Source organism: Paraburkholderia kururiensis JCM 10599 = LMG 19447, assembly GCF_003986935.1.
GTDB lineage: Bacteria > Pseudomonadota > Gammaproteobacteria > Burkholderiales > Burkholderiaceae > Paraburkholderia > Paraburkholderia kururiensis.
Genome location: NZ_RJZE01000024.1, coordinates 1 through 56,317, shown reverse-complemented (window position 1 = coordinate 56,317; position 56,317 = coordinate 1). Strand labels below are relative to the sequence as shown.

The window sequence follows — 56,317 nt, the reverse complement described above, 5'->3', positions numbered from 1 at the left end:
GCAGCAGCGTGAGCTGGCCGCGAATGCTGCGCGTTGGCGCATGACGAAGGCCGGCCACGCGTGTAGCGTCGTGCGCGTTCGCGAAGATGACGATGGGTGCGCTGGCGACGACGTGGTTCGCTTCGTCGAACACGGTCCATTGTCCGTCGCTGCCTCGTTCGATACGCGCGGCCTGCACGCCGAAGCGCCGTTCGAGCAGGCCACCCGCCGCTTCACATTGAGCGGCGCAAACGGACGCCGGCTGGATCCAGCCGCCCTGCGGATAGAACCAGCCCGGCTGCGCGACGGCGACGCCGGCCATGCGTTCGGCCTCTTCGCGCGTGACGGGCCTCACGTAGTCGGCGGGCCACGCGAAGGTTGCAAGCGCATCGTTCATGGCGAGCGCTTCTTCGTCGTTTGCGGCGAGATGCAGCAGACCGCCCGCGCCGCGCGAAAGATTCAGGCCGGCTCGTTCGAGTTCGGCCCAGCGCTGCAGTGCATACAGGAAACCGGCGCGCGTGATGCGCGACGCGCTGCTGTCGTCGCGGGAGATCATTGGGTGAAACACGCCGGCGGGATTGCCGGAGGCGTCTTGCGCCGCGGCGGGGTGACGCTCCAGCAGCGTGACGCGCCAGCCGCGGGCGGCGAGCCGCTCCACCATCGCGCACCCGGCAAGGCCTGCGCCGATCACGATGGCGTGCCGTTCGGCGACGGCGACAGGCAACGGCGGCTCGTAGCGCCGCACACGCCAGCGGGGCGCAAAACGCCCGACCAGCATCGCGCGTTTCGTGCCGAAGCCCTCCACCTTCCGGTATTCGAAGCCGCTTTGTTCGAGCGCACGTTTCACGTCGCCCGAACTCGACCAGGTGGCGAATGTCGCGCCTTCGCCTGCCACACGCGCAAGCGCCTTGAAGATGGCCGGCGACCAGAGGTCTGGATTTTTTGCGGGTGCAAAACCGTCGAGATAGAACGCGTCTGCACGCAGCCAAAGCGCAGGAAGTGTTTCGATGGCGTCGCCGAAGACGAGCGTCAGCGTGATTCGCCCTCCTTCGAATTCGAGCCGGTGCGTGCCTGGCACGAGCATTGGCCACGCGTCGGCGAGTTGCTGCGCGAGCTCGGTAATCGATGCATCCGCAACCAGCGGCCCGAGCGCGCGTCGCAAGTCCGCAGCGACGAACGGATGCTTTTCCACCGATACGAAATGGAGGCGCTCGCACCGCGCTGCGTCATCGCGCCACGCTTTCCACGTCGCGAGGAAGTTGACGCCCAGACCGAAGCCGGTCTCTAGAATTGTGAAATTTCGGCGCCGCTGCCATCGTCCGGGTAGCGCGTTGCCCTGCAAAAAAACGGCTTCGGACTGCGCAAAAGCGCCGGCGATGCTGTGATAGGCGTCGTCATAGAGCGGCGAGAACGGGGTGCCGTTGTCGTTGAACGCGAGCGTGGCAGGAGTCAGGGAAGCGGTCATACGCTGCAAAAAGTGGGAGCGCCGGACGCTGTCAGGACGCAGCGGCAGCGTCCGGCAAAGGGCTTGCCGATGCCCGGAGAGCCCCGCCGCACGGGGCTTTGCGGGCAAAACGTTGGCAAAAACCAACGCCCCATGTCACGAATGGTGAACGCTGGAAGCCTTATCTGACGGGGCTCAGAGGAAATTTGCCGTCGTCGGGAAACCGCGCGGCTCATGCTGTAAATCTTCGAAACCCTTGTCGTTATTGGGTTTGCGCTGCGCTATCATAGCAAGCGCCGCTCAGGGAGCGGCAGCACGGCCGTAGCGCAGCTTGCTGCGCAAAGCTTTTATCCGGGGTGTCCGGAGACCGGCGCTGCTCGACGGCGTGGCCCGCGCACGTATAATCGGCGCGTTCGCGCTGTTCGTGTCAACCTAAACTCAGAAAGGAACTTTAATGAACAAACAGGAACTGATCGACGCCGTCGCAGCACAGACGGGCGCTAGCAAGGCTCAAACCGGCGAAACGCTGGACACGCTTCTCGAAGTGATCAAGAAGGCTGTGTCGAAGGGTGACGCAGTGCAACTGATCGGCTTCGGCAGCTTCGGTTCGGGCAAGCGCGCAGCACGTACGGGCCGTAACCCGAAGACGGGCGAGACCATCAAGATCCCGGCTGCCAAGACCGTCAAGTTCACGGCTGGCAAGGCGTTCAAGGACGCAGTCAACAAGCGCTAAATATCAGCCGCTCAGGTTGACGCCCGCCGCTGGCGGGTTTTTTTTCGCCTGTGCCTTTTGCCTGTGCCTCTCGCGAGCGCAAATTCGCACTACTGGCGATGTGGATGGAAAGGGGCGCAGCAGGCCCCTGCCCCCACGCAGAATCGGGAACGCTCAAGCGGAGCGGTGGACGATTTCGCTATCACCTGCTTCGCCGTGCTCTTCAGCGTCGATGTCCCAGGCGGGAAACGGATCGGGCAACTGACGCCATGCGTCGGGGCCCGCGGCGTATTCCGCGTCGGTCAGAAGACACGCGTCGAGCTTTGCCCGCCACGCTTGTGTGTCCAGATCCACGCCGATCATCACGAGTTCCTGCCGGCGATCTCCAATCGACATATCGCTGGCATCGCCGTACCAGTCAGCTGCAATTTCAGCTTCGAGCGCTTCGTCATCGGGCCAGGTGCTGCGGTCCTGCGCGGCCCACCACATGCCCGCCGGACCATGCCGGCACGCACCGCCCGCCTGCGAAAGCGAACCCACCACGTCGTTGCGCGTAGCGAGCCAGAAGAAACCCTTGGTCCGCAGTACACCTTTCCATTCTTCGTGCAGCAGCGCCCATAGCCGCTCGGGATGAAACGGACGGCGCGCGCGATAAACGAAGTTGCCGATGCCGAACTCGTCGGCCTCGCTGTGCGTGTGGCCATGTTCGTTGAGCGACGCGAGCCAGCCCGGCGCACTGGACGCCGCGTCGAAATCGAAGCGCTTCGTATTGAGCACCTCCGAGAGCGGCACGGCGCCGAAGCGGCTCACCACCTGCACGGCGCGCGGATTGATGCGCGCGAGAATGCGCTGCAGCCGCGCCAGTTCCTCGGCCGAAACGAGGTCCGCCTTGTTGACGACGAGCACGTCACAGAACTCGATCTGCTCGACCAGCAACTCGACGAGCGTGCGGTCGTCTTCTTCGGTGGCCGCGAGGCCCCATTCGGCGAGCGCGTCGGCACAGGCGTAATCGCGCAGGAAATTGAAGGCGTCCACCACCGTCACCATGGTGTCGAGCCGCGCGACCTCGGCGAGCGATACGCCGTCGTCGTCCTCGAAGGTGAAGGTTTCGGCGATGGGCATTGGCTCGGCGATGCCGGTGGATTCGATCAGGATCGCGTCGAACCGCTTTTCGTCGGCAAGACGGCGGATCTCGGTCAGCAGATCGTCGCGTAACGTGCAGCAGATGCAGCCGTTCGACATTTCCACGAGCCGTTCCTCGACGTGCGAAAGCGCGGACGCGTCGCGCACGAGCGCAGCGTCGATGTTCACCGCGGCGAGGTCGTTCACGATCACGGCCACGCGCAGGCCCGCGCGGTTGGCGAGGATATGGTTCAGGAGCGTGGTTTTGCCCGCGCCCAGAAACCCGGAGAGCACAGTAACGGGCAGTGGCGGCTGGTTCATTTCGGTACGCAAAGCGAAGAGAGGAAAGCGCGGGGCGCGGCACCCGTCATGGGCGAGGCGTCGCGGCAGCATGAACCCGCATTGTGCACCAGGTGGGAAAGTGCCGGCCGGCGCTGAGCCACACGTGCCCACCGTGGGAACTATGGCGCCAACCTAACGCGAGTCAGGCAGCAGTTTCCACTTGCGCAGAATCGCCGCGATTTGCCGCGCGTACTGGTCGCGCAGCGAGGGCGTTTCCGAGTGGTATGCGCCTACGGCCTGCCACGTGTTGCCGTACTTGTTCATCTTCTGCCGCAAGTGCCAGGCGGCAATGTAGACGTTCTTGCACGGCTCCATCAGCGTGTTCGACGAAATGCCGTATTGGGACAGCACGGGCAGATGCACCGAGTTGATCTGCATGACGCCGTAGTCCGTGGAGCCATTGGCGTTCTTGTGGACCGCGTCGGGATGATTGTGCGATTCCTGCCATGCAATGGCGCGCAGAATCAGCGGATTGACCTTCTGGTAGTTCGCGGCTTCGTCGAAGCAGTCCGCGCGCGCAGGCATGCTCGCGACCGCGAGGCCGAGCGCAGCATAGGCAACGACGAGAGACGAAGCGCGTTTCATCAAGACCACTAAGCAGATGAAGCAGGTGAGACGGAGAAGCGCCAGGGCCAGGTACCCGCAGGCGCGTTCACTTACCGGGACACCGCTGCGGGCGGGCGCCCTGGTCAAGCTCGGCATTCGGGAAAACCCGCTCATGCATGGCAAGCCCGGCATGCCGATCGGCCCGTATCATACCGGCAGACATCCCCGCGTCAAGTTGGCTACCCGACAAAATCCGGTAGAAAACGAAACGGCATCCATGGGTTTTTGGGCGTAAGCCTTACCAGTTGTTACCCGCACGGAACCGAGCTTTCAGACAGCTTGACGGAAGCGCGGCACAGTCCCGGCGAGGTTTAGAGGAACTGCACGGCCCCATTTGATTTGTGACGAAAACGACATAAAAAGCTGGTAGTGTTCATCCTTTTGAATAGCTGGGTGACTGACAAGAGGGGTCGGCACCTGGGCGTATCGGCGGTCATCGTTTTCGCGCAGCAGCGAGTTGAATGCGCAGGACTGCCGGACGTGTCCGCAGTCGATATCGACTTCACATTCCATGAGAAGAAACCGAATGGCATTGCGTCGCGTCGCCACGGCGCTGCTCGTGAGTGGACTGATTACCGCGCAGATCGCACACGCGCAGGTCACGCTCAATTTCGTCAACGCGGATATCGATCAGGTGGCGAAAGCCATCGGTGCCGCAACCGGCAAGACCATTATCGTGGACCCTCGCGTCAAGGGTCAGCTCAACCTGGTTTCGGAAAATCCGGTTCCCGAAGAACAGGCTCTGAAAACATTGCAGTCGGCGTTGCGCATGCAGGGCTTTTCGCTGGTGCAGGACCACGGCGTACTGAAGGTTGTGCCCGAGGCCGACGCGAAGCTGCAAGGCGTGCCCACCTATGTGGGCAACACCACGCCCGCGCGCGGCGACCAGGTCGTGACGCAAGTCTTCCAGCTCAAGAACGAGTCGGCGAACAACCTGCTGCCCGTGTTGCGTCCGCTCATCTCGCCGAACAACACGATTGCCGCGTATCCCGGCAACAACGCGCTCGTCGTGACCGACTACGCCGACAACGTGCGGCGTCTCGCAGCGATCATCGCGGGCATCGATACGGCTGCGGGTCAGCAGGTCGCCGTCGTGGCGCTCAAGAATGCGAACGCGCTCGACACGGCCCAGCAGCTTTCGAAGATGCTGGACCCCGGCACGATCGGCAGCACGGACCCCACGCTCAAAGTCTCGGTAACAGCCGATCCGCGCACCAATTCGCTGCTGCTGCGCGCCTCGAACGCGCAGCGTCTTGCCGCGGCGAAGTCGCTCGCCAAACAGCTCGATGCGCCCACGAGTCAGCCGGGCAACATGCACGTCGTGATGCTGCGCAACGCGGACGCCGTGCGTCTTGCGCGCACGCTGCGCGGCATGATGGGCAAGGGTTCAGGCAACGACACGTCGAATAGCGGCGGTGCCAACGCGTTCAATCAGAACGCGGGCGGCGCGGCCGGCGGACTGTCGGGTTCCACGGGCACGGCCGGCATGCCGCCGCTGCCCTCGGGTTCGACCAGCTCGTCGCTCGGCAACTCGATGACGGGCGGCAGTTCGTCGGGCACCGGCAGCAACAGCGCGCCGTTCCTCGGCGAAAAGGAAGGCAGCAACAATCAGGACGAGAACCAGTCCGGCGGCGGCATGATCCAGGCCGACGCGGCCACCAACTCGCTCATCATCACGGCGCCCGAGCCGGTGTACCGCAACCTGCGCAGCGTGATCGACCAGCTCGATTCGCGCCGCGCCCAGGTCTACATCGAAGCGCTCATCGTCGAACTCAACGCGACGACCGCGGCGAACCTCGGCATTCAGTGGCAAGGCGCGCTGCTGGGCGGCAACAACGCCGTCTATGGCGGCTCGAATTTCGGCTCGGGCAGTTCGAGCATCGTCGACCTCACCGCGCAAGGCGCGGCGATTGCGAACAACACCAACCTGCTCGGCACGAATTCGTCGAACCTGCTGCCCAACGGCCTGAACATCGGGTTGCTGCACCGTTTCGGCAGCGTGTTCGGACTGGGTGGCCTGCTCAATGCGCTTGCCACGTCGAGCGACTCGAACGTGCTGTCCACGCCTAACCTGATCACGCTCGACAATGAGGAAGCGAAGATCGTGGTGGGCCAGAACGTGCCGGTTGTCACGGGCTCCTACGCAACGCCGACGGCGAACGCGGCGACCTCGGTGACTGCGTTCAACACGTTCGACCGCATCGACGTGGGCGTTACGCTCCACGTGAAGCCGCAGATCACCGAGGGCGGCATCCTCAAGCTGCAGCTCTACCAGGAAGATTCGACCGTGGACCCGACCACGGTGAACAACCCGGGCGGCGTGACGATCAACAAGCGTTCCATCCAGTCCACCGTGCTGTGCGACAACGGCGAGATCATTGTGCTGGGCGGCTTGATGCAGGACCAGTATTCGAACGGCAACAGCAAGGTGCCGCTGCTCGGCGACATTCCCTGGCTGGGCCAGCTGTTCCGCTCGGAAAACAAGACGCGTACGAAGAGCAACCTGATGGTGTTCCTGCGGCCCGTGATCGTGCGCGATCAGGCCACGAGTTCGGCCATCACGCTCAATCGCTACGATTACCTGCGTGACCAGCAAGGCGGCTATCAGACCGACAATCGCCTGATCCGCGATCAGAACATTCCGATGCTGCCGCCTGCCCCGCCGGGTCCGAGCGAGGGCGCCGTGCCGGCGCAAAATCTGTTCGATCTCAACAGCATGCGGCGCCAGCCCGCGCAGCAGAACGGCACGCCGCCTGCTGCACCTCAGTCAGGAAGTGCCGCGGGCGTGTCGAGCTACGCGGTGCCGGGCGGTGCGTCGACCAGTCTGGGCACGAGCGCGCCGGCTGCACCGTTGCAGCAGGCGCCGCTCACAGCGCCCAATGCACCCGACAACGCAACAACCAACGCAACGCCGAACACCACGAACAACTCCGTTGCGTCACCAGGAGCGCATCCGTGAACACACCGGCATCGGCGGGCGGCGTTTCGAGCGGCGCACGTCCGGGGCTGCCGCCCGCGGCGGCGTCGGCCGTTTCCTCGGCAGGCGCCGCTGATCGCGAGCCGCCCTCGGCACTGGCCGCACGGCTCGTGCCCTATGGTTTTGCCCGAAACGGCCAGATTCTCGTCGCGCATCAACACGCCGATGCGCTCGAAGTCTGGATCAGCGAACGCACGAACGACGCTGCGCTCGCCGAGATCGCGCGCAACTTCGGGGCGCTTTCCATCGTGCGTTTGCCCGCCGACGAACTCGCCCAGGCCATCAACCAGGCCTATGCGCGCCAGGACGGCAGCGCCGCCCAGGTGGTGGGCGAAGTGGAAGGCGAAGTGGATCTCTCGCGTCTCATGCAGGACATTCCCGAAGTGGAAGACCTGCTGGAGTCCGAAGACGACGCGCCGATCATCCGCATGATCAACGCGTTGCTCACGCAGGCCGCGCGCGAGCAGGCGTCGGACATTCACATCGAGCCGTTCGAAAACGCGTCTGTGGTGCGTTTTCGCGTGGACGGCACGCTGCGCGACGTGGTGCGTCCCAAGAAGGCGCTGCACGGCGCGCTGATTTCGCGCATCAAGATCATGGCGCAGCTGGATATCGCGGAAAAACGTCTGCCGCAGGATGGTCGCATCACGCTGCGCGTGGGTGGCCGACCTGTCGACGTGCGCGTCTCGACGCTGCCCACGGGCCACGGCGAACGCGCCGTGCTGCGTCTGCTCGAAAAAGACGCGCAGCGCCTGAATCTCGAAGCGCTCGGCATGGCGCAGGACACGCTCGCGAAATTCGACCGGCTGATCTCGCGACCGCACGGCATCGTGCTTGTCACGGGTCCGACGGGTTCGGGCAAGACGACGACGCTTTACGCCTCGATGTCGCGGCTCGAGACGGCCACCACCAACATCATGACGGTGGAAGACCCGATCGAATACGACCTCGGCGGCATCGGCCAGACGCAGGTGAACGAGCGCATCGGCATGACGTTCGGCCGGGCGCTGCGCTCGATTCTGCGGCAGGACCCGGACATCATCATGATCGGTGAAATCCGCGACCTGGAGACTGCGCAGATCGCGGTGCAGGCATCACTCACGGGCCACCTCGTGCTCGCGACGCTGCACACGAACGATGCGGCCTCGGCCGTCACGCGTCTCACCGATATGGGCGTGGAGCCGTATCTGCTCGCGTCGTCGTTGCTCGGCGTGCTGGCGCAGCGGCTGGTGCGTCAGCTATGCCCGGTGTGCAAACAGGAGCGCAGCGAAGACGGCCACGTGCACTGGCATCCCGTGGGCTGCGACAAGTGCGGGCAGTCGGGCTACGCGGGCCGGCGCGGCGTGTACGAACTGCTGCTCGTGGACGACACCATCCGCTCGCTCGTCCACCGCAACGCCGCGGATGCCGAGATTCTGGCCGCCGGTCGCGCGCAAGGCATGCGCACGCTGCGCGAGGACGGCGAGCGTTGGGTGGCGGCGGGCATGACGTCGCTGGAAGAAGTGATTCGCGTGACAGGCGGAGCCTGACGCGTCATGCCGGCATTCCGTTTTGAAGCGATCGACGCGGCAGGCAAGGCGCAGAAGGGCGTGCTCGACGCGGACAGCGCGCGCAGTGCCCGCACGCAGCTGCGCACGCAAGGCCTCACGCCGCTCGTCGTCGAACCTGCGGCGAGCCGCACGCGCGGCGAGCGCCAGCAGCGCCTCGCGATTGGCCGCCGGCTGTCGCAGCGCGAGCAGGCCATCCTGACGCGGCAACTGGCGAGCCTGCTCGTCGCCGGCCTGCCGCTCGACGAGGCGCTCGCGGTGCTTACCGACCAGTCGGAGCGGGACTACATCCGCGAGTTGATGGCCGCGATTCGCGCCGAGGTGCTGGGCGGCCACTCGCTCGCCAATGCGCTGGCGCAGCATCCGCGCGACTTTCCGGACATCTACCGCGCGCTCGTCGCAGCGGGCGAGCACACCGGCAAACTCGGCCTCGTGCTCTCCCGGCTTGCCGACTACATCGAGCAACGCAACGCGCTCAAGCAGAAGATCGTGCTGGCGTTCACGTATCCGGCCATCGTCACGATCATCGCGTTCGGCATCGTCACGTTCCTGCTCAGCTATGTGGTGCCGCAGGTGGTGAACGTGTTTGCGAGCACGAAGCAGCAGTTGCCTATCCTGACCGTGGTGATGATGGCGCTCTCCGGCTTCGTGCGGCACTGGTGGTGGGCGTTGCTGATCGGCATCGTGGTGCTCGTGTACCTGGTGCGCTCCATTCTTGCGCAGCCGGGGCCGCGGCTCTCGTTCGACCGGTGGCTGCTCACCGCGCCGCTCGCGGGCAAGCTCGTGCGTGGCTACAACACCGTGCGCTTTGCGAGCACGTTGGGCATTCTCTCGGCGGCGGGTGTGCCGATTCTCCGTGCGTTGCAGGCGGCCGGCGAGACGCTCAGCAATCGCGCAATGCGCGGCAACATCGAAGATGCGATTGTGCGCGTGCGCGAAGGCACGTCGCTTTCACGCGCGCTTGGCAACACGAAGACGTTTCCGCCCGTGCTGGTCCATCTGATCCGTTCGGGCGAAGCGACCGGCGACGTAACCACCATGCTGGACCGCGCGGCCGAAGGCGAGTCGCGCGAACTGGAGCGGCGCACGATGTTTCTCACGAGCCTGCTCGAGCCGCTGCTGATTCTGGCGATGGGCGGTGTGGTGCTCGTGATCGTGCTGGCGGTGATGCTGCCGATCATCGAACTCAACAACCTGGTGCAGTGAGGGTGTAACCGCGCGGCTAGCGCACGTAGATGGTGGGACCGGCGGCGTTGGCCGGCAGGAAGACTTCGGAATGCACGCCGTTGCGGTCGATCACGATGGAGCGCGCGCGCACTTCGGCAAGCTTTGCGCCTTCGGTGAGCGGGCCGCCCAGCGAGACGGCCTTCGGCGGCTCGCCGCCCACGCTGACGATGGCCGCTGCGCCCTGCTTGAGCGCAAGAATGCCGAAGAGGCGCACGTCCTGGTTCACGCTGCGCGTGAGCTGGCCGCCAAAAAGGGTAGCGGCCTGATCGACGGAAACGGGCGCATGCACGGCCGCAGCCGGCACGGGCGCCGAACGCGCGGTGAGGGTGACGATCCAGTAGGTCAGCGTCGCGCAGAACACGGCGAAAAGCGCGAGCGACAGGATGCGGATTTGCAGGGTGTTCATGGCGCGCATTGTAAGAAGTATTGGAAGGTTTGAGGCTCGTCGGAAAAGCATCTGAAAGCTTGCCGCCCCTCGCCATTACAATGACCGGCCGGGCGCCGTACGGCTCGTGATGCGCAGCGTATCACGCGTGCCGGCCCGAATTGGTGAACTCAAAATTTTTCGCAAACGAGGTAGGAAGTCATGCAAATGTGGACCAAAGGCCGTGCCGATATCGAAGCACTGCGCGCTCGCCGCCAACGCGGGTTCACGCTCATCGAAATCATGGTCGTGATCGCGATTCTCGGCATTCTCGCCGCGCTGATCGTGCCGAAAATCATGAGCCGCCCCGACGAGGCGCGGCGCGTGGCGGCGCGTCAGGATATCGGCACCATCATGCAGGCGATGAAGCTCTACCGGCTCGACAACGGCCGCTATCCGACCCAGGAGCAAGGTCTGCGCGCGCTGGTCGAAAAGCCTTCTGTGGACCCGGTGCCAAACAACTGGAAAGACGGCGGGTACCTGGAACGTCTGCCTAACGACCCGTGGGGCAACGCCTATCAGTATCTAAACCCCGGCGTGCACGGCGAGATCGACGTGTTCAGCTACGGCGCCGACGGCAAGGCCGGCGGCGAAGGCAACGACGCCGACGTAGGCTCGTGGCAATAGCGAGACAGCGAAAGAGCGATGAGAGAAGGTTTGCCGTGCGCGCAGCATGAACGTGGCTTCACGCTGCTCGAAATGCTCGTGGTGCTGGTGATCGCAGGCTTGCTGGTGTCGCTTGCGTCGCTTTCGCTCACGCGCAATCCGCGCACGGATCTGAACGAAGAAGCGCAGCGGCTCGCGCTGCTGTTCGAAACGGCGGGCGACGAGGCTCAGGTGCGTGCGCGTCCCATCGCGTGGCAGCCGCTCGACAACGGCTTTCGCTTCGACGTGCACACCGACGACGGCTGGCGCCCGCTGCGCGACGACGACCTGCTCGGCCCGCGCCATTGGGAAGGCGGCGTGACGGGCGTTTCGATCGATTACCCGGGTTCGGATACGGGCGCGGACCGCATCGTGTTCGGCACCGAAAGCGTCGATGTGCCGGTGCGCGTCACGCTCTTTTCCGCGGCAGGCAACGCAACGATTGTCGGCACCGGCAACGGCCGCTACGAGGTGCATTGAGATGGCCGCTCCGGTTTGCCGCTGCACCCGTGGCGAAGTGGATGGCGCGCTGCGCCCTGCTCTTCGCGTCCGTTCGGCGCGCGGGTTCACGATGATCGAAGTGCTGGTCGCGCTCGCCATCATTGCGGTGGCGCTCGCGGCATCGCTGCGCGCCGTGGGCAGTCTCGCGGCCGGCGAAGCGGACCTGCATCGGCGCCTGCTGGCGGGCTGGAGCGCGGACAACGCGCTCGCCCAGCTGCATCTCGCGCACGCGTGGCCCGAAGTTGGCGAGCAGAGCTTCGACTGCTCGCAGGGCAACCTGCAACTGCTTTGCACGGAACGCGTGAGTGCTACGCCGAACCCGGTGTTCCGGCGCGTGCAAGTGTCGGTGACGATGCCCGGGCACGACGGCAATCTTGCGCAAATGGTGACGGTGGTCGCGAATGAAACCAGCCGGCCGTTGTGATCCTGCCGGCCGCCGCGAGTGCCGCGACACGGCATCAGCGGCGCACGCCGGCCCGCGTGTGTCGCGCCGCGCTTCGCGGTGTAGTTCACGACGTACCGCGCGCGGCTTCACGCTCATCGAGTTGCTGGTCGCCATCGCCATTCTTGCGGTCATCGCGGTGTTGTCATGGCGCGGGCTGGATCAGATTATCCGCGGCCGTCAGATCGTGACGAGTTCGATGGAAGACGAGCGCGTATTCGCGCAGCTGTTCGACCAGATGCGCATCGACGCCCGGCGCGCTGCTTCGGACGACGAAACGGGCGAAGCCGCGGTCTCCGTGAGCGGCGGCGCGCTGCAGATCGTGCGCAGCTTCGCGGTGCCCCAGGGCAACGCGCCGCGGCTGCAGGTGGTGCGCTATCGCATCGCCAACGGTCGCGTGATTCGCTACGCGTCGCCGCCGCTCGCCAACGTGGGTGAACTGCGGCGCGCGCTGCGCGGCAGCGAAACCGACGAGTGGAGCGCCGTGCCGCTGATGGGCGGCGTGGGCGCCATCAACGCGCGGCTGTTTGTGCCGAAGGTGGGCTGGACGACCCAGATGAAAGACGTGCAAAGCGCCATCACCGAGAACGACAACAACCTCAAGGTGCCGCAGCTCGGCAACGCGCCGCTGCCGCGCTCGGTGACGGGGCTCGAGGTGAGCATCGGCGCGGCGTCGCTGCAGCGGCCCGTGACGCGCGTGTTTCTGGTGGGAGAGTGACGATGCGCGCGCTCCACTCTCGTCGTCGTCTTCATGCCCGCCGCCAGCGCGGGGCCGCGATCATCAGCGCGCTGCTTGTCGTCGCGCTCTCGGCCATTCTGGTCTCCGGCATGTTGTGGCGGCAGCAGGTGCAGGTGCGGCGCATCGAAAACCAGCGTTTGCTCGCACAGGCGCAGTGGGTGGCGCGCGGCGCGACGGACTGGACCCGGCTGATATTGCGCTCCGAAGCCGACACGTCTGCGGGCGTGACGTACCTGGGTGGCGTCTGGGGCGTGCCCATTGCGAAGACGCGGCTGTCGGACTTCCTCGGCCAGATCGGCGATGCCGGCGCGCAGCAGGGCGCGTCCACGTATCTGTCGGGGTCGATCGAAGACGCGCAGGCGCGCTTCAATCTGCGCGATCTCGTTTCCACGGCGACGCCCGGCGCGCTGCAACTCGACGTCCAGGAGATCCAGTCGTTCCAGCGGCTGCTCCAGATACTCGGCCTCAACGGGCAGTTGGCGAAGGCCGTGGCGCTACAGATGCGTGCGGGTCTCGCGCACTCGGCCACGCGCTTCCAGACGCAGACCGAGCCTGGCAGTACCACGGGACAATCGTCCACGCAGCAGCTTCAGAATCTGGCTGCGGGCGGCGCCACCGGTGGCACCAATTTCACCAACAACCCGGGCCTCGAGGACAGCAACGACAACAGCGCCGTCGCGCCGCTGCTGATGACGAGCGTCGATTCGCTGCTCGACGTACCCGGCTTCACGCGCGACACCGTCGAGCGGCTGCGTCCGTTCGTGACCGTGCTGCCCACCTCGACGGCCGTGAACATGAACACGGCGCCCGCCGAGGTGATCGCGGCCGTGGTGCCGGGCATGAACCTGTCGAGCGCGCAGGCGTTCGTGGCGCGTCGGCAGACGGTGTTTTTCCATAATGTCGGGGACGTGCAGCTTGCGCTGCGCGGTGCGGGCGTGGAGCAGACGGCCGTGGACCCCAACCAGTTCGACGTGAACACGAGTTATTTTCTGGTACATGGCCGCGTGCAGCACCAGCGCGCCGAGCTGGACCGCACCACGCTGATCTGGCGCGATCCGCTCACGCACACGACGCGCATTGTCTGGATACGAGACCAACTGTGAATATCGCCGGGAGAGGCCTTTGAGTACGCTGATTGTCCTGATGCCGCCACGAGATCCGGCCGTGCCCTCGCAGGAATGGCAACTGCCGGAGCTGCCTTTCCTGCTCGTCGACAAGGCGGGGCGCACGCAGCGCGCGGGCCGCTCGGCGCTTGCGCTGTTGCCGCGCGCCACGCAAACGGTGCTGATGATTGCCGCGCGCGACGTGCTGATGATTCCCGCCGCCGTGCCGCCGCTCAAGGGGCCGCGCCTGCGCCAGGCGCTGCCCAACGTGGTGGAGGACCACCTGATCCAGGACCCCCAGCATTGCCACCTCGCACTCGACCCGCAGCCGCTGCCGGACGGCCGGCAGATCGTGGCCGTGATCGACCGTGCCTGGTTCCGCTTTTTCGTCGACGCCTTCACGTCTGCCGGACATCGCAACCTGCACGCGGTGCCGGTGACGCGGTGCCTGCCGGCCGCGGGCGAAGCAGTGGCGCCCGGCGCGCCGGTTGCGGGTGAAGCCGCTGAGCCGGGCAAGACGGCGCCGGCTGGGCGCCGCGACGTAGGCGCGGCCGGCGCCGACACGGCGCTTGCCGAAGAAACCGCGCTCGACACGATTGCTGCCACGCCGGTGGTGGCCGCACTGCTCGGCAAGGTCGCACAGGTTTCGCCCGCCCTTTTCACCGATGCGACGGACGCCGAAACAGCCACTATCACGGGAACCATCGCGGGCACCACCATGGCCGCCGCGCCGCGCGTGGAGCTTGCCGTGGCGCGTGGTGCGCAGGGCGAAGGCCTCGCCGTGCCGGCGTCCAGCGCGGCGGCGACCCTCGACGCCCTCGCGGCCGGCGCGCCGCTCACCGTCTACACGTTGACGGACCTGCCGGGCGAACCGCAACTGGCTTCGTCGGCAGCGATGCCGCCCGTACCCAACGCGCGGCCGCTCACGTTCGAAGCGCTCGCGCGCCGTGCGCCGGAAAGCCGCTTCGACCTGTGCCAGTTCGAGTTCATGGTGCAGCCGTGGCGGCTCGACCGCGCGACGCTACGCCGCCTGCGGCTGCCGCTCGCGCTCGTGGCGGCATCGCTCGTGGCGGCGATCATCGGCGCGAACGTGCAGTGGCTCATGATGGCGCGCCAGCGCGACGCGCTCAGCGCGCAGATGACCGAAACGCTGCTCAACGCGTTCCCGAAGACGACGGTCGTGCTCGACGCGCCCGACCAGATGTCGCGCCAGCTCCAGCAGCTGCGTGTGGCGGCGGGCGAGCTGTCGCCGGCGGACTTTCTTTCGCTCTCCGATGGGCTCGCGCGTTCGCTGGGGCCGGTGCCCGTCAACGGCATTGCGGCGCTCGATTACCACGACCGTCGGCTCGACGTGACCTTCAAGCCCGAGGTCAAGGTGGACCCCGACTTCGGCAAACGGCTGGAACGCAACGGACTCTCGGGCGCCATCGATAGCAACACGGGCAAGTGGACCATCAGGAGCGGATCATGAAGACGGCACTCGCAGAAGCCTGGGCCCGTTTCTGGGAAGTGCGCACGGCGCGCGAAAAGCAGCTCATCACGTGGGGCGGCGCGGTGCTGGCCGTGGTGATCGGCTGGTCGGTGCTGTGGTCGCCGGCCCAGGATGGCCGCGCGCAGCTGCGCGAGACGCTGCCCGCCATGCAGCGCCAGCTCGCGCAAATGACGGCGCAGGCCAACGAGGCGCGCACGCTCTCGGCTGCGGCGCAGGGCGTGGCGCCCACCGGCATCGCGCTGCGCGACGCCTTGTCCGCCTCGCTCAACGATCACGGCTTGCCGCCCGCTCAGGTGCAGGTGATCGGCAACGCAGTGCAGGTGCAGATGAAGAACGCACCGTTCCCGGCGTGGGTGGCCTGGCTCGACGACGCCCGCAAGCAGTTCAAGGTGCAGGTTTCCGAGGCGCACGTGACGGCGCTCAAGGCCGACGGCCAGGTGGACCTGACCGCGTCGCTACAGCCGCCGTCCGTCCATTGATGGCCGACGCACAGGATTTCGCATGAGCTTCTGGATGCGCCATGTGCGCGCCGCGCTGCCGTGGCTCGTGGTGGCCGTGCTTTCGAGCAGCGTCGTGCTGCTCGCCATGTTGCCGGCCGCGTGGATTGCGCCGCAGTTCGCGAAGGCCACGCACGGGCACGTGAACCTGGTGGAATCGGCCGGCTCGTTGTGGCACGGCTCGGCCTCGCTGATGCTCGCGGCCGGTCCCGACGAGACCGGCGCTACGGTGCTGCCGGGCCGCATCGAATGGCAGACGGCGTTCTGGCCGCTTTTCACGGGGCGCGTGCAGATGCGCATGCGCCAGAGCGAAGCGATGCCGGACCCAGTCACCGTGGATGCCACCACGCGTGGCGCCGTGCTTTCGGCGGGCGCGATGACGGTGCCGGCTTCGCTGCTGAGCGGCCTGGGCGCGCCGTTCAATACGCTCGATCTGCAAGGCGACGTGCGGCTCGCCTGGACCGACTGGCGCACCTTCGGCAACGAAGCGTTCGGCCGTCTCACCATCACGCTCGACGACATGAGCTCGCGCGTGTCGCTCGTGAAGCCGCTGGGGACGTACCAGGTGGTGTTTCAGGCGCAGGGCGTTTCGTCGACGCTCGATCTTTCCACCTTGAAGGGTCCGCTCATGCTCGCGGGCCACGGCGTGGTGTCACCGGCGTCCACCTCGTTTCAGGGCACCGCGAGCGCGACGCCCGACCAGCGCGACAACCTGGCAGGTTTGCTGAATCTGCTGGGGCGGCCCACGGGGCCGGGAACGGTCGCGCTGGTGTTCTTCCGCTGACGGTTTTTCAACTCGCTGGGGTTGGGTCCGGCGTTTGGCTCGGCGCTTGACCCTGCGTTTCACCCTGCGCTTGACCCTGCGCTTGGCTCGACCCGGCGCCGGCTGGCGCGGCACCCGGCGATTGTTGCCCCGCCGCGGCCGGCGTCGAAGCCGGCGCGGCCGCGGGCGCCATCACGTCGCCCGTTTCGCGATCCATCTGCGCGACGTCCCAGCCGCCGCCGAGCGCCTTCACGAGTCCTACCGACGACACCATCCGCTGCCCCGCAAGGCTCGCGAGCTTCTGCTCGGCCGTGAACGCGGTGGTCTGCGCCGTGAGCACGTTCAAGTACGCCACGGTGCCCGCCTTGTACTCGTTCGTGATGATGTCGAGCGCGTGCTTCGCCGATTCCACCGCCTGCTGCTGCACGACGATTTCCTGCGCGAGGATGCGCTGCGACGCGAGGTTGTCTTCCACGTCCTGGAACGCGGCGAGCACCGCCTGGCGGTACGCAGCGGCCTGCTGGTCGTAGGCGGCGCGGGCGGCCTCCGTCTGCGCGCGGCGCAGGCCCGCGTCGAAGATCGTGCCGGCCAGCGACGGCCCGAGCGTCCAGAAGCGCGACGGCATGGAAAGCAGCTTCGAAAACACCGAGCTTTCGAAGCCGCCGCTTGCCGAAAGCGTGAGCGACGGGAAATACGCGGCAATGGCCACGCCGATCTCCTCGTTCGCGGCGGCGGCCTTGCGCTCGGCCGACGCAATGTCGGGCCGACGTTCCAGCAGCGCCGACGGCATCTGCACGGGTACCTGCGGCGGCACGGCGTCGAGCGGCGCGGGCGGAATCGAGAACGTAGAGGCCGGTTCGCCCACCAGCACGGCGATGGCGTGCTCGTCCTGGGCGCGCGCCACGCCGTTGTCGATGGCCGATGCCTGAGCCGACTGCAACTGCGTTTGCGCCTGGATCACGTCGGCGCGGCCGGCCACGCCTTGGGCGTACTGGTTCTGCGTCAGTTGCAGGGAACGCTGGAAGGCGGCGACGGTGTCGTCGAGCAGCTTCTGCTGGGCGTCCAGCGAGCGCAGCGAGAAGTAGGTCTGCGCGAGCGTGGCCTGGGCTGAGAGACGCGCGTTTGCAAGGTCCGCAGCCGCGCTTTGCTGGCTCGCCTCCTGGGCGCCCACGGTGCGGCTTACCTTGCCCCAGAGGTCGGGCTCCCAGCTCGCGTCGAGCGAGGCGCTGTAGCTGTTGCTGATGACGCCCGAGCGGCCGCTAGAAAACGAACTGGACGAGCTGCTGGAACTCAGTGGCGAGCGCGAACGGCTCGCGCTACCCGACGCGGTGATCACGGGGAAATACGACGCGCGCGCCTCGCCGACGAGTGCCCGCGCCTGACGATACGCGGCCGCGAACTGGGCGATCGACTGGTTGTTGCGGTTGAGCTTGTCTTCCAGCGCGTTCAGCTGCGCGTCGTTGTAGATGGCCCACCAGTCGCCGCGGTCGTGCTGGTCGGCGGGCTGCGCCACTTTCCAGCCGTCGGGCGTTTCCTTGTAGGTTGCGGGAACGGCCGTGGCCGGACGGTGGTAGTCGGGGCCCACGGCGCAGCCGGCGAGCAGCGCGGCAGCGGCGGCGATGACCGCGAGCGTGGCAAGGTGCGGCTGGCCTGGTCGGCTGGACGGTCCGGAACCTGGCACCGCGGCAGACGCGCGCGTGATTCGATGAAACGGCATGCAATGAATTCCTGTCGATGCGGGCGGCGCGCATGCGGCGCCGCCCGGGCTTGCCGAATGCGGCACTGGCGTACCCGCCGCGCCCATGTTCGGCGAGGCCGGCACGTTCCGGCCGTTGCTGCAGTCGATCGGGCAATGGTAGCGCAGCGCGCAGACCGGCGCGAAACCGCAAGGTTAATGCGGGGAAGGTGAAGGATGTGTTACCGGCGCTGGTCCGACGATTACTCGTCGTTACGGCCCGCCGACCGCCGCGCATGGGGCGTGGCTGCACGGCAGGCGGGCGTTTTGCCGGCACCGGCGGGGCATGGTTCGCCGCGGCACGCCTCGCGCTGCCGCCGTCGTTCGGCCCAGGCAAAGAACAACACCGCCAGCGAGCCGCCCGGCAACACGAACATCGCCGCGTACAACGCGATCTTCCACCAGCGCACCGGCTTCTGGAGCGACTCCAGCGCGATGTCGGTGAGAGAGCGGCCGAGGCCGCCGAGAGCGTTTTTCAGGTACGGCATGGCGAACATCCTTGCACGCGCGGGCCAATCGGGTGCGCGTAATTGATTGCCTTCAATAATATTGACTATGCAATTAATTTGCAACATACTCTGCGCCAAATCAGGTGACGTGTTGTTCTCTGCGGAACTTTGTCGATGAGCGATGGCCCTTACGACCCGGCTGACATCAACCTCGAGTCGAGTCTCGGTTACTACCTGTCCAAGGCCCGCAACGTTCTTGGGCAGCGGATGGACCGCGCGCTCGAGCCGCTTGGGCTGACCGCTTCTCAGATCGGCGTGATGCTGCTGCTGCTGTGGCGCCGCGCGAATACGCCGTATGACCTGTCGCGCGAGCTTTCGTACGACAGCGGGTCGATGACGCGCATGCTGGACAGGCTGGAGAAGAAGGGCCTCATCGCGCGCAGCCGGAGCAGTACGGACCGGCGCGTCGTGGAGCTGGCGCTCACGGCACCGGGCGAGGACGCGGCCCGGCAGTTGCCGGCCATCATCGCGCGGGTGCTCAACGAGCAACTGCGCGGCTTTTCGCAAGAAGAAGTGACACAGCTGATGGGCCTGCTTGCGCGGTTCATCGCCAACGCGCCCGACGTGGACACGGGCGGCTGCCCCGCAGCCGCCGGGAAAGATTCGCATTGCTGACGTAACGGCGGTGCGCGATCACACCTCAGCGCGCCGTATTGCCGGAATTTATCTGTCTGGGCAGAAAGTGTTGTTGCATGGATGCAGCGCCGCTCACGCGGCCTGAATTCATGACATGACAGGATTCTGCCGGGCCAACGAGAGACTGGACCATGAACGCAACCGCTTCATCCGCCCTGCCCGCGCCCGCGGAACCCGCGCCGCTCTCCGGCGGCACACTCGCCCTGCTGACGGTCGGGCTCGCGCTCGGCACCTTCATGGAGGTGCTCGACACCTCGATTGCGAACGTCGCGGTGCCCACCATTTCGGGCAACCTCGGCGTGGCGAACAGCGAAGGCACATGGGTGATTTCGTCGTACTCGGTGGCTTCGGCCATCGCCGTGCCACTCACCGGGTGGCTCGCGCGCCGCGTGGGCGAAGTGCGGCTCTTTACCCTCTCCGTGCTGCTCTTTACGCTCGCTTCGGCGGCGTGCGGGTTTGCCTCCAACTTCGAGACGCTGATCGCGTTCCGGCTCGTGCAGGGTCTCGTTTCGGGGCCGATGGTGCCGCTCTCGCAGACTATCCTGATGCGCTCGTATCCGCCCGAGAAACGCGGTCTCGCGCTCGGGCTATGGGCGATGACGGTGATCGTCGCGCCCATCTTCGGGCCCGTGATGGGCGGCTGGATCACGGACAACTACACGTGGCCCTGGATCTTCTACATCAACATGCCCATCGGCATCTTCTCCGCGACCTGCGCGTTTTTCCTTCTGCGTGGACGCGAGACGAAGACGACGAAGCAGCGCATCGATGCCGTGGGTCTCGCGCTGCTGGTGATCGGCGTGTCGTGCCTGCAGATGATGTTGGACCTCGGCAAGGACCGCGACTGGTTCAGTTCGAAGTTCATCGTGGCACTGGCGATCATCGCGGTGGTCGCAATCGCGTTCATGCTCGTGTGGGAAATGACCGAAAAGGAGCCGGTGGTCGACCTTTCGCTTTTCAGAGACCGCAATTTCGCGCTCGGCGCGTTGATCATCTCGTTCGGCTACATGGCGTTCTTCGGCTCGGTGGTGATCTTTCCGCTGTGGCTTCAGACGGTGATGGGTTACACGTCCGGCCTCGCGGGGCTTGCTACCGCGCCGGTGGGGCTGCTCGCGCTCGTGCTCTCGCCCATGATCGGACGCAACATGGACCGGCTGAACCTGCGCGTGGTGGCGTGCTTCGCGTTTCTCGTGTTCGCGTTTGTCTCGTATTGGAACGCGAGCTTTACCCTCGACGTGCCGTTCGACAAGGTGATCTTGCCGCGGCTCGTGCAGGGTATCGGCGTGGCGTGCTTCTTTGTGCCGATGACGACCATCACGCTGTCGAGCGTGCCCGATGAGCGGCTCGCAAGCGCCTCGGGGCTATCGAACTTCCTGCGCACGCTTTCCGGCGCAATCGGCACGGCGATCAGCAATACGTTCTGGGAAAACGACGCGATTCGCCACCACGCGGTGTTGACCGAATCGGTGAGCGTCTATTCGCAGACCACGAGCTCATTCAGCAACGCGCTCGCGAGTCTGGGCGTTGCGGGCCAGAGTGCGAATGCGCAGATTGACCAAATCATCACGCAGCAGGGCTACATGATGGCGACCAACGATTTCTTCCGGATCTCGTGCGTCGCCTTTCTGGTGCTGGCGGGGCTGGTGTGGATTACGCGGCCGAAGAAGGGCGCGGCCGCGTCGATGGGCCATTGATGGGGCGCGCGGCCTGGAGCGTTGAATGAAGCGCTTGATCGGGCGCGCTCACTGAGGCCCGAGGCCGTCCGCCTCTATTGCGAGACCGGAGAACTGTCTGACGATGCCGCTGGTGCCGCGGCCGGTTGATCGGGCAACGCGCCGGGCTTCTGCGTGGCCGCAGGCGCAGGTGGCGTGGCGGGCATGCCCGGTCCGCTGCCCCGCACGTAGGCTTTGAAGTCGGCGCCTGCGTTCCATGGGTCGGGCTTGCAGCCGAGCGAACTGTCGCAATGCGCGGCGAAGCCGATCGTCATGCTGCCATCGGGGTTCGGCGTTTTCGTGATCTCGAATGCAAGCGCGCGACGGCCGCCATCGGGCCCGGCGGTCTGGATCAGCGAGTCGTTGACCGTTTGCAGCTCGTATTTCGAGTGGTCCTTCACCCAGGTCTGGGCCCGTTGCCACCAGGCATCGCATTGCGACTTGCTCGTGCATGTGAGCGGCGTGGTGGCGATCTGCATCACTTCAGGCTTGACCTCGCCGCGCGTGGTGCATGCGGCTGCGGCAACGCACAGCAAGGCTGGAAAGATTCGTTTCATTGCGTTCATGCCCTCCCTGAGCGGAACGGCGAGCCGCGCTGGCGCGGGTTCGCGGCTGGTGCCGATTGAGGCCAGGCAAGGCTAACCAGGGTCAGCCGAGTGGCGCTCGTGTTCTTGAAAGTTGGACTGCGCGAAGGCGCGTGCGTTTCATGCGAAGAGGTTGATAGGCGCTTCGCCGCACGATGGATGCCGCGAAGCACATGGCGGCATGCTGCGCGGCGCCCCGCTAGACGCTGAAGCGGTTCAGCGTGTACGCGCGATAAGCGGCGACGAAAGCATCGAACGAGCCTGCTTCCTCGCGCTCCATCTTTACCTGTTCCTCGATGGACTGCGCCGCCAGCGCCTCGAATTGCGCGGTCGAGGCGGCATCGAGCGGCCTTGCGCGGAAGAACGCCGCGTGCTGCTCGCTTTGCGCGAGGCTGAATTGCAGGAAGCCTTGTTGCTGCTCACGCATGGCGTGCAAGACGCGCGCCGATGGCGTGAGCGACGCGTCGGCGAGTTTCGCGCGCTGCATGGCTACGGCGCGGGCGTGCTCGTCGGTGCCGGCTGCCGCGTCGAGCGCGGCTGCGGCGAGGTCGATCTTCGAGAGCAATTCGGCTGCCCAGTCCTGCATGGAAACCGTCTTGCCGTCGCGGGTGAGTTCGAGCCCAGGCTTGCGCCCTTCCATCGTTACGCGCCCGAAGTTGCGGTTCGCCTCGGCATAGGCTTCGGGCGGCAACGGCGCGCTGTCGTCCAGCACGCAAGCAAGCAGGTACGCGTCCAGAAAACGCGCCGTGGAAAGTGCAATGCCGACAGGCTCGAACGGATCGATGTCCATGCAGCGCACTTCGACGTACTGCACGCCGCGAGAGGCAAGCGCGTGAAGCGGACGCTCGCCGGGATACGTAATGCGCTTCGGACGGATCGTTGAGTAGAACTCGTTTTCGATCTGCAGCACGTTCGTGTTGATCTGAATCCACTCGCCGTCGCGATGCGTGCCGATGGCTTCGTACGGCGGATACGGTTGGCTCACCGCTTCGGTGAGTGCATCCAGATAGCCTTGCAGCGTGTCGTAATCGGCATGCAGCGCGGCTTGCCCCGTGGTGTTCGAGTAACCGAGATCGCTCATGCGCAGGCTCGTCGCGTAGGGACGATAGAGCGTGTGGGCGTCGAACGTTTCCAGCGTATGCGGACGGCCGCGCAGGAAGCGCGCATCCAGCGCCGGCGACGCGCCGAACAGATACATGAGCAGCCAGCTCGTGCGGCGGAAGTTGCGGATGAGCGCGAAGTAGCGCTCGGACTGGTAATCGACGGCCGTTGCCGTGGATTGGTGATGCGCGTGCAGCAGGCGCCACACTTCTTCGTTCAGCGAATAGTTGTAGTGGATGCCGGCGATGCATTGCATCGTGCGCCCGTAGCGCAACGCGAGGCCCACGCGATACACGTACTTGAGCTTGCCGATGTTCGAGCTGCCGTAACGCGCGATGGGAATGCCGTCGTCGGTATCGGGCAAGAGGCCCGGCATCGAACTGTTCCACAAAATCTCGTCGCCAATCGAGGCGTACACGAAGCGATGCAGTTCGTCGAGGCGCGCGAGCGTGTCGGCCGCGTCGTGTTCGGCGGGCGTGATGAGTTCGAGCAGCGCTTCCGAGTAGTCCGTGGTGAGCGACGGATGCGTGAGCGCCGAGCCGAGCGCCGCCGGGTGCGGCGTCATGGCGAGCCGGCCGTCGTGCGTGACGCGCAGGCTCTCTTTTTCGATGCCGCGCAAGCCGCGCGTGAGCGCGCTGCGCTGCGGCCCGGCACTCAGCACGGAGAGGCGCTGCGAGAGAACGTCGTTCGTGCGGATGGAGGTCGTGTCTGGCATTGAGTCGGGTCAGGCAGGTACCGTCCGTGCGCGGTTCGCGTCGTGATTGCGAGGCTGCGGCGGGCGGTAAATTTTTCGGTAGCGGGCACTTTAACATCTCGCCACGCGCCCTGCTTGGCGTGCCCTCGAGCACAGTCGGCGCCGTGTGTTGCATGCTCTGGCGGCCGTGCCGGAGCGGTCCGACCTCGCTTGTTGCCCTTACCTTTGCCGCGGTTTTTGCCTTGTTTTACAGGTCGGTTCGCATTTCGTGCCGGTTCGCATTTCGTGCGAATCCGTGCGATGGATGCCAGTAGCGCTTCATCTGTAACTGCCGCGCTTGCACACACGAGCCTTGGCCTTCAACCGCCGCGCGCCGCGCCCGCCCGGTCTGCCACCTCGTTCCACAGATGAAGGGCCGCGTAGGCGCGCCACGGCCGCCACGCGTCGGTGCGCGCGCGCTGCTGCGTGGCGCGCGCGAGCGACGGGTCGCGTGCGGCAATCGACTGCATCAGCACGAGGTCCGTGGCGGGCCATGCGTCGGGGTCGCGCCAGGCCCGCATGGCGACGTACTCCACGGTCCACGGACCAATGCCGGGCAACGCGAGCAGCGCCGCGCGCAAGGCGGCGGCGTCGCGCGTGGCGACCGCCGTATCGTCGATGGGCACGTCGCCCGATGCCACCGCCTGCGCGAAACCCTGCAACGCGGCGACGCGCTTGCCGGGCATGCCGATCTTGTCGAGGTTGGCGGCGGCGAGCGCGGCGGGCGTCGGAAAGCGCCATGCCGTGCTTTCGTGGGGATGATCGTGGATGCGGCAACCGGCGCGCTGCACGAGCCGTCCGATGATCGTCGTTGCGGCTTTTACGCTCACCTGCTGGCCGACGATGGCGCGCACCACGAGTTCGAAGCCCGACCACGCGCCCGGCACGCGCAGGCCGGGCGCGGCATCGACGAGCGGCGCGAGCCAGGCGTCGGCGCCAAGGTGTGCGTGGATCTGCGCCGGGTTCGCACGCAGGTCGAACATGCGGGCGATGGGCGCGGCGAGCGCGTCTGCGTGACGGCTCGCCGCGCCTTCGATCGTCGCGACGACGCAGCGTTTGCGGGGGTGTTGGCGCACGGTGAGCGTGCCTTCGGCGCCGTGCCATTCGATGGCGCGGCGGTACGCGCCGTCTTCGACTGCTTCGACACCCAGCGTCGCGCGGCCGGCGAAGAAGCGCAGTAAGCGCGGCCAGTCATAAGGCGCCTTGAACGGCAGCTCCAGTGTGGCTTTTCCCGTTTCAGCGGAGGTGGCCGATGTCGTGGACGGGATGGCGGCGCTCAAGCGGCGTGATCCCAGGAAGCAGGCTCGATGACGGGGTTACCGCCCGCCTTTGCCACCGACTTGCTCGCCGGATCGCCGTTCCCCCTGCCCGCCGCCGTGGCCGGCTGCGCGGCGCCGTGCGAGGCCTCGGCGGCGAGCAATGCGGCTTTGCGCTGCAATCCCCACCGGTAACCCGCGAGCGCGCCACCCTTTTGCACCACGCGATGACACGGGATGGCCAGCGCCACCGGATTCGACGCGCACGCGCTTGCCACCGCGCGCACCGCGCGAGGCGCGCCCACAACCTCGGCAATCTGCGAGTAGCTGCGTGTTTCGCCGTACGGAATGCGCTGGAGGGCGTCCCAGACGCGTTGCTGAAACGCGGTCGCGGCGATGTCGAGGGGCAGCTCGACACGTTCCTGCTCGCCGCCCAGGTACGCTTCGACCCGGGCGATGAAAGGCGCGATGCGCGCCGCGTCTTCGGCGAGCCTGGCGTTCGAGAACTCGGCGCGTAGCTCGTCGGCAAGCGCGGCCGGCTCGTCGCCGAATGCGATCCGGCAAATGCCTTTGTCCGTGGCGGCAACGAGCACGTAACCGAGTGCTGTCGGCGCGCTCGCGTAGCGCACGACGAGCCCGGCGCCCTTGCGCCGGTACACGGACGGCGTCATTCCGAGTTCGGCGCCGGCGCTGTCGTACAGCCGCGATGGCGAGCCGAAGCCTGCATCCACGCTCGCCCGCGTCACGCCGGTACCCCGCTGAAGCGCGTCGCGCAACGCGGCGGCGCGGCGCGCGGCCTGATATTGCCGCGGCGACACGCCCACCACCCGCTTGAACAGCCGCTGAAGATGGAACGGGCTCAAGTGCACGGCGTCGCTCAATTGCGCGAGCGTGAGGCGCTCGTGCGCGGCGGCGTCCAGCACGGCGCACGCGCGATTGACGACCTCCAGCTCGCGCGGCAGACCGCCCGGCTGGCAGCGCTTGCACTCGCGGTAGCCGGCGGCGCGTGCAGCGTCGGCAGACGCGAAGAACTGGACGTTTTCCCGCCGCGGCAGGCGCGAGGCGCACGACGGACGGCAGAACACGCCCGTCGTCCGCACGCCATAGAAGAAGGCGCCGTCGGCTTCGGCGTTGCGCCGGGTAATGGCGTCCCAGCGCTCGGTATCGGTTGTATCGGTTGTATCGGTTGCCCAGGCTGTTTTCATCTCAAAGCCCCTGCAATGTGTTTGGACGCTTCCAATGTAGTGGCGGCGCGTTGGCGGTGCGCTCCGGTTCTTGCGGTTTCATTGCCGCGCCGGCCCGGCTCCCTCGGACTAGTCGGACGGTCGCTGTGTGCAAAGTGCGACAAATCGACATCGTTACGGGTTTTCCCTTAAAAAAACATTGCGTCGCACCAACCCGTTGTGTATATTGGTTTCTGTCTCCTCCATGTCTCCTCCTGATATGGATTAAGCCCGCTCACTTGAGTGGGCTTTTTTTCGTCCATAGGTTTCAGGAAAGGCTCGCGGGCCGGTTCGGCCGGGTTTGCGCGGGCCGACTCTTTCCTTCCCGGTAGCGCCTAATCGTACCCGCTGGCTGCCGTTGACGCTCGGCGTCGCGGCCTGCGCCGCCGCGTCACTGGCCCGTGCCTTTGCGCCTCGCCGTGTCCCAGATCGCGCGGCCTGCGCCACCGTTCCGCCCGTCCCCTACACTGCCGTTATCGGCCGCGAACGTGCAGGAGGCTTTCCGATGAAGATCCACATCCGCGAGATCGACCATGTCGTGATCCGGGCCGCCAATCTGGATGCGCTGGCGCGGTTCTACTGCGACGTGCTCGGCTGCTTCGTCGAAAAGGAGCAGCGCGATCTGGGGCTCGTACAGTTGCGTGCGGGGCGCTCGCTGATCGACCTGCTGCAGGTGGGCGCCAGGATCGACCGCCCTGAAAGCGGCACGCCGGGCGTCGGTCGCAATATGGACCATCTGTGTCTGCGCATCGAGCAGTTCGACGCCGAGGCGCTCGTGGCGCATCTGAAGGCGGCCGGCGCCGAAGTGGGCGCCCAGGGCGTGCGTTACGGCGCGGACGGTTACGGCCCGTCGCTCTATCTGTTCGATCCGGAAGGCAACATGGTGGAGCTCAAGGGGCCGCCCGACGACGCGCTGACCACTTCGCTCTAGGTTTGGGCCGCGCGGCCGCCCTCGCCGGCTATGCCGCGTTCGCCGGCGCCTTCAACACCGTCCAGTCGACTGCCACCGGCTCGGTCGTCGCGCTGCCAAGCCATGCGGTGCCGTCCTGCACGGTGCATTGGAGGCGCATGGTGCGCTCCGCGAGCGCGCCGAGCGATGCCGCGACGCCCTCGCCGAGCGACCAAACCGTCACGTTGCGAAGCCGGTCTAGCCGCGTCTGGACGCCCTGCCACCAGATATCCGAAGTACGGCCGCCGTAGGCGATCACGACTACGTCCTCGGCACGGCCGCAGGCCTTGGCGATGCGCCGCTCGTCGGGCTGGCCGACCTCGATCCATCGTTCGATGGCGCCCGTCAGATCCTTTTGCCAGAGGTCTGGCTCGTCCGTGTCCGAGAGACCTTTACAGAATTCGAGCCGTTCCTGCGCGAAGAGCGCGAACGCGGCGATGCGCACCATCATGCGTTCGTCCGTTTCCGAAGGATGCCGCGCGATGGTGAGCGCGTGATCGGCGTAGTAATGGCGGTCCATGTCCGCGATCTGGAGTTCGGCTTTGTATATCGTCGATTTGAGCGCCATGGAGTATCCCGGACCCGCAAAAACGGGCCGTCTTATTTCGAGCCTTTGGAGCACGATTGACCGGCGCGACAGCGTGCGTTTCATGTAGTGAGAAAAGCACGCGTTGTTCCCGGCCCAACGATGGAGGCGATCGCAGCGCGTCGCCCTTCATGAAGACGACGTTCGATCATTCAGACTGAACGCCGGCGCGTGATGATACCGGACGCTTTGCCGTCGCGCCGCGCGCCTTTCCGTTATTGCTCACGGCGAGATAGCGATTTGTGGGTTGCGCGACGCCGTGCGATCTGGCGGGTTGCCACTCGGCAGAGGATGGACAAAAACAAACGGCCTGGCGCAATGGCCAGACCGTTCGTCACTGCTCGCCGCCCATGCGCGCCCTCCGCGGCGCTCCTGGGCGCCGCTTCGCGCTCGTACAGCGAACGACAGCTGCGTTATTGCTTGATGAACCTGTCGTTTGTCCAGAGACCTTGCTGGTCGGTGTTGCCCGCGTTCACGAATTCCACTTCATGGCCGACAACCTGCACGACGCGGAATTGCTGGTTTTCCGGGGTGGACAGGCATTCGAAGCCGGAGAAGAACTCCTGCATCTTTTGCTGTTCGCCCGCCCGCTGATGGTCGTTGACCGCGTCGAGCTTGTCCCGCGAAAGACAGCCGTAGGAGCCTGGCTTGAACTGAATGGTTTGTTGCGGCCTGACTACCGTGTCCTGCGCCTGTACGGCGGAAACGGCAACGAGTCCCGCTGCTGCGACAATCAAACCGGCTAGCATCTTCATATTCGCCTCCTGCGGGTAATTTGCTCAGGTTAGCTATGTATTTAACTTCAAAGGAATTCCCGCAGCTTTCAATTTAGAAGAAGCGCAAAAGACTGCAAGCACATCTTGTGTGCGTTCGCAACAGCGGCGAATTGTCGCACCCTATGCGACATATCGAAGCAGCCGCACATGCCGGCCGGAAAAGGGAAGCGATAGCCTTGCGTTCCGCCGGAGCCGCCTTGTGACGCTTGCCCTATAAGGCTGTGCGTGATCCAAACCGTTAACCTGATAATCCAGTTAAGTGATTTACTAAATCGCAAAAGAAAATGACGCGCCGCACCTAAAGTCACATGAACGGGATGTGAAACGCGCGTCATAGGCGTCTCATAACGCATCGGATGCAGAATAAAAAGGATGCCATATCGTCGGTTTTATTACGTCAGCCCGATAAATCGGCGGCAAACGAATGCAGTCGGGAATGCCAATAACGAGGGTTTACCCGTTCGTTCCATGTTTGGCCTTGCCGGCCGTCTGGTGTACTTGCGCACGCCGCGGCTTCGTGGATAAATCAAACGTCTTCCCCGGAGATTTTCATGACCCTCGCTCACTGGCTTCCTTTTGCCATCGCGTCCGCCATTCTCATCGCCATCCCAGGCCCCACCGTCTTGCTCGTTATTTCATATGCACTCGGCCATGGCCGACGCTATGCGCTCGCCACCACGGCCGGTGTCGCGCTTGGCGATCTCACTTCGATGACGGCGTCCATGCTCGGACTTGGCGTCCTGCTTGCCGCGTCCGCGACGCTGTTCACCGCGCTCAAGTGGGTAGGTGCTGCTTATCTGGTGTATCTGGGCATCAAGCTGTGGCGCGCGCCGGCCGCGCCTGCGGTCACAACGGAAAGCGGTGCGCCCGCCGGCGGCATGCCGGCCCCTCCCGAAACGCGCACGGGCCGCATCTTTGCCCATGCGTACGCGGTCACTGCGTTGAACCCGAAGAGCATCATCTTCTTCGTCGCGTTCGTGCCGCAGTTCCTCGACGCCCACGCGCCAACGTGGCCGCAGATCGTCGTCCTCGAAGCGACGTTCGTCACGCTGGCTACGGCCAATGCCTTTGCTTACGCCATGCTCGCCTCGGCGGCCCGCAGCGCGATTCGCAGCGCGCAGGTTCAGCGCGTGGTGAACCGCACCGGCGGCACGCTGCTGATCGGTGCCGGGCTACTGGCAGCGGTGTGGAAAAAGTCGGCGGCCTGAACAAGGGGCGCTGACGTTTCACCTGGCAGCGCGCACGCAGATCCGATGGGACCATCAGTCGCCGCGATAGACGTTCGCCGTACGACGTACCGTGCGTCTTCAACACATTCAATCAAGGGGAGGGAGCCGGTTCGGCGCGAACTTCCCGCCGCGCCGTGAAGGCCCGCCCAGCCAATAACCGCGCGGCTTGCCGGCCGTTTGACAGGACGGTCACAAGCCGCGCCGCGCCTGCCCGATTGCCTGCAATGCGTGTTTGCCCACGATGCAATTCGCCGGCGGCCGTCTAGAATGAAAATCACGGCTCCTCTGCGATCAGGAGGCTATCGTGATCGAGCATCTGGTACTGGGCGCGTTTCTCATCGTGCCGTTGTTAATCGTTGCGTTCCTGTTTTCGGACGAGCTCTGGCAGGAACATCGGCAACGTGTTGTCCACGATACGGAGCAGCGCCGTATCGACTGGCGGCATCCTGTTCGCAGTCTCATTCATCACTGACTCCGCTGCGTCTCATCAGATCGTTGTATGAGGGAAGGAGGCGCTCGTGTTGTTCGAGTTCTCCTGGATGACGTACTTCCTCGCGCTGTTTGCGCTCATGGTAATCAGCATCGCGCTGACCACGCTGTGCGGAACGGTGCCGCCACGCCAACGCAATGGCTCGCCGCACGGCGAGGCCGACGGGCACGATGCCGGGCACGCCCGACAAAGTGCGCGTCACGGTTAATTCTCAAGGCCGCTCTTACGAGTTCGCACAGCGGCAAGAGTTGGCAAGGTCTTCACTCTCGTTTTCCTCCTGGCGTGCCAGTACGATAGGCGCGCACGCTCGCGGCATGCCCGCCCGGCGGCACACCGCGTCACACTCATGGGCCGTTGCTTCGCTCAGGTGAGACGGGTCGCTTCTTTCCCATCCACACGCGGCAGCACAGGCAGCACGAAGCGCAGCATGACCACCTTAATGACGGTTTCCCTGATCGACGAAGACGGGCGCATCTCGATGAACTGCCAGCGCGCCGATGCCGCTATGCCGCTCGCGGCCGAGCACGTCGAACGGCTTATCGAAGGTCTTGGCCTGCTGCGGGAACAACTCCAGCCGCCGGTGCGCACGCGCGACCCCGTCGCAGGCGAGCAGGTGCAGGCACAGCTTGATCCGAGGTGGTGGGTCGCGCCGGAGATGTTCGTGGGCGGCGCGCTGCTGCAACTGCGCCACACACGTTTCGGCTGGCTCGCATTCGCGTTGCCGCTGCAAAGCCTGCGGGACCTCCACAAGTCGCTGGGCGATCTGCTTGCTTTTTCCGAGCAGCAGGCCAGGGCGCAAAAGGTGAATTGAAGGAATGTCTACAGCCCACGCCGGCTGCATGAAGAAACAAAGCTGCGGCAGGGAATTCACGTAATGTGCGGTCCCTATTGGCGTGATGGCGCTCTTGTCCGATGATTCGCCCACAATACCGAAAAGCCATAGACGTCTAGACCACCAGTTTCGTTACGGGGCAAGTCATGCTGACCGCAGTCCTGATTGCGTCGCCGATCGCTATCGGCGCGCTTGTCGCCTTTGCATCTTTCGTCGATCCCAGAAGCGGACACTTCCGCCGACGTTAGGCACGATCAAATGCGCGTGCCTGGCCGTTGCCCACGCAGCGCGCTTTTGTGGCGAGCATCGGCGCGTTGCCGATGCCCCTTGGCCTCATTGGGATTAGCGGCCGTGCCAGCCATGTCCGCCGCCGAAGCCGATACCGACGTCGATCGATGGCCCGTAGTAGTAACCGGGCGCATAGCCGTAGTACGCGGGCGCCGGTGCGTAGCCGTAGTAGCCGGGCGGGGCCACGACGCAGCCCGCGAGTCCCGCCGCCAGCATGAGAACCGTCAGTAGCCTCACCATGATGCGTGCTCCTCATTGAGTCATGGAGGGCGAGAATAGCGCCTTCGCGCTGTAGTAGTTGTGTCCGAAAATTACCGTCCGTACGGTTTCTGACCGTCCGCCGAGGCCGTGGCGCCAAGGCCTCCATCACGACCGCGACGTTCCCTTTGTAGCGCCTCGTTTCCATTTTTCCGCGGTTGCGTTTCGGCTTCTGCGCGGCGCTTTGTCTTTCTGACAATTCGATGAGCTATCGCGCTGCGGTGACGCTCTTGTGAGCCTCGGCATCGCTTGCCGACAGCTTATTTCCCAATACAAAACCGACTAAAAATCACACCCAGCAAATCGTCGGAAGTGAATTCGCCGGTGATCGAATTCAGCTGTTCTTGGGCAAGGCGCAATTCCTCGGCGAAGAGATCCAGTGCCTGGGCGTTCTGGTCGGCGTGCATGGTTGCCTGTTCGAGATGCTGGGCTGCTGCGCGCAGTGCGATCAGATGGCGTTCGCGGGCAAGGTACACGCTTTCGGCGCCGGCTTGCCAACCTGCAATGCGCAGCAACTCCGCGCGCAACAGCGAAACGCCGTCGCCTTGCTTTGCCGAAAGCCGCACTTCGCACAAGTCGCCTTCGGCGGCGGGGTTCAGCCGGTTCACGGCGGGCTCCTTACCCGTGAGATCGCTCTTGTTGAGTACGCGGATGACCGGCACCGCGGCCGGGAACCGCGTCGCGATGGCGCGATCTTCATCGGTCATGCCGACGCGCGCATCGAGCAGGTGCAGCACCACGTCGGCGCGTTCGATCTCGCTCCACGTGCGCTCGATGCCGATCTTCTCCACCTCGTCCTCGGTCTCGCGCAGCCCTGCGGTGTCGATCACATGGAGCGGAATGCCTTCGATCTGAATGGTCTGCGAAACCTTGTCGCGCGTGGTGCCGGCAATCGGCGTGACGATGGCGAGTTCCGCGCCCGCCAGTGCGTTCAGCAGCGACGACTTGCCGACGTTCGGCTGCCCCGCAAGCACCACCGATAATCCCTCGCGCAGAAGCGCGCCTTGCCGTGCCTCAGCGAGCACGTGGGCGAGCTGCTCGCGGATGCGAGCGAGCTTGCCGAGTGCGTCCGCGGCTTCGAGAAAGTCGATCTCTTCCTCGGGGAAATCGAGTGTCGCTTCGACGAGCATGCGCAATGCGATGACGTCCTCGACGAGCGCGTGGATATCGCGCGAAAACGCGCCCTCGAGCGAACGCCCGGCCGACCGTGCGGCCGCTTCCGTGCTGGCCTCGATCAGGTCGGCCACGGCCTCGGCCTGGGCCAGATCGAGTTTGTCGTTGAGAAATGCGCGGCGCGTGAATTCGCCCGGTTCGGCGAGGCGCAGCGAGAATTCGCGGCCTGCGTCGATGCATCGCTGCAGCACCAGCTGCAGCACGATGGGGCCGCCGTGCCCTTGCAGTTCCAGCACGTGCTCGCCGGTGTACGAGTGCGGCGCGGGGAAGTACAGCGCGATGCCGCGGTCCAGCGCATTGCCGTTTGCATCGAGGAAGGGCACATAGCTCGCGTGACGAGCCGCGAGCGTTTGCCCGACGATGGTCTGCATCAGCAACCGGGCGGCGCGCTCGCCGGCGCGACCGAACGAGACGCGCACTACGCCGATTCCGCCGCGCCCCGGCGCAGTGGCAATGGCGACGATTGGATCGGAATCGGTGGCGAGCATGGTGGCGAATCAGAGCGAAAACGGTGGAGCGGCGAGTTGCGGGTTGCGTATTGCGGGCTCAAGCATGGAGCGCCCGGCATTGTATCGCGCACGCCGTTGAGGCCAGGAACGCGAAGTGCGCGCTTGGCGAATCGACCATGTCGAATATCTAATGGTGATCCGATATCTCGAATTAGCTAATGCATTTTGGGACGAAATTGCATGGACGACTTTGTCTCTTCGTGACGAGATCGGCCATCCGCAAGGCTCGGCGAGGATTGGCCAGTTGAATCCAGTTTGCATCAAAGAATCGTCAAATCAGGCTATATATAGCGTAAATGCACTAAATATAGCCTGGCTGGTTGTTAGCACCATATGAGGCGGATTGCACAATCGCGCCATGCCAACGCCCGAAGAAAAAGCCGCTTTTACCGAACGACTCAAGTTCGCGATGAAGCGCGCGCCCGAAAAGCTTCGCGGTGGTACTGACCTCGCCATGCATTTCAACCTGCGCTATCACGGTGAGCCAGTATCGCCGCAAACGGCCCACAAGTGGCTGACCGGACGCACGATTCCAAAGGAAGACAAACTCCGCACGCTCGCTGAATGGCTGAGTGTCGATCTGCATTGGCTGCACTACGGACCGCCGTCGGGCGGCGCGGGCTCGACAACAGTGCCCAAGCCACGGCCCCGCGACGAAAAGTATCCGCTCTCGCCCGAAGCACTGGAACTGGCGTCGAAGATCGAAGCGCTGTCGCCGCATCATCGCTATCTCGTGGAGGAACTCATTTCGGAGTTCTACGGCAACGCCGGCAAAAGCTGAGCGGCGGAAGCCGGCTGGCTCGAACTGGCACGCGGTTGGCCGCCCAGGCTAGCGCGACGGCGCCGCGACGAGCCAAAAGAAAAAGCCGCCCGGTTTGATAGCCGGGCGGCTTTTTTTGCGACGCGTGCGACGATCAGGCCGCCTTCTTCTTCTGACCCATCATGCGCGTGATGTACCACTGCTGCGCGATGGAAAGCACGTTGTTCACCACGTAGTACAGCACGAGGCCGGCAGGGAAGAAGAAGAACATGACCGAAAAGGCGATCGGCATGAACATCATCATCTTGGCCTGCACGGGGTCCGGCGGCGTGGGGTTGAGCTTCGTCTGCAGGAACATCGAGATGGCCATCAGCACCGGCAGGATGAAGTACGGGTCCTGCTGCGAGAGGTCGTGAATCCACAGAACCCACGGCGCGCCGCGCATTTCCACCGACGAGAGCAGCACCCAGTACAGCGAAATGAACACCGGAATCTGGATCACCACCGGCAGGCAGCCGCCGAACGGATTGACCTTCTCGGTCTTGTAGAGCTCCATCAGCGCGGCGTTCATCTTCTGCGGGTCGCTCTTGAAGCGTTCGCGCAGCGCCTGCATGCGCGGCGTGATCTCCTTCATGCGCGCCATCGACTTGTAGCTCGCCGCCGAAAGCGGGAAGAACACGGCCTTGATGAGCACGGTGAGCAGCACGATCGCCCAGCCCCAGTTGCCCACCACGCTGTGAATCTTTTCGAGCAGCCAGAAGAGCGGCTTCGCGATGATCGTGACCCAGCCGTAGTCCTTCACGAGTTCGAGGCCAGGCGCGATGCCTTCGAGCATGCGCTCTTCTTCGGGACCGGCGAACAGGCGTGCCGACACGTCGGCCGACTGCCCCGGCGCGATGGTCGCCACCGGCTCCTTCACGCCCACGCGGTACAGCGTTGGGTCGATCTTCTCGACGTACATGTCACGCTTCGCGCCTTGCTTGGGAATCCACGCGGTCGCGAAGTAGTGCTGCACCATCGCGACCCAGCCGTTGTCCGACGAGCTCGCGTAGTCCTGCTTGTTCTTGTCGATGTCGCTAAACGAGATCTTCTGGAAGTGATGCTCGTTCGTGTAGACCGCCGGTCCGATGAACGTGTGTGAGAAGCGCGGCGTTTCCACGGGCTGGCTGTCGCGCACCAGTTCCATGTAGAGCGTCGGCGTGACGGGCGCAGTGCCGACGTTGTCGATCTTCGTGTCCACACCGATCACGTAGCTGCCGCGCGTGAACGTGTACGTCTTCACGACCTTCACACCGCCTTTCACCGGCGACTCGAAGCTCAACTGGAACGAATTGGCGTCACCCGTGAGCTCGCGCGGACCAGCGGCCGGCGTGAAGACGTCGTTGTGGTTCGGGAAGTCGCCGCCCAGGAGACCCGTGCGGGCCAGATACGTGTGGTCCTTCGTGTGGTCGAAGAGCGTGATGTACTGGTTCGGCTTGCCGTCTTCTTCCTTCACGAGCGAGAGCTTGGCCAGCGTGCCGCCGCGCGTGTCGATCTCGCCGTCATAGACGTCGGTGCGGAAATGCACGAACTGCGCCTGCGCGGCCGGTGCCGTGTTCGCGGGTGCGGCGCCGCTGGCGGCCGGCAGTGCCTGCCCGGCTTCCGGCGTTGCCGAAGCCGCAGCGGCACCGGAGGCTCCGCTTGCAGCGGTCTGGGTAGGCGTCGCGCTCGGGAAGAACATCGACGGGCGTCCATGGTCGCGTTGCCAGTTGTCGAACAGCATGACCGCTGACATGAAGAAGATGACCCATAGGACGGTGCGTTTGATATCCATGCGTTGTCTCAGTGTCGATGGCGTGGCGCGTCAGCGCTTTGGGAAGTAGGTGGCGGGACCAGATCGATGCCGCCCGCGGAAAACGGATGGCACCGGCACAGACGCCTTGCCGCGAGGTAAGTACCACGCGCGGCGCCATGATACTGGATTGCTTCGCGCGCGTAGTCGGAACAGGAGGGGTAAAAGCGGCACCGGTTGCCGAGCAGTGGACTCACGGCAATCTTGTAGAAGCGCAGTAATGCGATCAGTACCGTTTGCATGGCAGTGCGGCAAGGTGAAGCCGCGAAGTGGAGCGGATAGCGAGCTGTCTGCCCCGCTGGTTACCCCGGTTTAGCCGAGGGCGCCTTCGGCACGCAGGAGCGGTCGGCGTTCGTGCGGCGACGGCAATTGCAGTGGCAGCGTTCGCGCTTGGCTTGGATCGTAGCAGGTCGGTTACATCGTTCGCGGTCATGGTCACGCCGGCGCTGTCTTGCCGGTGCCCGAGGTGCCGGCCGTGCCTGCCGCACCAGGCTCGGCGGGCCGCGCCGTTTGCGCAGCCTCGCCGGACGCCGGCTGGCTCTCCTGCGGCGCCACCTGCGCTTCGCGCTTCGCGATCTCGCGAGCGGCCTTGTCGAGCAGCATGCCGATCTCGGTGCGGCACAACGCTTTCAGCGGCGGCGAGGAGGCACTCGGCAAAGCCTTACGGTCGATGCGCGTATGCAGACGTAGCAGCACGTCCCATCCGCCGAACTCGGCGCGGCGCACCCGGAACATCTCGCGCGCGATACGACGCACGAGGTTGCGCGTGACCGCGCGCGGCGCGAACTTCTTGCCGATCACGAGGCCGAGGCGCGCTTCGTTGCCGGTGGGCCGGCCGTACACCACGAAGTGCGCCGAACGGCGCCACGGGCGCAAACGAAAAACGGATGAGAACTCATCCGTTTTCAGCAGCCTTGCGGCTTTGGGAAAGGCGGCTTGCGCTTGCAACGGAACTGGGCCTGATGCGGCGCGCAGATCCGGTTTCGCGCTGGCGCGAGTGCCGGAACCGGCGCGCAATCCGCTCGCAGCGCGCCTTAGACGGCGAGGCGCTTGCGGCCCTTCGCGCGGCGGGCGTTGATCACTTTGCGGCCGCCCGCGGTCTTCATGCGAACGCGGAAGCCATGGGTGCGCTTACGGCGCGTCACGGAAGGTTGGAAAGTACGTTTCATGTTGATCTCACTTGTCGAGAGTCGGTTGCCGGCCTGCTCGCCGGGATCCACCGCGCGGACATCGCTGCGGGTAATCGCATGGAAGGCTGCATGGGCAGCCGCATCTCACGCGTGCATTTCACGCTACGACCAGCCGGTAACCAGCATGACCAGCGCTAATCAGTGTTAACACCGGCCACACAAGGCGACAACCGGCAGGTCAAGGGATTTGGTTTTCGCGGAACCCGCTATTTAAGCCGGTTTTCTCTTGGTCGTCAATAGCTTAGGCCGCGACTTCGGCAGCCGTCCAGGCGGCTGCGAGATGGCCCCGAAAGGCCTGAGCCCTTCCTGAACCCCCCGCGCCGGGCCTTGATCCGGCCCTGTGGATAACTCGCTTCCCCCTGCATTTTGGCGGTAGAATCTCGCCTTGATCCCAAGAATCCTGCACCACGCTCCGGCTTGGCCCGCTTGCGCAAACGCTTGCTGCGCGGGCCCGGCGGGGCGTTGTCCGCCTGCTGCCCGGGCCTCGTTGTGTTCGCGCGACGGAGGCAGCAGACGGAGGCGGTGCATACAAAACGACGCAACTTGATGAACGATTTCTGGCAACACTGTTCCGCACTGCTGGAGCGTGAATTGACGCCCCAGCAGTACGTGACGTGGATAAAACCGTTGGCCCCGGTCGCCTTCGACGCCGCAGCAAATACGCTGCGCATTGCCGCGCCGAACCGTTTCAAGCTCGACTGGGTCAAGAGCCAGTTTTCCGGTCGTATCGCCGATCTCGCGCGCGAGTTCTGGCAGGCGCCAATCGACGTCCAGTTCGTCCTCGATCCCAAGGGGGGCGTGCGACCGCCCGCGGCGCCACGTGCCCCGCTCGGGCCGCTTGGGCCGCTTGGTACCGCGGCAGGGCCGGGCGCGGCTGCCGTGGAGTCCGCCGTCGGCGCCGTGCAGGCCGCTCATGCGGCTCACGCCGCAGCCCAGGTCGCCCAGGTGGCAACGGCCGGCAACGGTGCAAACCAGATCGCCGACGACGCCGCAGATCTCGACCTCCCCAGCCTCGACGCCAACGAAGCCGCGGCGGCACGCCGTACATGGCGCCCGGGCGGCGCCGCGGCGGGCGTGGCCAGCAATGAAGCCGATCCCACCTACGAGCGCTCCAAGCTGAACCCCGTGCTCACCTTCGACAACTTCGTGACCGGCAAGGCGAACCAGCTCGCCCGCGCCGCCGCGATCCAGGTGGCGGACAACCCGGGCATCTCGTACAACCCGCTCTTCCTGTACGGCGGCGTGGGGCTCGGCAAGACTCACCTGATTCACGCCATCGGCAACCAGCTGCTGATGGACAAGCCCGGCGCGCGCATCCGCTACATCCACGCGGAGCAGTACGTGTCCGACGTCGTGAAGGCGTATCAGCGCAAGGCGTTCGACGATTTCAAGCGCTACTACCATTCTCTCGACCTCCTGCTGATCGACGACATCCAGTTCTTCTCGGGCAAGTCGCGCACGCAGGAAGAGTTTTTCTACGCGTTCGAGGCGCTGGTGGCCAACAAGGCGCAGGTGATCATCACCAGCGACACGTATCCGAAAGAGATTTCCGGTATCGACGACCGCCTGATCTCCCGTTTCGATTCAGGCCTGACCGTTGCCATCGAGCCGCCCGAGCTCGAGATGCGCGTGGCGATCCTGATGCGCAAGGCGCAGTCGGAAGGCGTGAGCCTGAACGAGGACGTCGCGTTCTTCGTGGCCAAGCATCTGCGCTCGAACGTGCGCGAGCTGGAGGGCGCGCTGCGCAAGATCCTCGCGTACTCGAAGTTCCACGGCCGCGAGATCTCGATCGAACTCACCAAGGAAGCGCTGAAAGACCTGCTCACGGTGCAGAACCGGCAGATTTCGGTGGAAAACATCCAGAAGACGGTGGCCGATTTCTACAGCATCAAGGTCGCGGACATGTACTCGAAGAAGCGTCCGGCGAACATCGCGCGGCCGCGGCAGATCGCCATGTACCTTGCGAAAGAGCTGACGCAGAAGAGCCTGCCCGAGATCGGCGAGCTGTTCGGCGGGCGCGATCATACGACCGTGCTGCACGCCGTGCGCAAGATCGCCGACGAGCGTAGCAAGGACGCGCAACTCAATCACGAACTGCATGTGCTGGAACAGACGTTGAAGGGATAGCAGGACCGGTTGCCACTGTTGCAAATTGCGCCTCAATTGCACCTCAATCGCGCCTGCAACCGGGTCTGCCGCCCGGCCAGGCAGTACCGTGAAAACGCATGCGGGAAGGGCGGTGAGACGGGGTGGCCAGGCCGTGCAGCCCAGCTCTGTTTATTTCGCAGAACACCCCCATTTTGGGGAAGTGGTTCCGTTTTAAGGCACAATACAGGTTTAACCGCCCGGCGGTCGCGGGCGGGATTTTCACGCCGAGGCCGGTACTGCACGCAGGCGCCGGCGGGGACCGGGGCCGCGCGGTGACGAGCCGGGCGAGACGCGCAGGCCGTCACATCAACGAAGGAACTCTATGCAACTGGTCAAGACCGAACGCGATAACCTCCTCAGGCCGCTGCAAACGGTGAGCGGCATTGTCGAACGCCGCCACACGTTGCCGATCCTCGCCAATCTGCTGATTACCAAAACCGGTTCCGATGTGTCGTTCCTGTCCACGGACCTCGAACTCCAGATCACCACGCGCGCCGATTTCGGCGTAGGCAGCGATTCCATCGCAACCACGGTGGCTGCGCGCAAGCTGCTCGACATCCTGCGCGCCATGCCGGGCGGCGAAGTAAGCCTGTCGCTGTCGGACAAGCGTCTGACCGTGCAATCGGGCAAGAGCCGTTTCGCGCTGCAGACGCTCGCCGCGGACGAGTTCCCCACGGTCGCGCAAGCCAAAGACTTCGGCGCGAGCCTCACGGTTCCGCAAAAAACGTTCCGCCAGTTGCTGGGCCAGGTGTATTTCGCCATGGCGCAGCAGGACATCCGCTACTACCTGAACGGCATGCTGCTCGTGGTAGACGGCGACCAGCTGATGGCAGTCGCGACCGACGGCCATCGCCTCGCGTTTTCGTCCATGAAGATCGAGGGCGCGTTCCCGCGTCAGGAAGTCATCATTCCGCGCAAGACGATTCTCGAACTCCAGCGCCTGCTGGAAGACATCGACGACACGCTGAAAATCGACATCGCGCAGACCCAGGTCAAGTTCACCTTCGGCCAGGTCGAGCTCGTGTCGAAGCTCGTGGAAGGCAAATTCCCCGACTTCCAGCGCGTCATTCCGAAGTCGCACAAGAACACGTTCCTGATTGGCCGCGAAGAACTGCAGCATTCGCTGCAACGCGCGGCCATTCTCACGTCGGACAAGTTCAAGGGCGTGCGCTGCATCATGCAGCCGGGCCAGCTGAAGATCATGTCCACGAACGCGGACCAGGAGGAGGCGCAGGAAGAACTGGAGATCGCCTATCAAGGCGACACCATCGACATCGGGTTCAACGTCACGTACCTGCTCGACGTACTCGCGAACCTGAAGGTCGACATGCTGCAGGTAAGCCTGGGCGATGCCAGCTCCAGCGCGCTCATCACCATTCCAGAGAACGAACAGTTCAAATACGTGGTGATGCCAATGCGCATCTGACGCCGCAAAAAAACAAGAACACCAGGGGGCGCAGCGCCCCTTTGGCGTTTTTATGGCTTTTTGAAACGTATCGAGCAGCAACACTGGCAGTGACGCAGAACCGGAAAATTCCATGAGTGAACTGAACAATACGCAACCCGACAACAGCTACGGCGCCTCCTCCATTCAGATCCTCGAGGGTCTGGAGGCGGTCCGCAAGCGCCCGGGGATGTATATCGGCGATACGTCGGACGGCACCGGTCTGCACCACCTCGTGTTCGAAGTGCTCGACAACTCCATCGACGAAGCGCTGGCCGGCCACTGCAACGACATCCACGTGATCATTCACGCGGACAACTCCATTTCCGTGCAGGACAATGGCCGCGGCATTCCCACCGACATCAAGCTTGACGACAAGCACGACCCGAAGCGCAGCGCCGCCGAAATCGTGATGACGGAACTGCACGCGGGCGGCAAGTTCGACCAGAACAGCTACAAGGTGTCGGGCGGCCTGCACGGCGTGGGCGTGTCGTGCGTGAACGCACTGTCCAGTTGGCTGCGCCTCACCGTGCGCCGTGGCGGCAAGAAGCACTTCATGGAGTTCCACCGCGGCATCGCACAGAACCGCGTGATCGAAGAAGTGAACGGCGAGCGCGTCTCGCCGATGCAGTACGTCGGCGAAACCGAAAACCGCGGCACCGAAGTGCACTTCATGGCCGACGTAACCATCTTCGGCAACGTCGAATACCACTACGACATTCTCGCCAAGCGCATTCGTGAGCTGTCGTTCCTGAATAACGGCGTGCGCATCCGCCTTACCGACCAGCGCAGCGGCAAGGAAGACGATTTCGCGTTCGTGGGCGGCGTGAAGGGCTTCGTGGAGTACATCAACAAGACGAAGCAGGTGCTGCATCCCACGATCTTCCACGTGAACGGCGAAAAAGACGGCGTGGGCGTGGAAGTGGCCATGCAATGGAACGACAGCTACAACGAGAACGTGCTGTGCTTCACGAACAACATTCCGCAGCGCGACGGCGGCACGCACTTGACCGGCCTGCGCGCGGCGATGACGCGCGTCATCAACAAGTACATCGCGGACAACGAAGTCGCGAAGAGGGCGAAGGTGGAAACCTCCGGCGACGACATGCGCGAAGGTCTTTCGTGCGTGCTCTCTGTGAAGGTGCCCGAGCCGAAGTTCAGCTCGCAGACGAAGGACAAACTCGTTTCGTCCGAAGTGCGCGCGCCGGTTGAGGAAGTGGTCGCGAAGGCGCTGGAAGAGTTTCTGCTCGAAACGCCGAACGACGCGAAGATTATCTGCGGCAAGATTGTGGACGCCGCGCGCGCGCGCGACGCTGCACGCAAGGCCCGCGAAATGACGCGCCGTAAAGGCGTGCTGGACGGCGTGGGTCTGCCCGGCAAGCTCGCGGACTGCCAGGAGAAAGATCCGGCGAAGTCGGAGATCTACATCGTGGAGGGCGACTCCGCAGGCGGGTCGGCCAAGCAAGGCCGCGACCGCAAGTTCCAGGCAATCCTGCCGCTGCGCGGCAAGGTGCTCAACGTCGAGAAGGCGCGCTACGACAAACTGCTGTCTTCGGAGCAGATCGTCACGCTGATCACCGCACTGGGCTGCGGCATCGGCAAGGAAGACTACAACCTCGAGAAGCTGCGCTACCACCGCATCATCATCATGACCGACGCTGACGTGGACGGCGCGCACATTCGCACGCTGCTGCTCACGTTCTTCTATCGCCAGATGCCGGACATGATCGAGCGCGGCTACGTGTATATCGCGCAGCCGCCGCTCTACAAGCTCAAGGCCGGCAAAGACGAGCAATACCTGAAGGACGATGCCGAACTCAACGCACACATGCTCAGAGTGGCGTTGAACGGATCGGAACTGCTGCCCACCGAAAACGGCACGCCGATCGCAGGCGACGCGCTGGGCGAATTGGCGCGGTCATACCTGCTCGCACGCGCGGTGGTGAATCGTCTGAGCCGTCTCTATGACGAGCGCGCGCTCGAGGCCGTGATGGACGGCGTGGCCATCGACCTCACGAGCGAGGCGTCCACCCAGGCATCGGCCCAGGCGCTTGAAATCGCTTTGCGCGACGACCCGCTGAAGCCCGAAGTCAGCGTGGTGCCCATGTACGACCAGGTGCGCGAACTGCGCTCGCTGCGCGTGGAGCGGCGCCATCACGGCAACGTGAAGGTCACGGTGATCGACGAGGAATTCCTGCTGACCGCCGACTATCAGCAACTTCTGAATACGGCCAACACGTTCAAGGGTTTGATCGGCAAGGGCGCTGTGATCAAGCGCGGCGAGCGCAGCATGGCCGTGAACGACTTCAAGAGCGCCATGAAGTGGCTGATGACGGACGCGGAGCGCAACGTCTCGAAGCAGCGCTACAAGGGCCTTGGCGAGATGAACCCCGGACAGCTCTGGGAAACGACGATGGACCCGAACGTGCGGCGCCTGCTGCGTGTGCAGATTGAAGATGCGATTGCGGCGGACGGCATCTTCACGACGCTGATGGGCGACGACGTGGAGCCGCGTCGGGCGTTTATCGAGTCGAATGCGTTGAGGGCGGGGAATATTGATGTTTGAGGGTTGTAGGTTTTCAGAGATCCTTCAAATAATGTCACTGAAATAAAAATTCAGTGTCAAAGTTAATAAAAATTCCGCTTTGCAAAAGGCCTGAGAGCGAAAGTTCTCAGGCCTTTTTAATTTTTGATGCCAACTTTTACTGGGTAAATGTGCAATAAATATTGCATTTTAAGCGGCTCAAGCGCCTTGATGGGTGGCCTGAACGGGTAAATCTTCAATTAATGTTGACTCAAAGGTCCGGCTGAACAAAAATAGCGTCTTTGCGAAAAAAAGCCTAGCCTTAATGGGCTATGGCCTTCGCTATAAGCACGAACTCGGAGGAAGGAAAGAGACGTAAACGTAAAAACGGAGCAAACCCCATTTTCAGAAGCTTGCCCCGTCGGGTGGTAGCTTGACGCTACGCGTGTTGGCGCTCGTAGTATCGTCAATCTCCCTCCCGCGGTCAAGCTCATTTCGTCCTTTTTCTCAGAATCTCGCGAATCGAGAGGGATTAACTCGCCCTAACGGTTTGCGGCGGAGAGATTAAATGAGCAATAAACATTACGCTGCCGAACAATCGTTCAGCGGGCAGGATCCCTCTCGTCGACCCGTGCGCCGCGTTGTCCGGCCGACGGGTGCTGCATTCCGGGGGCGATTCCCGTCGGCAAAGTCCGACCATCCTGTTTCGTTTGAATCGCTCCTTGAGCGCGACGCACTTCTGTTGCTGGAGTTTTCCCCAGGAGTTTTGACATATCGGGAGCAACCGCTATTCACGTTCTATCCTCACAACGGGCGCATGAGGAAATACACGCCTGATTTTGAGGTTACGTTCGTGGATGGTGCAACGCGACTCATTGAGGTCAAGCCTGCCTACAAACTACTCGATGCTGAGGAGGCTGGCCGGCTGACCTGCCTCGCAGATCACTTCCGGAGGTGGGGTACCGACTTCCAGGTGCTGTCTGAGACCGAAATCCGTCGCAGCCCTGATTTACTCGCAAACCTGCGATCGTTAATGCCTTACCGCGCTTATCCCGTCGCTCCTCTCCAGCAGCGACTGGCAATCGAGCAACTCGGAACACGAGCCCCCGTTTCCTTGGCAGATGCCACTGCGCGTCTGAACGGCCGCCACGCGGTAATGCAGCTCATCGCGCACAACGTGCTGGTCAGCGATCTTGAGCAGCCACTGACAGCCGAGACAATGTTGCACCCCGTCAATGGAGAACGCCGCAATGAGCTTCGCTATTTTTAAGCGTGGCGCGAAGTTGATCATCGAAGGACGTGAGTTCGAGATCATTCGCATCAAGGAAGGCACCCACTTTTGTCTGGACGCGGCCGACGACGGGGCAATCTTCACGAAGTCCAAGGAAGAGCTTCTGGCGCTGTTTGCTTGTGGCAAGCTCAGGTTTTCTCGCGAGGCTGCAACGCCGGAGTCGCCTCACCGCTCACCCATGCTGCGGCCTTTATCCACTTACTCGGACGCAATCCAGGCGAAGGCGATTCGCAAGAAAAACTACCTTGACCTACTGAGTTCATTTGGGCCGATCATTTCTACGCCAGCGTCGCTTACGCCGAAGATCCTGGAGTGCGCCCGTCGATTGAACGACCCGAATCCACCCAGCTGGAACACCGTGTACCGGTGGCAGAAACGCTTGAATGCTTTTGGCGGCGACCCACGGGCATTGATCGATAGACTCGACGATCGCGGCAAAAAGCACCACATTCCAGGTCCCGTTCTCGATCTACTGCACCAGACCATTGAAACCGAGTATCTCGTCCCGGAAAAGCGGACTGCCAAGGATGTCTATTACGCGCTGCTGCATCGCCTCAATCGGGAAAACGAATTTCGGTCGGCAGACGACCACTTCCCGATGCCAAGCTTGGCGACGATCTATCGCTATATTCGGTCCATCAATGCCTACGACGTCACGGTGGCGAAAGAGGGTAAGCGATCTGCGCAGATCAAATTCCGCACAAGTGGGCAAGGTCCTACCGTCCGCCATATTCTTGAGCGCGTCGAAATCGATCACACGCCTCTGGACCTCTTCGTCATCGACGACAAAACTCAACTTCCGTTGGGCCGACCACACGTCACCGTCGCACTCGATGTCTACTCGCGCATGGTCGCAGGCATCTACGTCGGGTTTGACGGGCCGTCGGTCCGCGCCGTCCTGCGCTGCCTGCGGCACGCAATATTGCCCAAAAGCTACATCAAGGAACGGTATCCAGATATCGAGCACGATTGGCCGTGTTACGGCCAGATACTTGAACTCGTCTGCGACAACGGATTGGAGTTTCACAGTAACGAATTGTCTAGGGTGGCCTTCGAACTGGGAATGGTTCTCCTGTTCTGTCCCAAACGTCAGCCTTGGATGAAGGGCTCGGTAGAGCGGTACCTCAAAACGCTGAATTACCAGTTCGCGCACTCACTGCCCGGCACGAGCTTGGCGAAATGGTTCCATCGAGAAGACTACGACCCTTTACGCCAGGCACTGGTCACGCATGATCAATTGATGCATGTTTTGCATCGCTGGCTGGTCGATGTTTATTCCCAGACTTTGCATCACGGCATCCGTTCCACACCGTACCAGCGATGGACGGAGAGCGCACGAAGCTATACTCCCGGCCTGCCCGAAAGCGCAGATGATATAGACATCACCATCGGAGACACTCATTCGCGTGTACTCTCGCACCAAGGCATCGAGCTTGGTGGCCTTCGATATAACGATGACGCATTGTTGGCCATCCGAAAGAAGCATGGTGCACGGACGCAAGTCGACGTAATCGCCTATTTTGACGACGTATCCACAATTGCGGTGATTGATCCGGATACGAAGGTGCCGATCATCGTGAAGGCAGTCGACCAAAACTATGCAAGAGGATTGACCAGGGAACAGCATCGTATGCTCTGCGCAAGGGCACGTGAGGTCAATGCCGGAATCGTCAATCACGCGGCATTGGCGAAGGCGAAGTCGGAGATTCGCGCGATTGTCAGCGAGCTTGCGTTGAGTAGATCACAGAAAGCGCGCCAGCGAAGTGCGAAGATTCGGGGAATCGGTACGGGAGCGGAGGACCCGCTGGCAACGGGCGTTGCACCTCAATCGCCTTCAGGCGCAACTGTAGGTTCCGGAACGGCCACAACCAGCAGACCGATCGATGAGTTGCCGAAGCTGGATGGCATATTTCTGATGTCCCGGCCTCCTAGGGGGAAGCCATGACAGAACGGACCCTGCAATCCGGGCACATCGACGAAATCCGGCAGATCGAACAAATCCTGATACCCCACCGGCAGTTTCAGGAAGTCGTGCAGCGCCTCAGCCATGTGTATGAGTTTGCCTCTGGCGGGGCAGAGCCCCGGCACACATTGCTCGTAGGTGAATCGGGAAGCGGCAAGACATGGATCGCAAGATACATGCTGATGTTGATGCCGCCACAGAACCAGGACGGTATCAGCATCAAGCCGGTTCTGCTGGTTTCAACACCGGCGACACCTACACTCAAGACGCTGGCTGAAGCGATCCTATTTGCACTGGGCGATCCGTTGGCGGGGTACGGTACGGCGGATAACAAGCGCTACCGCGCCCTGTCGTTGATACGAAGTTGTCGGGTGGAAATGATCATCATCGATGAACTGCAGCACTTTCTCGATCATGGTGTCCGCCACTCGATGTACTCGGTAGCAGACTGGCTCAAGTCGTTCATTGACGACGCTGGAGTTTCTAGCCTGCTAATGGGGCTGCCGCGGGCCACGGCCATTCTCGCGCTCAATGAGCAGTTGCGGAGACGCTTCGCTACACAGCTTGTCCTGACGCCATTTTCGATTGATACGGAAGAATCGGAAGCCGAATTTCGGAGTGTCCTGAACGAGCTCGACAAGATGATCCCGACCAGCCGTCGGTCCGGCTTCGCTGAGGTCGACATCGCTCGGCGGATCTACGTCGCCACCAATGGCCTCATCGGTTATCTAAAGAAACTGGTGATTGGCGCCTTTGACTTGATGCGCGTGGAGAACCGAGCCTGCATCGACATTTCACTGCTTGGCCAGGCTTTCACGCGGGAGATCTGGCAGGGGGGGCCGCATACGCTGAATCCGTTTCGACCGGGCTTCGCTCTACGCAAGCTGGATCAGCCTGGCGAGCCGTTTGCATCGTTGAGCGCGGCATCTCGCGCCAAATCCGGGAGGAATCGATGAACACGCAATCAGAAGCGAAGGTGCTCGTCCAGTCTTTAGCTCCGTTCCCCATGGAAAGTGTCCAAGGATTTGTGCTTCGACTTGCCGAGGCGAATGGATTTCTGGAGACTCGGCACCTATGTTTGGTCCCTGGTGTGGCAAGCCATATCGCTCAGATGCTTGGCGACGATCTCAGCGGATTTGTGCCGAAGTGGCTACGTGGTGTGACGAGATCATGCGTGAGGCCAGATGTGTTCGCCCAGCTGTTCAATCTCGGGACGCATGCCAGGTGCTGCCCCGCGTGTCTATCCGATATATCGTACTGGCCCGTAATGTGGGAGCATCGATTTTACATAGCGTGCCCTATCCATAATTCACTTCTCGTCGACAGATGCCCTGCGTGTGGCCTCAGGCTATCCTGGCAGCGACCACGTATCCTGCAGTGTCGGTGTGGCAGCCTGATCACCGGCTGGCCTCGGGCGACTGCATCCGCCGCGGCTATCGATGCTGCTGGCATGCTACGAGAGAGCATGCTGCGATCGTTTGGGGATACTCACGACCTTGCAAGTCACTGCAGCGTTCCCAGAAACCTGTCACTACATTCCATCGCGCTGTTGCTGTACCAGCTTGGCTCACTTTCTCCATCTACCGAAAGCTTTCTGAGCCCTCGGACATGGCAGGTGTTGCCCGTCGAGGACGTCCAGTTACTGATCGAGGTCGCATACGACCTGCTTCGAGACTGGCCGATACGACTTCACCAAGTTCTGCACGATGACGAGGTGCTCGTTATCTCCAACTCAATCAAGTGTCGCCACTCCCCTGCGATCCATCGTCTACGGCGGTTCCTGTTCAGGAACCTACCTACCGACCTGGGATTTCTGCTGGATGGCTATAGAAGCTACCATCGAGACATATCGCTTGACTTGATTACCCGACGCAATACATGGGCAACGTCCGACGACATTGAAAAGCAGCGTTACCTCGCCGCCGTGAATGCGGCGCGTAGGATAGGAATCCGTACGTCGACCTTGCACGCTTTAGCTGATCTTTCTGGCGTATCAACGGTGCAGGTGGGCAACAGCGGAAAGAGACGATATACGCTCGTCAGCCAACACTCGCTGGAAAGGATCAAGGAACATCTCAAAGACAAGGTCAGCCTGAAGGCTGCAGCGAAGCTGCTTGGGCTTTCGCCCGGACGAGTTGAGCAACTGGTCGAAATAGGCCTGCTACATAGCCATCAGACGACGTCGAGCTTGGCTCGAACTACATTCTTGTCTCGCGCAGAGATTTCCGGACTCGTAACAGCAATTCCCTTGGTATCGGTAGGTGCGCTCGATACGGAGGGCACTTTGCCCCTGTCATCGATATCAAAGCATTTTCTGGCGTCACGATCAGAATTCGGCGCCCTGATCTATGCATTGAAAACCCAAGCCTTTTTGCATGTCGGCCACGATCCGTCCAAGCCAGGGCTTGCTGCATTTCTACTCGACAAGGCTGAATTTCTAGCGTGGCATCGCCGTCAAATACACGAACCGCATATGTCAGTCATTGAGGCTGCAGCCCATCTGCGATTACATCCTGAGGTGTGTTATCACGTGGTACGGCATGGCTTGCTCGCGACGAAAGATTGCTCTCATGGGCGGCGTATTCACGCTGTTATTACGTCCAGCGCATTGGATCGGTTCACGCGCACGTACATAACGTCACTCGAACTACGGACAATCTTCCCGACGCCTATCGGGTCCATCAAAACGTATCTATCGTCTCAGGGTGTATCTCCTGTCTGTGCGCCGACCATTGATGGGTGTCGCACGTATATTTACCGACGATCCGAGGTAGTCGGTGTCTTGCCAAAACCCCACCACAGCGTCATACCGACACGCCATGAATGACCCGCAGAAGCAGGTCGCGTGCCCGATCGTAACCGGGCTGCGTATCGAGCATGTCGAGCGGGCTCAGACCAGCAAGCTCTGCGTGCGGCCGACGCATCCATTCGACCGCGAGCGCCTGGTCTTCAAAGACTTCGACAGCCAGCTGGCGCAGATACAGCACGCGCGCGACGCGGTCGGACTCCGCTGGCGATAGCCGGTCCTTTCTCTGAATTTTGCGCTGGATCGTCGAACAGCACAGATTTAGACTCGCGAGCAGCGTCTGGACCGGCATGCGCAGCACTTCCTTCGCGACACCGTCGATAATGATCGCCGCGAACCCGTAATGGATGAGCCGATGTTGCTCAAGCGGTGGACAGCGCACGAGAAAGTTATCTAGATCTCCCGGCAACGCGCCGAGGTCGTTGTTGTCGGCGGGTGTCTGGGCCGGCGCTATGGCTTGGGCTGACGGTGGCTGGCCAGTGGAATGATTGCGGGCCATGTGCCGGGCTCCACATGGGATTTGCGATGTTTCCATTGTGGAATTCATCCAAATACAAGTCAAAATTTTCGCATGGGATTCGAATCGGGCGATCAAACCTGACACACGTCGGCGTGTCGTCACGTGAACACGGGGATATCATGGGTAAAGGTTCAGCGGACAGTCATCATGCTCTCTGATCTCCTCCAAGCACGGCGCGTCGCTCGTCAACAGCAGGAAGAACGCGAATATAGTCGACTCGTCGCGCACGCGTGGATCGCGTCTCGCCTGCGCCGCGGCCAGGACGTTGACGACATCATCGCAGCAGCCGAGAGTCAGATTGAGCTCTGGCAGCGTGACCGGCTCTGCAGCAGGGACTATATCGATGCGTGGCGAGGCGTGATTGCCTGCGGACCGCAGCGCATTGCCGACGTGCTAGAGGAGCGCTCGCCGTATGGCATCCGCATGCGTCAAAATACACCGTTTGCGCGCTACCTGACACGATTGGCCGGTGGATCTTGATGGCGTCGCCCTGACCTCATTCCCAACCGTCGGCGTGGGCTCGACGTCTATCTGCTGCCGTCGTGGTTCGTAGCTGCATCGTCCGCGATGGCAGTCGCAATTCTGGCCATACAGTATCAGCGTGACGGCCTATCAAAATTCGGGCCTTCCTCGTCGGAACGCTTGAATTCGCCCTCACAAGTGGGGCACCAAGACCACCTCCCTCAGTCGTCACTGCGGCAGAAATAATTCCCGGGAACGAAAAGAGCGGCAGAAAACATGACGTCGCTCTTCGCAACCTTTGACAAAGCTAACTTCACTGTATAAAAAAACAGTATGTGGCTAGCGGCGTGAGTTGCGGTTTCGCGCGTAAAGCGCAATAAACGCAATGAAATACGATTTCGTCGTTGCGTTTTGGGGGGCTTGATGGCATCATTACGCGATTGAACGGACAATTAATCACTGTCATGCCTAGGATCGCACCCGACGAAATCTTAGCCGCAGACGTTCGACGCTTCGTGAACGAAGTTGGCGGAATAGCGGCCGCGGCTTCCAGGCTTGGCGTGGAGAAGACCATGCTTTGGCGTTTTGCGCGGTCTGGATGCGCGATCAAAAAAAATCGTGTGAAATTGCGCGCTGCTCTCGATGCGCTGCAAAATGCAACAAAAAACGAAAACGCAACATCAAATGCAGTGCAGGCGGGAAGCGCCGGTGTCAGGCTCTCAGCGTCGACGCTGAATGAACTGCGAAGCACGCTGACGAATATGATCGTTTTGATCGATGCCTACACAGCAATAGGTTGAGCGGTTTTTGCAACCAAAGTTATCGGAACTCCAAATGGTAGATTCAACCACTCGAGGTAGCCGCCGCGCGATGAATCGCGCCGTGGATGCGATCCTCGCGGATGCTCGGTCGCGAGGTCGCAAAGACGTGGCGTCAGGGCAGGCAATCTCTTCCGCTATGGTCAATATGTCTGCTGCATTACCTGATCGTGTTGCCGATTTGGTGTTTGATATGCCAACTCGTCGCCGGATGGTGGATCTCATTCTCCCCGCACCGGTCAGAGAGGCTGTTGACGAGTTTGTGCATGAATTCGCGAGTGCCGCATTGCTTCGTGCCCATTCGGTCGAGCCAAGACATACTGTTCTTCTTGTGGGCGCTCCAGGCAACGGCAAGACAAGCCTTGCTGAAGCAATCGCCACAGAACTCGGCCTTCCGTTGCTTTCCGTGCGGTATGACGCGATTGTCGATAGCTTCCTGGGGGAGACGTCAAATCGCTTGCGCATTTTGATCGACCACGCGACTTTGAATCCCAGCGTGTTGTTCTTTGACGAATTCGATGCCGTCGGCAAGGAACGCGGCGATGCGAACGAAACCGGAGAAATCAAGCGCGTCGTCAGCTCGTTGCTTGTTCAAATGGATCGATTGCCCAGCCATTCGATCGTCATCTGTGCTACAAATCATCCTGAACTCCTCGATCGCGCAGTATGGCGAAGATTCGAGTTGAAATTGGAAATACCGATGCCGGGGCCGGCCGAGTTAAAAACTTGGTTTCAGCGCTTCGAACGATCACTCGGGGAATCAACGGGTGTTTCACCTACAGAGTTTGCTCAGTACATGTTGGGTGAAAGCATGTCCGATGTTGAGGCATTTACTTTGGACGTGCGGCGAAAGCTCGTTCTTTCGCGTGGCTCGATGTCTGCCCAGGAGGCCGTGAAAAGCGTGTTAGGTCGTTGGCGGGATCGACTAAGAAAGCCACAACTAGGCGGGAAGAATGGCAACAGAGCATCCGCTAATCCGAATGCGTCGCGAAGGCGACGAGCGTCCAAGAATACCGGGGAAACGGCGCCCGAGGTTCCCCAAAAAGATCTCCTTTCTGGAGCAGAGTAATCGCTTCAGCGAAACGTTTGCCGAAATCGCGCGTACGACTGAGGCGTGGGAACAAGGCATTGACGTAGCTAACGATCCTCGAGCCGTTGTCCCGGAGCGGGCGCTCGTATTCGAGCTCATGGCGCGCGTGGAGATATTCGAAGCGGTTGCCGCAGAACTCGGCTTCGAGTGGCTAGCGGGAGAAAGGCTTGCGCGCGGCTCTCCAGAAGAGGAAGACGATCTCGAGCCCGACGAGTCAGATGAGGGGGGGCAACTCTATTTGACCATGCCTACCCCACAGGGCATAAATACCCTCCTGTCAAAGTGGGCGCGCTATCGCAAAGGGCAACCGAGCAATGGTCCGGCGGAAAGAGCCCTTTGGACTCTGTTTGGCTACCTTCGCGATATACGGGCTTATTCAGTCCAGGACCGGATCGATGCGTCCGTCGTGCGCCATATCGAGGTACTGCTTCAAAGAGACCCGGAGCGACCTGTCACCATCGAAATTGATCTGTGGTTTCGGGCGACAGCGCCACAGCGGGAGCTGGCGCAAGCTGCGGTCGTCGATCTCTTGAAGCTGGATAGCGCCGAACTTCTTGACGCAGTCTTGATTGAGGAAATTCAATATCAAGCGGTGCTGATAAGAGCGCCAGTCAAGGTAGCGTACGAAATATCTCAGCGACATGGCCGCCTCGCGAACGCTAACGAGGTTATGTCCATCCGCACGCAATCGGTGTCTGACGAGCCGATCCCCCAATCGGAGAGTCTTTCCCCGATCAGTAACGCCGCGGCGCCAATCATCGAGGGCCCCTGCATCGCCGCGATCATCGATGGATATCCGGTGTCGGAGCACGAAAAGCTCGTGGGTCGGTTAGTCATTTCAGAGGTTGACGTATCGGCGACACATGCGCCGGTAGCGATTCGGCATCACGGCACTGCCATGGCGTCACTGGTCGTACATGGAGACATCGAATCCGCGAGCCCGGCCCTAACATCGAAGGTCGCCGTGGTACCCGTTCTATCGGCCACATCTGGTGGAAATCGTGAGACTACACCGCTTGACAAGCTGCCCGTCGGCATTATCTACCGCGCTGTGCGAGCCCTGCTTGCGGGGACCGCAGACCAGCAGATCAAGCCGGGCGACATTACGCTGATCAACCATTCTCTTTGTGATAGTTCGTACCCGTTTGTTGGTCGGCCCTCACCTTGGGCTGCGCTCCTCGACTACCTGGCCTTTGAGCACAACCTGTTGTTTGTTGTGAGCGCAGGAAACGTATCAGACGGTTTCGCGCTTGAAGGTTTTATGTCTGAGGCCGAGGCGCATGCGGCAGACGACGCGACACGCCTTGCAGCAATCCTCCTCGGGATGGAGAAGGCAAGGAAATACCGGAATCTTCTCAGCCCCGCGGAATCAATCAATGCACTGACCGTGGGTGCGTTACATGCCGACGGGTCGTCCGGCTTTCCCGCGGGTATTGTCGATCCCTTCCCGAACCATGCCATGGCTAATCTCTGCTCGGCCGTGGGTCCGGGCGTCAACCGCGCAATCAAGCCTGACGTCGTAGAAGTGGGTGGAAGGTTAAGTGCGGTTACATTCAATACGCCCGATGGCATAAAGGTCCGAGGCGTAAGTAGTCCCCATGTCGGTCAACGCGTGGCAGCCCCTCATCTTCTTGGTGATTTAACGCACGAGGCACGCACCGTGGGTACAAGCAACGCCGCTGCACTTGTTACTCGAACAGGCGTGCAAATCGCTGACGCCGTCGGAGACCTTTACAGGGCAGACGGAGAAGCGTGGCATAAAAAAAGGACCCGCGCGGTTATCTTGAAAGCACTCATTGCTCACGGTTGCCGCTGGGATCGTGTGGCCGAGTTGCTTGACGGTGTATTCCCCCCCGAAGGCACAAAAAAATGGTCGAGGCGGAGGGACGCAATTGCTGCATTCCTGGGCTATGGGCAACCGAACGCGGACATCGTCTCAGGGAGTGAGAACCGCGCTACTCTCCTTGCTGATGACGAAATCGGTCACGGCCAGCTCCACGAATATCGTATCCCGATTCCGAGCGCCATTCTGACTTCGCGCGATATCAGGCGAATTGTCGTTACCCTCGCCTGGTCGACACCCGTTTCCGTCTCGAGTTCGGCATATAGGGGATTCGCTCTGAACATTGTGGCGGCTGACGGAACGACAAAACTCTGGAATCGAGTTGGCCGAACTTTTCAAGCGAACGGCCCCGCTTCTGAGCGCGGCACGTTGGTCCATACGGTCTTTGAGGGAAATACGCGAACGACATTCAGCGACCCGAAGGGTCTCTTCATCGCCGTGCAAGCGCGAGCTCTTTCGCGGCGGTTTGAAAACCTAACCGTCCCGTATGCGCTGGCTGTGACAATAGAACTAGCCAGTTCCCAGAAGACCTCCCTCTACATCGACGTTCGAGACGCGATCCGGAATCGCGCGCGCGTCGGCAACCGGGTTCAACAACGTCTATGACATCTCACAACTCATCTCAACGCTTCTCGCCCGCGGACTCTCTCGGTGCAAAAGATCCCGCCTCAATCTATCAATACCTGATCGAGGTAGACGATTTCGACGCCGCTGAACTCTTTCGGCCGGACATCGTCGGCGGACATACCCTCAACATCCCGGGCATATCGCGATCCTGGCATCCGACGGGCACAACGATCGGTTATATCCCGTCAGGTACACGCGATCTGGTCGACGTGGAAAATGCAATTACGATGGAAGCTGACCGAAGGTTGATCGATCAACGCGTCAAAATCACGCTCGATAAGTTCTTCGTGCATCAATACCCGGGGTCGGGTGTCCATCGAGTGCTGTGTGAGTTTGCCGGCAAACATCAACTACCGGGAGAAGCCGAGGAGATGCGATTCGCGCTGAACACTGATGCACGAGATGGGCAGGCAGCGGGCGTGAATGGCCAGCCAATCTTCATGGGTGTGACGATCGGCGCGGACGGCATTTCGTTTGAAGGACGTACGATCAACGTGAGTAGCTCCGCCGATGACGACGTGCTGAAGGCTCTGGACAGTTCAGCTTTCAAGAATGGGCTTGCGATGATTACTGCAGCGCAACCTGCGCTCAAGCCATTCACAGGCCTTGCGACGTCGGTAGTTCAGTCCGCCGCAAACCGATCCAGAAACAAGCAGGTACACAGTTTCAATATCGGGTTGGACTTTAGCACCACCGCGTCGTCGGCAAAATTGCGGCTTGGCTCTTATATCGTCGTCCAGACCGAGGGTGTCAATTGGAATTGGCAGCACTATGCCTGGGACTGCAATGGCTTGATCTTGAAGCATAAGCAAACCGACGAAGCTCTAAAGGCAAATTACATGGTCTTCGGCATTTCGTCGTACACTTCAACCGCGACATCAACGCCATCGCGCGCTCGGAAAAAGACTTCGTAACTCATTGGTGACTGGCATCATTACAACGGGGGCGACGTCGACCAATGTCCGGCAGCTTGACCTACTCAGTCGACCAAGCAGTTGAACTGAGGGTGTGTGAGAAGCTCAACGCACACAACATCAGCATGGACAGCTCCACCTCAACCTCAACTCCCTACGGCCTGCCCTGGACACGCAAATGAAGGGGAAAAGCAGAAGTCCCTTGGTCTCATCCGTTCTCTTGGCCGTCGGGACTCAATCGGACTTTTGACCCGACAAGAGCGGTCCTCGCAAAAGACAAGGCCGCTATCCCTTGATACTTGTGATAGCGGCCGACTGTTCAGACTTTTTCGAGATTATGATGAGCGCGGGGATTTTTGTCCCCTGTCACCAGGACGGAGTATTTACTGTCCGAACCCATCACCGCACGCGCGGCAGTTTTAGCCTTGCCTAGAATTTGCTCTTTGGTGTCACTTGACACCCGGCTATATTCCGCGGTTGGTAATCTGTATGACACTCCGTTGATGCTCAGATTGCGCCTGAACCCCTGCTTACTCATCTCGTCGTGAAGCTCGGCGTACTTCTCGGAGTCATGCTTCACGCCGTGCAACTCGACACGAACCGTATAGTTCACCTTGATTGTATCCCGGTTGCTATTTCTTCTTCGACTTGGCAGCGGGTGCTGCCTTGCGCTGCGCGAGATCCGAAGCAGCGACCTCTTTTTCCTTCCTGGTCGATTTCGGGTTGCGCAGGATCTTTGCGGCATCCGATGCCGCCTTTTTGCCCGTTGTCATAATCACCTCATTGCTCATTGATCGGAGCCCCGCCGCTGCGGAGCCTGGAGCAGCCCCCTGAATCTCCGGACACAGTCTCCCACTTACAATAGCGGGTAGGCATAAGACTGTGTTTTTGACTAACAACAAGCAAGAAGTGATGGAAGTGTTGGCGGGGCCGGAGCGCCGGCGG

53 protein-coding genes and 1 pseudogene (1 of these 54 cut by a window edge) are annotated in these 56,317 nt (G+C 62.6%); 33 read left to right on the top strand and 21 right to left on the bottom strand.

The annotated features are described in order from the left end of the window. Window positions 1-1,444, bottom strand: the 5' portion of a protein-coding gene (gene mnmC, locus PKKP23_RS25725) for a bifunctional tRNA (5-methylaminomethyl-2-thiouridine)(34)-methyltransferase MnmC2/FAD-dependent 5-carboxymethylaminomethyl-2-thiouridine(34) oxidoreductase MnmC1 (RefSeq protein WP_126878966.1). It extends 539 nt beyond the left edge of the window; 1,444 of the gene's 1,983 nt are visible here — the first part of the coding sequence; it begins with the start codon at window positions 1,442-1,444; its stop codon lies beyond the left edge, outside the window. Window positions 1,445-1,877: 433 nt separating this feature from the next. Here mnmC and PKKP23_RS25720 point away from each other — a divergent pair, with 433 nt between their 5' ends. Beyond that, the gene (locus tag PKKP23_RS25720; RefSeq protein ID WP_006401505.1) at window positions 1,878-2,156 is read left to right on the top strand and encodes an HU family DNA-binding protein; all 279 of its coding nucleotides are present in this window, start codon (window positions 1,878-1,880) and stop codon (window positions 2,154-2,156) included. Window positions 2,157-2,309: 153 nt separating this feature from the next. On the opposite strand, the gene zigA is transcribed toward PKKP23_RS25720, so the two are convergent. Next, window positions 2,310-3,578: a zinc metallochaperone GTPase ZigA gene (gene zigA / locus PKKP23_RS25715; RefSeq protein WP_126878965.1), complete on the bottom strand. Its 1,269-nt coding sequence runs from the start codon at window positions 3,576-3,578 to the stop codon at window positions 2,310-2,312. Between the two features lie 153 nt (window positions 3,579-3,731). Beyond that, entirely contained in the window at window positions 3,732-4,184 is a 453-nt protein-coding gene (locus tag PKKP23_RS25710; protein ID WP_126878964.1) for a lytic transglycosylase domain-containing protein, read from the bottom strand. A gap of 547 nt (window positions 4,185-4,731) precedes the next feature. Between PKKP23_RS25710 and gspD the strand changes: the two genes are divergently transcribed. From gspD to gspF, 3 genes are read left to right on the top strand one after another with little or no spacing between them, the layout of a single operon-like run. Beyond that, complete coding sequence (gene gspD, locus PKKP23_RS25705) at window positions 4,732-7,164, top strand: type II secretion system secretin GspD (protein ID WP_126878963.1); 2,433 nt, start codon at window positions 4,732-4,734, stop codon at window positions 7,162-7,164. A 47-nt stretch (window positions 7,165-7,211) separates the two neighbouring features. Then, window positions 7,212-8,711, top strand: coding sequence for a type II secretion system ATPase GspE (gene gspE / locus PKKP23_RS25700; RefSeq protein ID WP_126879001.1), 1,500 nt, complete (start codon window positions 7,212-7,214; stop codon window positions 8,709-8,711). Window positions 8,712-8,717: 6 nt separating this feature from the next. Further along, entirely contained in the window at window positions 8,718-9,935 is a 1,218-nt protein-coding gene (gspF, locus tag PKKP23_RS25695; protein ID WP_126878962.1) for a type II secretion system inner membrane protein GspF, read from the top strand. Between the two features lie 16 nt (window positions 9,936-9,951). On the opposite strand, the gene PKKP23_RS25690 is transcribed toward gspF, so the two are convergent. Further along, complete coding sequence (locus PKKP23_RS25690) at window positions 9,952-10,362, bottom strand: general secretion pathway protein GspC (protein WP_026120944.1); 411 nt, start codon at window positions 10,360-10,362, stop codon at window positions 9,952-9,954. Window positions 10,363-10,542: 180 nt separating this feature from the next. Here PKKP23_RS25690 and gspG point away from each other — a divergent pair, with 180 nt between their 5' ends. Genes gspG through PKKP23_RS25650 form a run of 8 tightly spaced genes read left to right on the top strand, consistent with a single transcriptional unit; the run spans window position 10,543 to window position 16,583 of the window. Then, window positions 10,543-11,007, top strand: a complete 465-nt coding sequence (gene gspG / locus PKKP23_RS25685) for a type II secretion system major pseudopilin GspG (RefSeq protein ID WP_126878961.1) — start codon at window positions 10,543-10,545, stop codon at window positions 11,005-11,007. Window positions 11,008-11,025: 18 nt separating this feature from the next. Continuing rightward, window positions 11,026-11,505 carry a GspH/FimT family pseudopilin gene (locus PKKP23_RS25680; protein WP_026120945.1) on the top strand — a complete coding sequence of 160 codons (480 nt, stop codon included), beginning with the start codon at window positions 11,026-11,028 and terminating at the stop codon, window positions 11,503-11,505. A 1-nt stretch (window position 11,506) separates the two neighbouring features. Beyond that, window positions 11,507-11,950 carry a type II secretion system minor pseudopilin GspI gene (gspI, locus tag PKKP23_RS25675; protein WP_420873251.1) on the top strand — a complete coding sequence of 148 codons (444 nt, stop codon included), beginning with the start codon at window positions 11,507-11,509 and terminating at the stop codon, window positions 11,948-11,950. Beyond that, complete coding sequence (locus PKKP23_RS25670; protein ID WP_126878960.1) at window positions 11,928-12,686, top strand: PulJ/GspJ family protein; 759 nt, start codon at window positions 11,928-11,930, stop codon at window positions 12,684-12,686. Before gspI ends, PKKP23_RS25670 begins: the two co-directional genes overlap by 23 nt. Window positions 12,687-12,688: 2 nt before the next feature. After that, entirely contained in the window at window positions 12,689-13,810 is a 1,122-nt protein-coding gene (gene gspK, locus PKKP23_RS25665) for a type II secretion system minor pseudopilin GspK (protein WP_126878959.1), read from the top strand. Between the two features lie 19 nt (window positions 13,811-13,829). Beyond that, window positions 13,830-15,281: a type II secretion system protein GspL gene (gene gspL, locus PKKP23_RS25660; protein ID WP_126878958.1), complete on the top strand. Its 1,452-nt coding sequence runs from the start codon at window positions 13,830-13,832 to the stop codon at window positions 15,279-15,281. Beyond that, window positions 15,278-15,781 carry a type II secretion system protein M gene (locus PKKP23_RS25655; RefSeq protein WP_017772291.1) on the top strand — a complete coding sequence of 168 codons (504 nt, stop codon included), beginning with the start codon at window positions 15,278-15,280 and terminating at the stop codon, window positions 15,779-15,781. The genes gspL and PKKP23_RS25655 overlap by 4 nt, the downstream gene beginning before the upstream one ends. A gap of 22 nt (window positions 15,782-15,803) precedes the next feature. Further along, window positions 15,804-16,583: a type II secretion system protein N gene (locus tag PKKP23_RS25650; RefSeq protein WP_126878957.1), complete on the top strand. Its 780-nt coding sequence runs from the start codon at window positions 15,804-15,806 to the stop codon at window positions 16,581-16,583. A 7-nt stretch (window positions 16,584-16,590) separates the two neighbouring features. Here the strand turns inward: PKKP23_RS25650 and PKKP23_RS25645 are convergent, their stop codons facing one another. Further along, a complete protein-coding gene (locus PKKP23_RS25645; RefSeq protein ID WP_126878956.1) occupies window positions 16,591-18,279 on the bottom strand; it encodes an efflux transporter outer membrane subunit in 1,689 nt (562 codons plus the stop codon). Window positions 18,280-18,500: 221 nt separating this feature from the next. After that, the gene (locus PKKP23_RS25640) at window positions 18,501-18,785 is read right to left on the bottom strand and encodes a hypothetical protein (RefSeq protein WP_126878955.1); all 285 of its coding nucleotides are present in this window, start codon (window positions 18,783-18,785) and stop codon (window positions 18,501-18,503) included. Between the two features lie 135 nt (window positions 18,786-18,920). On the opposite strand from PKKP23_RS25640, the gene PKKP23_RS25635 reads away from it, so the two are divergent. Both PKKP23_RS25635 and PKKP23_RS25630 read left to right on the top strand, forming a co-directional pair. After that, entirely contained in the window at window positions 18,921-19,421 is a 501-nt protein-coding gene (locus PKKP23_RS25635) for a MarR family winged helix-turn-helix transcriptional regulator (protein WP_017772295.1), read from the top strand. 152 nt (window positions 19,422-19,573) lie between these two features. Further along, window positions 19,574-21,136 carry a DHA2 family efflux MFS transporter permease subunit gene (locus tag PKKP23_RS25630; protein WP_126878954.1) on the top strand — a complete coding sequence of 521 codons (1,563 nt, stop codon included), beginning with the start codon at window positions 19,574-19,576 and terminating at the stop codon, window positions 21,134-21,136. Window positions 21,137-21,210: 74 nt separating this feature from the next. Here PKKP23_RS25630 and PKKP23_RS25625 read toward each other — a convergent pair whose 3' ends face one another. From PKKP23_RS25625 to ada, 4 genes are all read right to left on the bottom strand, one after another. Next, window positions 21,211-21,711: a hypothetical protein gene (locus tag PKKP23_RS25625; RefSeq protein WP_017772297.1), complete on the bottom strand. Its 501-nt coding sequence runs from the start codon at window positions 21,709-21,711 to the stop codon at window positions 21,211-21,213. 226 nt (window positions 21,712-21,937) lie between these two features. Next, the gene (gene gshA, locus PKKP23_RS25620; RefSeq protein ID WP_126878953.1) at window positions 21,938-23,554 is read right to left on the bottom strand and encodes a glutamate--cysteine ligase; all 1,617 of its coding nucleotides are present in this window, start codon (window positions 23,552-23,554) and stop codon (window positions 21,938-21,940) included. Between the two features lie 338 nt (window positions 23,555-23,892). Then, a complete protein-coding gene (locus PKKP23_RS25615) occupies window positions 23,893-24,852 on the bottom strand; it encodes a DNA-3-methyladenine glycosylase family protein (RefSeq protein ID WP_420873250.1) in 960 nt (319 codons plus the stop codon). Beyond that, window positions 24,849-26,033, bottom strand: a complete 1,185-nt coding sequence (ada, locus tag PKKP23_RS25610) for a bifunctional DNA-binding transcriptional regulator/O6-methylguanine-DNA methyltransferase Ada (protein ID WP_126878952.1) — start codon at window positions 26,031-26,033, stop codon at window positions 24,849-24,851. The genes PKKP23_RS25615 and ada overlap by 4 nt, the downstream gene beginning before the upstream one ends. 523 nt (window positions 26,034-26,556) lie before the next feature. Here ada and PKKP23_RS25605 point away from each other — a divergent pair. Beyond that, window positions 26,557-26,982 carry a VOC family protein gene (locus PKKP23_RS25605; protein WP_126878951.1) on the top strand — a complete coding sequence of 142 codons (426 nt, stop codon included), beginning with the start codon at window positions 26,557-26,559 and terminating at the stop codon, window positions 26,980-26,982. 28 nt (window positions 26,983-27,010) lie between these two features. Here PKKP23_RS25605 and PKKP23_RS25600 read toward each other — a convergent pair whose 3' ends face one another. Both PKKP23_RS25600 and sap1 read right to left on the bottom strand, forming a co-directional pair. Next, window positions 27,011-27,568, bottom strand: a complete 558-nt coding sequence (locus PKKP23_RS25600) for a YaeQ family protein (protein WP_126878950.1) — start codon at window positions 27,566-27,568, stop codon at window positions 27,011-27,013. A 431-nt stretch (window positions 27,569-27,999) separates the two neighbouring features. Next, window positions 28,000-28,341 carry a surface attachment protein Sap1 gene (sap1, locus tag PKKP23_RS25595; protein ID WP_017772303.1) on the bottom strand — a complete coding sequence of 114 codons (342 nt, stop codon included), beginning with the start codon at window positions 28,339-28,341 and terminating at the stop codon, window positions 28,000-28,002. A 572-nt stretch (window positions 28,342-28,913) separates the two neighbouring features. On the opposite strand from sap1, the gene PKKP23_RS25590 reads away from it, so the two are divergent. From PKKP23_RS25590 to PKKP23_RS25580, 4 genes are all read left to right on the top strand, one after another. Beyond that, on the top strand, window positions 28,914-29,570 hold the full coding sequence (locus PKKP23_RS25590) for a LysE family translocator (RefSeq protein ID WP_126878949.1): 657 nt from the start codon (window positions 28,914-28,916) through the stop codon (window positions 29,568-29,570). Between the two features lie 325 nt (window positions 29,571-29,895). After that, a complete protein-coding gene (locus PKKP23_RS34210; RefSeq protein ID WP_017772305.1) occupies window positions 29,896-30,063 on the top strand; it encodes a hypothetical protein in 168 nt (55 codons plus the stop codon). 46 nt (window positions 30,064-30,109) lie between these two features. Further along, window positions 30,110-30,289, top strand: coding sequence for a hypothetical protein (locus PKKP23_RS25585; protein ID WP_126878948.1), 180 nt, complete (start codon window positions 30,110-30,112; stop codon window positions 30,287-30,289). A 219-nt stretch (window positions 30,290-30,508) separates the two neighbouring features. Beyond that, entirely contained in the window at window positions 30,509-30,892 is a 384-nt protein-coding gene (locus PKKP23_RS25580; RefSeq protein ID WP_126878947.1) for a hypothetical protein, read from the top strand. Window positions 30,893-31,255: 363 nt separating this feature from the next. On the opposite strand, the gene PKKP23_RS25575 is transcribed toward PKKP23_RS25580, so the two are convergent. Further along, window positions 31,256-31,441 carry a hypothetical protein gene (locus PKKP23_RS25575; protein ID WP_017772308.1) on the bottom strand — a complete coding sequence of 62 codons (186 nt, stop codon included), beginning with the start codon at window positions 31,439-31,441 and terminating at the stop codon, window positions 31,256-31,258. Between the two features lie 278 nt (window positions 31,442-31,719). Beyond that, window positions 31,720-33,120: a tRNA uridine-5-carboxymethylaminomethyl(34) synthesis GTPase MnmE gene (gene mnmE / locus PKKP23_RS25570; protein WP_126878946.1), complete on the bottom strand. Its 1,401-nt coding sequence runs from the start codon at window positions 33,118-33,120 to the stop codon at window positions 31,720-31,722. A 379-nt stretch (window positions 33,121-33,499) separates the two neighbouring features. On the opposite strand from mnmE, the gene PKKP23_RS25565 reads away from it, so the two are divergent. Beyond that, the gene (locus PKKP23_RS25565; RefSeq protein WP_126878945.1) at window positions 33,500-33,922 is read left to right on the top strand and encodes a transcriptional regulator; all 423 of its coding nucleotides are present in this window, start codon (window positions 33,500-33,502) and stop codon (window positions 33,920-33,922) included. A gap of 133 nt (window positions 33,923-34,055) precedes the next feature. Here the strand turns inward: PKKP23_RS25565 and yidC are convergent, their stop codons facing one another. The 4 genes from yidC to rpmH form a co-directional block, all read right to left on the bottom strand. Then, window positions 34,056-35,714 (bottom strand): membrane protein insertase YidC, encoded by a 1,659-nt coding sequence (yidC, locus tag PKKP23_RS25560; protein ID WP_126878944.1) that lies wholly within the window; start codon window positions 35,712-35,714, stop codon window positions 34,056-34,058. A gap of 8 nt (window positions 35,715-35,722) precedes the next feature. Then, the gene (gene yidD / locus PKKP23_RS25555; RefSeq protein ID WP_081601712.1) at window positions 35,723-35,974 is read right to left on the bottom strand and encodes a membrane protein insertion efficiency factor YidD; all 252 of its coding nucleotides are present in this window, start codon (window positions 35,972-35,974) and stop codon (window positions 35,723-35,725) included. Between the two features lie 193 nt (window positions 35,975-36,167). After that, window positions 36,168-36,749, bottom strand: a complete 582-nt coding sequence (rnpA, locus tag PKKP23_RS25550; protein ID WP_420873249.1) for a ribonuclease P protein component — start codon at window positions 36,747-36,749, stop codon at window positions 36,168-36,170. Between the two features lie 17 nt (window positions 36,750-36,766). Next, window positions 36,767-36,901, bottom strand: a complete 135-nt coding sequence (rpmH, locus tag PKKP23_RS25545; RefSeq protein ID WP_026120950.1) for a 50S ribosomal protein L34 — start codon at window positions 36,899-36,901, stop codon at window positions 36,767-36,769. Between the two features lie 567 nt (window positions 36,902-37,468). Here rpmH and dnaA point away from each other — a divergent pair. The 8 genes and pseudogenes from dnaA to PKKP23_RS25510 all read left to right on the top strand — a co-directional run bounded on the left by dnaA (window position 37,469) and on the right by PKKP23_RS25510 (window position 49,119). Then, window positions 37,469-39,049, top strand: coding sequence for a chromosomal replication initiator protein DnaA (dnaA, locus tag PKKP23_RS25540; protein ID WP_126878943.1), 1,581 nt, complete (start codon window positions 37,469-37,471; stop codon window positions 39,047-39,049). Between the two features lie 343 nt (window positions 39,050-39,392). After that, entirely contained in the window at window positions 39,393-40,496 is a 1,104-nt protein-coding gene (gene dnaN / locus PKKP23_RS25535; protein ID WP_017772327.1) for a DNA polymerase III subunit beta, read from the top strand. 112 nt (window positions 40,497-40,608) lie between these two features. Then, window positions 40,609-43,080 carry a DNA topoisomerase (ATP-hydrolyzing) subunit B gene (gene gyrB, locus PKKP23_RS25530; RefSeq protein WP_017772328.1) on the top strand — a complete coding sequence of 824 codons (2,472 nt, stop codon included), beginning with the start codon at window positions 40,609-40,611 and terminating at the stop codon, window positions 43,078-43,080. A 526-nt stretch (window positions 43,081-43,606) separates the two neighbouring features. Continuing rightward, complete coding sequence (locus PKKP23_RS25525; RefSeq protein ID WP_126878942.1) at window positions 43,607-44,308, top strand: TnsA endonuclease N-terminal domain-containing protein; 702 nt, start codon at window positions 43,607-43,609, stop codon at window positions 44,306-44,308. After that, entirely contained in the window at window positions 44,289-46,274 is a 1,986-nt protein-coding gene (locus PKKP23_RS25520) for a DDE-type integrase/transposase/recombinase (protein WP_161978142.1), read from the top strand. The genes PKKP23_RS25525 and PKKP23_RS25520 overlap by 20 nt, the downstream gene beginning before the upstream one ends. After that, entirely contained in the window at window positions 46,271-47,248 is a 978-nt protein-coding gene (locus tag PKKP23_RS25515; RefSeq protein WP_126878940.1) for a TniB family NTP-binding protein, read from the top strand. The genes PKKP23_RS25520 and PKKP23_RS25515 overlap by 4 nt, the downstream gene beginning before the upstream one ends. Continuing rightward, window positions 47,245-47,598: pseudogene (locus PKKP23_RS35005) on the top strand (TniQ family protein); the annotation flags it as partial. The gene PKKP23_RS25515 and the pseudogene PKKP23_RS35005, both read left to right, overlap by 4 nt. Before the next feature lie 159 nt (window positions 47,599-47,757). Next, a complete protein-coding gene (locus PKKP23_RS25510) occupies window positions 47,758-49,119 on the top strand; it encodes a hypothetical protein (RefSeq protein WP_240659139.1) in 1,362 nt (453 codons plus the stop codon). On the opposite strand, the gene PKKP23_RS25505 is transcribed toward PKKP23_RS25510, so the two are convergent. Continuing rightward, complete coding sequence (locus tag PKKP23_RS25505) at window positions 49,097-49,597, bottom strand: antitoxin Xre/MbcA/ParS toxin-binding domain-containing protein (RefSeq protein WP_126878938.1); 501 nt, start codon at window positions 49,595-49,597, stop codon at window positions 49,097-49,099. The two genes, PKKP23_RS25510 and PKKP23_RS25505, sit on opposite strands and share 23 nt — an antisense overlap. A gap of 168 nt (window positions 49,598-49,765) precedes the next feature. Between PKKP23_RS25505 and PKKP23_RS25500 the strand changes: the two genes are divergently transcribed. The 5 genes from PKKP23_RS25500 (at window position 49,766) to PKKP23_RS25480 (ending at window position 55,372) form a co-directional block, all read left to right on the top strand. Continuing rightward, window positions 49,766-50,098, top strand: a complete 333-nt coding sequence (locus PKKP23_RS25500) for a hypothetical protein (RefSeq protein ID WP_126878937.1) — start codon at window positions 49,766-49,768, stop codon at window positions 50,096-50,098. A gap of 497 nt (window positions 50,099-50,595) precedes the next feature. Continuing rightward, a complete protein-coding gene (locus PKKP23_RS25495) occupies window positions 50,596-50,880 on the top strand; it encodes a hypothetical protein (protein WP_126878936.1) in 285 nt (94 codons plus the stop codon). An 82-nt stretch (window positions 50,881-50,962) separates the two neighbouring features. Further along, window positions 50,963-51,967, top strand: coding sequence for an AAA family ATPase (locus PKKP23_RS25490; protein WP_205703017.1), 1,005 nt, complete (start codon window positions 50,963-50,965; stop codon window positions 51,965-51,967). A gap of 127 nt (window positions 51,968-52,094) precedes the next feature. Beyond that, on the top strand, window positions 52,095-54,437 hold the full coding sequence (locus tag PKKP23_RS25485; RefSeq protein ID WP_161978141.1) for a S8 family peptidase: 2,343 nt from the start codon (window positions 52,095-52,097) through the stop codon (window positions 54,435-54,437). Next, window positions 54,434-55,372: a hypothetical protein gene (locus tag PKKP23_RS25480; protein ID WP_126878934.1), complete on the top strand. Its 939-nt coding sequence runs from the start codon at window positions 54,434-54,436 to the stop codon at window positions 55,370-55,372. The genes PKKP23_RS25485 and PKKP23_RS25480 overlap by 4 nt, the downstream gene beginning before the upstream one ends. Window positions 55,373-55,691: 319 nt before the next feature. On the opposite strand, the gene PKKP23_RS25475 is transcribed toward PKKP23_RS25480, so the two are convergent. Continuing rightward, window positions 55,692-55,985 carry a hypothetical protein gene (locus tag PKKP23_RS25475; protein ID WP_126878933.1) on the bottom strand — a complete coding sequence of 98 codons (294 nt, stop codon included), beginning with the start codon at window positions 55,983-55,985 and terminating at the stop codon, window positions 55,692-55,694. Between the two features lie 19 nt (window positions 55,986-56,004). Continuing rightward, window positions 56,005-56,163 carry a hypothetical protein gene (locus PKKP23_RS33805; RefSeq protein ID WP_161978140.1) on the bottom strand — a complete coding sequence of 53 codons (159 nt, stop codon included), beginning with the start codon at window positions 56,161-56,163 and terminating at the stop codon, window positions 56,005-56,007. Between the last annotated feature and the right edge of the window lie 154 nt (window positions 56,164-56,317).

Excerpts from the sequence above, each read along its gene's own strand:
- PKKP23_RS25720 (WP_006401505.1), top strand. The coding sequence starts at position 1,878 with ATGAACAAACAGGAACTGATCGACGCCGTCGCAGCACAGACGGGCGCT.
- zigA (WP_126878965.1), bottom strand. The coding sequence starts at position 3,578 with ATGAACCAGCCGCCACTGCCCGTTACTGTGCTCTCCGGGTTTCTGGGC.
- PKKP23_RS25710 (WP_126878964.1), bottom strand. The coding sequence starts at position 4,184 with ATGAAACGCGCTTCGTCTCTCGTCGTTGCCTATGCTGCGCTCGGCCTC.
- gspD (WP_126878963.1), top strand. The coding sequence starts at position 4,732 with ATGGCATTGCGTCGCGTCGCCACGGCGCTGCTCGTGAGTGGACTGATT.
- gspF (WP_126878962.1), top strand. The coding sequence starts at position 8,718 with ATGCCGGCATTCCGTTTTGAAGCGATCGACGCGGCAGGCAAGGCGCAG.
- PKKP23_RS25690 (WP_026120944.1), bottom strand. The coding sequence starts at position 10,362 with ATGAACACCCTGCAAATCCGCATCCTGTCGCTCGCGCTTTTCGCCGTG.
- gspG (WP_126878961.1), top strand. The coding sequence starts at position 10,543 with ATGCAAATGTGGACCAAAGGCCGTGCCGATATCGAAGCACTGCGCGCT.
- PKKP23_RS25680 (WP_026120945.1), top strand. The coding sequence starts at position 11,026 with ATGAGAGAAGGTTTGCCGTGCGCGCAGCATGAACGTGGCTTCACGCTG.
- gspI (WP_420873251.1), top strand. The coding sequence starts at position 11,507 with ATGGCCGCTCCGGTTTGCCGCTGCACCCGTGGCGAAGTGGATGGCGCG.
- PKKP23_RS25670 (WP_126878960.1), top strand. The coding sequence starts at position 11,928 with ATGAAACCAGCCGGCCGTTGTGATCCTGCCGGCCGCCGCGAGTGCCGC.
- gspK (WP_126878959.1), top strand. The coding sequence starts at position 12,689 with ATGCGCGCGCTCCACTCTCGTCGTCGTCTTCATGCCCGCCGCCAGCGC.
- PKKP23_RS25655 (WP_017772291.1), top strand. The coding sequence starts at position 15,278 with ATGAAGACGGCACTCGCAGAAGCCTGGGCCCGTTTCTGGGAAGTGCGC.
- PKKP23_RS25650 (WP_126878957.1), top strand. The coding sequence starts at position 15,804 with ATGAGCTTCTGGATGCGCCATGTGCGCGCCGCGCTGCCGTGGCTCGTG.
- PKKP23_RS25645 (WP_126878956.1), bottom strand. The coding sequence starts at position 18,279 with ATGCCGTTTCATCGAATCACGCGCGCGTCTGCCGCGGTGCCAGGTTCC.
- PKKP23_RS25640 (WP_126878955.1), bottom strand. The coding sequence starts at position 18,785 with ATGCCGTACCTGAAAAACGCTCTCGGCGGCCTCGGCCGCTCTCTCACC.
- PKKP23_RS25635 (WP_017772295.1), top strand. The coding sequence starts at position 18,921 with ATGAGCGATGGCCCTTACGACCCGGCTGACATCAACCTCGAGTCGAGT.
- PKKP23_RS25630 (WP_126878954.1), top strand. The coding sequence starts at position 19,574 with ATGAACGCAACCGCTTCATCCGCCCTGCCCGCGCCCGCGGAACCCGCG.
- PKKP23_RS25625 (WP_017772297.1), bottom strand. The coding sequence starts at position 21,711 with ATGAAACGAATCTTTCCAGCCTTGCTGTGCGTTGCCGCAGCCGCATGC.
- gshA (WP_126878953.1), bottom strand. The coding sequence starts at position 23,554 with ATGCCAGACACGACCTCCATCCGCACGAACGACGTTCTCTCGCAGCGC.
- ada (WP_126878952.1), bottom strand. The coding sequence starts at position 26,033 with ATGAAAACAGCCTGGGCAACCGATACAACCGATACAACCGATACCGAG.
- PKKP23_RS25605 (WP_126878951.1), top strand. The coding sequence starts at position 26,557 with ATGAAGATCCACATCCGCGAGATCGACCATGTCGTGATCCGGGCCGCC.
- PKKP23_RS25600 (WP_126878950.1), bottom strand. The coding sequence starts at position 27,568 with ATGGCGCTCAAATCGACGATATACAAAGCCGAACTCCAGATCGCGGAC.
- sap1 (WP_017772303.1), bottom strand. The coding sequence starts at position 28,341 with ATGAAGATGCTAGCCGGTTTGATTGTCGCAGCAGCGGGACTCGTTGCC.
- PKKP23_RS25590 (WP_126878949.1), top strand. The coding sequence starts at position 28,914 with ATGACCCTCGCTCACTGGCTTCCTTTTGCCATCGCGTCCGCCATTCTC.
- PKKP23_RS25580 (WP_126878947.1), top strand. The coding sequence starts at position 30,509 with ATGACCACCTTAATGACGGTTTCCCTGATCGACGAAGACGGGCGCATC.
- PKKP23_RS25575 (WP_017772308.1), bottom strand. The coding sequence starts at position 31,441 with ATGGTGAGGCTACTGACGGTTCTCATGCTGGCGGCGGGACTCGCGGGC.
- mnmE (WP_126878946.1), bottom strand. The coding sequence starts at position 33,120 with ATGCTCGCCACCGATTCCGATCCAATCGTCGCCATTGCCACTGCGCCG.
- PKKP23_RS25565 (WP_126878945.1), top strand. The coding sequence starts at position 33,500 with ATGCCAACGCCCGAAGAAAAAGCCGCTTTTACCGAACGACTCAAGTTC.
- yidC (WP_126878944.1), bottom strand. The coding sequence starts at position 35,714 with ATGGATATCAAACGCACCGTCCTATGGGTCATCTTCTTCATGTCAGCG.
- yidD (WP_081601712.1), bottom strand. The coding sequence starts at position 35,974 with ATGCAAACGGTACTGATCGCATTACTGCGCTTCTACAAGATTGCCGTG.
- rpmH (WP_026120950.1), bottom strand. The coding sequence starts at position 36,901 with ATGAAACGTACTTTCCAACCTTCCGTGACGCGCCGTAAGCGCACCCAT.
- dnaA (WP_126878943.1), top strand. The coding sequence starts at position 37,469 with ATGAACGATTTCTGGCAACACTGTTCCGCACTGCTGGAGCGTGAATTG.
- dnaN (WP_017772327.1), top strand. The coding sequence starts at position 39,393 with ATGCAACTGGTCAAGACCGAACGCGATAACCTCCTCAGGCCGCTGCAA.
- gyrB (WP_017772328.1), top strand. The coding sequence starts at position 40,609 with ATGAGTGAACTGAACAATACGCAACCCGACAACAGCTACGGCGCCTCC.
- PKKP23_RS25525 (WP_126878942.1), top strand. The coding sequence starts at position 43,607 with ATGAGCAATAAACATTACGCTGCCGAACAATCGTTCAGCGGGCAGGAT.
- PKKP23_RS25520 (WP_161978142.1), top strand. The coding sequence starts at position 44,289 with ATGAGCTTCGCTATTTTTAAGCGTGGCGCGAAGTTGATCATCGAAGGA.
- PKKP23_RS25515 (WP_126878940.1), top strand. The coding sequence starts at position 46,271 with ATGACAGAACGGACCCTGCAATCCGGGCACATCGACGAAATCCGGCAG.
- PKKP23_RS25510 (WP_240659139.1), top strand. The coding sequence starts at position 47,758 with ATGCTGCGATCGTTTGGGGATACTCACGACCTTGCAAGTCACTGCAGC.
- PKKP23_RS25505 (WP_126878938.1), bottom strand. The coding sequence starts at position 49,597 with ATGGCCCGCAATCATTCCACTGGCCAGCCACCGTCAGCCCAAGCCATA.
- PKKP23_RS25500 (WP_126878937.1), top strand. The coding sequence starts at position 49,766 with ATGCTCTCTGATCTCCTCCAAGCACGGCGCGTCGCTCGTCAACAGCAG.
- PKKP23_RS25480 (WP_126878934.1), top strand. The coding sequence starts at position 54,434 with ATGACATCTCACAACTCATCTCAACGCTTCTCGCCCGCGGACTCTCTC.
- PKKP23_RS33805 (WP_161978140.1), bottom strand. The coding sequence starts at position 56,163 with ATGAGCAATGAGGTGATTATGACAACGGGCAAAAAGGCGGCATCGGAT.